The sequence below is a fragment of the Alkalithermobacter paradoxus genome, from assembly GCA_002029295.1.
Lineage (GTDB): Bacteria > Bacillota > Clostridia > Peptostreptococcales > Peptostreptococcaceae > Alkalithermobacter > Alkalithermobacter paradoxus.
The window spans coordinates 40,001-97,671 of sequence record MZGW01000002.1; the positions used below are offsets into that span (position 1 = coordinate 40,001).

The window sequence follows — 57,671 nt, forward strand, 5'->3', positions numbered from 1 at the left end:
GAATTATTCATGCCCAAAAACCTTTAAAAAAAAAGAAAAAATGAGACGAAATTAATTACAAAAAGTATTGTTGACCCTGACTGTGGTATGTTTCATAAAGGAGAGAAAGAAAGAGTTTTAGCTTATTCTATTCATGCAGCATGTGATAAAAAGGGGTTTGTATTATCAGCTAAAGTTAGCGCAGCTAATGTACACGATAGTGTTGTTTTTAAAGAGTTATATGAAGACGCTAGGCTAAAATTCAAAGAGATATCTGCTGTCGCAGCAGATGCAGGATACAAAACTCCATATATATGTAAAATTTTGTTAGATGATAAAGTTACTCCTGTTATGCCGTATAAACGACCTGTAACTAAAAAAGGTTTTTTTAAGAAGCATGAGTTTGTTTATGATGAATATTATTACTGCTACATATGTCCGCAAGGAGAGATTTTAAACTATTCTACAACTAAGTAGAGAAGGCTATAAAGAGTATATATCAAATTCTAATGTTTGTTCAAAATGCGAGTTTTTACACAAATGTACTGATAGTAAAAACAATAAAAAGGTAGTGTCTAGACATGTTTGGGAAGAATATTTAGAGGAAGCAGAGCACCTAAGGCATACTAATTATAATAAAAAAGTGTATGCATTGAGATCACAAACGATTGAAAGAGTGTTTGCTGATTTAAAAGAAAAGCATGGACTGCGTTATACAACTCTTAGAGGAATAGATAAAGTGCGAATGCAGACCCTGCTCGCTTTCGCATGTCTAAATTTAAAAAAGCTGGCAAATTGGAAGTGGAAAAACTCCAAAAGCCAGCTCTTTCTGCAATCTTTTCTGTTAGGAAAATGCATATTTACAAATTACAGGATATTTTCTCATGCAAGTTAAAATATTTGCCCTTTCGGGCAGATTGTTTTGTCTACAAACTGAACAGATATTATAATATCTGTTATGATGGGATATTTCTATCATGTGGAGATTTTTAATGCCCTCTTTTGGGTAATTTTATTGTAATATTAATAAAATTGTAGATGCTGTATGACTATGGCAGATATGATTAAGTAACTATGTGAACAAATGAATATAAGTGTTGCGGAACTTGCTAGACGTATTGGTCACACTCCACAGAATTTTAATAAGAAATTAGAGTATGAAAAAGAACTGAATTTTAATTAATGAAAGGTTGTTCATAATACTGAAGGAGATTGTAAAGTATTGTATGTAGCGTAAAAAAATATATAATATTTATGCAGTATTGATGTTATAATAAGCTACCCGAAAAAATATAGAATTAATGTGAAAAATAATAATTTTATTATAAACTAATATTGGTACAAGGTGTGTGAGAATATGAAAAAAACAATTGCAATTATTAGTATTTTTTTGATATCCCTTATTTGCTTAGTTTTTTTATAAGTGAGATATCTAAATTAAGATAGTTCCAACTTTTAGTAGTTCAAACACAAGGGTGGAAACGAATGAAAAACTAGTAGCATTAACGTTTGATGATGGTCCTGGTACAAACACAGATATAATATTAGATATATTAAGTGAGCATGATGTGAAAGTAACTTTTTATTTAACAGGTTACGAGATTGAGAAGTTTTTAATGACGGAGTTAAAATTGTACAAGCAGGGCATGAAATTGGTAAGCATTCTTATTCCAACGAACGTATGGTTTTTAAATCATTATCTTTTATAAAAGATGAAATCGAAAGAACCGATAAATTGATACGTCAGATTGGCTATAATGGAGAAATCACTTTTAGGCCACCTTTTGGAAAAAGATTATTATTTTTACCGTATTACTTATCTAAAAATCAAAGAGATACAATCTTATTGAGTATCGAACCTGAAACTTATCCTGGAATTGCTTCGGACTCAACTAATATTGTTAATTATATAACAGATAATATAGAATCAGGTTCTATTATTTTGTTACATGTTATGTATGAAAGTAGAATAGAATCTCTCAACGCGATAGAAGGAATTATTACTTCGATAAAAGAGCAAGGATACACGTTTGTGACGATTTCGGAACTATTAGACTCTCGCTTGATAGAAACTAGCAAATAACCGTGATTTTAAAAAATGCTTTTAAAGATATAAGAAAAACATTCCCTATGTGTAGAATAATGGTTGTATATGAACTATATAATTTTACAGCATATGATGTGCATATGTAAATTTATAGAAATCATCCCAATGAAGAAAAGTTTTCTAACAAAAAAACATAGGTTATAGCTTATTATTCTAATTAGAACGAGGGGGTCATCATAAAAGTTACTAAATAAGAATTAGAAAAAGCAATACTTTTACTATCTTCTACCATTACAAGTAAAGAACGGGGAGAGGCTTACCTACTATAGTTTCAATCATAAATAAAATTACAAAAGCTCAAGGCTACTTTATTAGTTACTACCACAAACAAAATTAAATGGTGTTTTACTAATAAAATAAGAAGAAACAGTTGAACCGAATACTGAAGTTATTAAAACTGAAAGTAAAAATGAAGAACTATTAAAACAAGAATTTAAAAAGGAAGAAATAAAAACTGTAGCTTTAGAAGATGTTAGTTCTGTTTCTCCTATATTCAAAATTGCAGCATCTTGAGTTTCTATGATCCAACATTGTATTTTTTTATTTATCAGATATTCATACACAGCCTTGATAGGTGACAGTTCTGAATGATTTGGCTTTAAATTCATAGTTTTAAGTATATTAATTTAGCATATTAAATTCAGTATCATCGCCATCCTCTTAGGATAAGGGTAGCAGCTTATTGGACAAATTTGTATATTTTTACTTTCCATTTTATATACAATTATATAATATCATTTACACTTTACTATAAAATAGATTTGACTTACTGTGCACAGATCGTCTACCGAGAGCCCTAATGACATTTAGTCTATTTCCTCAAGCTACGTTCAGTGTTGTTGTTTGCTAATGAAGAAATATGAGATCAACTTAAAGACTTACAAATGCTAGAAAATTAAATTCTAAGATACGAAATATATTGAAAAATAATAATTAGATAAAAACAAAGTAGAATAATAAGCTCTATTCGTCTTTATCTAATTATTAGATATTAAAATCTATTAAAGAATATTTTAATAAAATATTGCAAGAGAATCTTCTTACATTTACAGAACACTTTATATTAAATATTTAAAAACTTCTCGTATTATTTTATCTTCAAATATAGGTGAGGAGTATTTTGTTTGATTAGAATACATCTCTATACCAATATCGAGAATAATTATGAGAAATATTTTTAGAATAAAGTATTTACTTATTTCTATACAAATTTAATTCATCTTTATTTACATGAATTTTATCTTTATATGCGAATCTATATATCCTGTTTTGTAAGAAGACTATTACAATCTTTTACTACTAAATATTCAAGCGTAATAGGTATTCCTTTAATTGGAATATCATTTGTTGTTAAAGTTAATAATCCTTTTTTTACCCTGTAGTTAACTTTAGGCTGCAGCACTCCATTAACAAAAAGATTAATTAACGAAACTTTATTTGGGTCTGGTATTCCGTTACTTTTATACACTGTTAATGCATCATTATTAGTAAATTCTTTTTTAAAACCATCAGATATAGCGTTATACTGATAATTTTTTATATTGAAATCATTATTTGTTTTATTGAAAGAGCCGGTAATTTCTATTAAAAGCACTACAGTAGCATTAGATTCTAAGGTTCCTATATTCCAAAAGAGTTTGTTCTTTTCCATATGAGTAGTACCTTTACTAATATTAATCACATTAATAGAAATTAAATCATCTAAGGGTAAAGTATTAAATGTTATTACGTTGTTGACAGGACCATTACCATTGTTGGATATTCTAATCTCAACCTTCCAAGTAGTATTAATATTATTAGTAGTTTGTATTAGACCTTCTGTTATATATTTTTCTATAGTTAAATTTCCAAATATAGAGGAATATTTATTATGTTTACATTTTTTTAGATTCTTATTTTTAAGATAACTTATTCCATTTTGAGTTTTAAAGAAATCTGCATAGTATGGAATAAGCAATTTATCATATGTTGACTTTTTGTTACCTGTTTCTTTAGGTATTAGCTTAGAAGAAATATTATAGTTAGGTATTAATAACTGTACTTTTAAGGTAGAATGTACACTTACTATGAAATGTAGCTTATTATTTAATTTAATAGGACATTTTATAAACTTAGAATTAGTTTTCACTTTGATTTCAAATGAAAACTCACCCCTTGTATTTGGAATGAAAAGTACAATATCTTTGTAAATATCAGGCAAATAACCTTTAAAGGTACTTCCGTCTGTACAGGTGACAGTGAAAGGTATCCTCAAAGTAAATTGAGTTCGTTTGAAATGGGGTTTATTTTTTAATTCAGTTATTATTAGAGTATCTTTTACAATAAAACCTGGCTTAAAAACTATATCTTCAAAAGTTTTATTACCCATATTATTAATATAACTTTTGTATTGGTGTTTAAAGTAAATTGTATCTATTTCAATACGAGTATGTTTTGAATCGTTAATAGGATCTAGAACTTTAATCAATTTTCCACAAACTATATTAGATAATATAAAACAATTGAAGTTAGAAGTAAGTGCAGAAGCAATAGTCCTATTTATAGAACGCAAACCTGTAGTATTGAATACCCCACTTACTTTAAAAGTAGCTATTAAAGTTTCGCCAGGCAATAATTCCTGGATGTTCCAAATTATACAATTGTCACATATGTTAATATTTCCTCTAGAAATACATGGTGTATAAATATGATTAATTCGATCTAGTAATATATAATTAGTTATTATAATATTTTTTAAAGTATCGTTTGTTAAGCTAGTAATTTTAAGATTAAATTTCCATGTTTTAGATTTACCTAAACATGAAATCAATGGTTTGTTCAATATAAAGTTTTCTAAAAAAAAGTTTAGGTTGAGTATTATTTTTAAATGGCAAAGCTATAATCTTCATATCTTTTGAGGGGCCAGAAATTAGTTTACAATTATTAATTTTTCCGACAATGTAGGTACTTCCTAAACTTTTTATTCCTTTTGTTGAAAAAGAACCTATTATATCTATAATTAGATTAACAGTTTCTGAAGCATTAAGTAGGTCATTCCTCCAAAAAATTTTATTATGCTCAAGTGTAGTAACACCTTTAGGTACACTAATAAACTTAACTCTCTCTATATTTTCAATAGACAAAATATCTGTCATTATAATATTTCGTATATCGGAGTTACTATAATTACTTATTTTTATTTCTACTCTCCATTTTGCAGGTTCATTTATGTTAACTTTGAGAGGACCTGATGTAATAGCTTTAGTAACATGTATTCCTTCCATTACTTTAATTACTTTTCCACAGATAATATTAGAGTATATTTTGTTTAAATTCTTATATCCAGTTGCGAAACATCTGTTAATAAACCTAGCACCTGAAGCTTTAAATAATCCTTTTATGCTAAATTTAGCTATTGCAACTTCGTTTTTATTTAGCGAGTTTACATTCCATATAATCCTATTATCTTGTATAAAGTAAGTGCCTTGTGAAGGTAATAAATCTGTTATTTTAATAGTAGAGTCTAAAAGAATATCATTGGTTATAACGATATTAGTAATAGGTGTATCATTTATATTTTTTATAGTTATTGAAAAATCCCAATAAGATATATGTCCTGTATAAGTAGATTTAGGACCATTTGTAATAAATGTTTTTACCTCTAAGCATTTCTCACTGTTTTTACTGATATAAACATCCAAATCTTTTATAGATTTATAAGATAGAGTCCCAGATGGAATAAGGCCTTTTGTAATAGTTGTATTAAAATTAGTTACTACGTCTTCCTTGAAAACAATAAAAACAAGGGTAATAGGAGTATCTTTAGGTGGTATATCACTAGTTTTTAACAATAGTTGTCCTTTTTTTATTTCATAGTTAGTTTTGGGTTGTAATAATCCATTAATGAATAGATTAAAGTAAGAGACATTATCAGGATCAAGTATACCTTTATCCCCATATTGAATCAATTCATCTTCATTAGTAAAAATTCTTTTTTTGCCATCAGATAAAGCATTGTATTGATATACATCTGCTTTTATTAAACTTTTTTCATAATTTAATTTATTCAATATCATCATTCCCTAAATAAATACTATTCTAATTATTGTATGTGAGTATAAATTACGTTGTTAATAGAAATATATGATAAGTTTTAAAAATGGATGTGTTAAATTTAACACATCCATATATTTTAATTACTTAAGTTATTACTGTTGTTGTAGAAGTAGATTCTGGTGCAAAATTATTTACAACTAGGACAATTGGTGCACCAATTGGAACTGTATCTCCTTCAGTTATTACTACATTAGAACCATCAGTACTAACTGTATATAAGCTGGATTGTTGTAAAACGCCGTTTATAAATAACAAGTAATATCCATTATTTTCATTTACAGTTAGTAAGTTCTCTGTTACAGGGTTACCATCATCATCTACAAATTCTGTAGCTGGAATAGTTATAGTACTTCCTTGTATCTCACTTTCACTTAAAGTATAAAAATATTTTACCACCTCTGGATTAGCATTTGTATCTGTTGTTGTTTCAGCATACACCTTAAGTTTAAATAATTCAGTAGCCATAGTGACACCTCCTTTCTCTAATATAATTATATTAATGTTAGATATAACTTGTTCCAACAATATATAAAGCTATTTTTAAGGTTTAAAGGAACAAAAGATAGGGTTAATTCATGGAGATTTATATACAATATATGCTCTAAGAAATAAAGGTATAAATGATACAAGCTTAATTGATCGGACTCAAGCATAGGTGTCAGATATGTGTAAGAAGCTGTAGACACCGGGTGAATTTTCTATAAAAAACATTTATTTTTGAGCACAAAATAAAGTATGTAAAGCTCCCAAAGATGGTAATAATCAAGGTGTTTACATAAGGTTAGCAGATCTAAAGCAATATTTCTAATTGGCGATTATATATGCATTACCTTTGCAAAAATAGAAAAAATAGTTAATAGGGGCTAGTATTATCTCCAAGCTAGCCCCCAAAAATACTATTAGTTATGACTTAAAAATATTATTATGTTCAGCAGCTTGTGCATCTTGTTTAGTCTTATGAACTGTACCAAATGGATGTTCAGGAGGTGCATAAATAACATACACTTTAAGAGGCTTATTACCTGTATTTATTATATTATGCCACTTACCGGCTGGTATCATTATAGCAAAGTCTTCATAAACTCTTTCTTCAAAATCTAAATCATCTTTAGAATCTCCCATTAAAACAAGCCCTTTACCTTCTTCCACTCTTATAAACTGATCTCCATCTTCATGAACTTCTAATCCTATATCATCACCAGGAGCTATACTCATTACTGTAACTTGTAGATGCTCTCCAGTCCATAAAGCAGTACGGAAAGTAGTATTTTGCTCAGTAGCTTTTTCGATATCAACTACAAATGGATTTGGACCATAATCTTTAAGTTCAATCTTGTCATTCATATTTCTAGGATACATTTTGTAAAAATTATACATATTATATGGGTTATGCAAATAATAAAGATATGGATAGGGTTTGTAGAAATTATACATATAGCTCATTCCTTTCATAGTCAGATAAAATTAATATATGATATATATTGAAAAAATGTGATTAGGTTCACAGAAATTTTATGTTTGTTATGTTATAAATTTAGAATAGATTATATTATTTAAATTAACTAGGAGGGAAAAAGAATATGGATAGACATAAGATCTTGAAGCATATAGAGGATTATGGATTTGTGGTAAGTGATCTTAAAGATAATCATCTAAAAAGTTACCACTGTATTAATAATTTATCAAATAGTGAATTTATATTAGCTTGTGTTAATGATGATTTGAATGTAGTAAACATATCTGAAAAATCAATACCAATTGTATATTTAATTGAGGTTAAGGATCGCATTAATGAGGTAATTAAACTAGTTGAAAGTGATGAACATAAGGATAAAATCTTTCTGATTTATGATGAGGAAGAGGAAATAGAGTTCTTCTTAAAAGATTTATGGAACATAATTATAGAGCTAAATAGATAAATACAAGGAAAATTTTCTACCAATAATCCTTTCCTTGATAGTAAATAGATTAAATTCCAAAATATTCTGCAAAAATACGTTAAAACCTTAACTACAACAGATTATTCTTATACATCATAAAGAATATTTATTATTTAACAAGGTTTTTTTATTATACAATTATAAGTATACATGTAAAGTAGGGAAGGATGATTGGAGTGAGTGATGTGAATAATGTAAAGTTTAGTGAAGGTGTTATAAATAATGCCAAGAAGATAGTAGATGAATGTATGGGGCTTGAAGATGCATATTGTCAAAGCAGATGTCCAATGAGTACAGATGTTAAGAAATATGTTAACTTAATTGGTGAAAAAAAATACGATGAGGCTATCAAAGTAATTAGAGAAAAGTTATTTTTACCTAATACATTAGGTAGAATTTGTGCTCATCCATGTGAAAAAGATTGTAGAAGAGGTGTTGAGTTTAATGAGCCAATCGCAATAGCTGCACTTAAAAGATTTGCAGCAGAAAAGGCAGATAACGAATCAATTTGGGACACTACAACAGGAAATCCAACAGGCAAAAAAGTTGCTATAATTGGAGCAGGTCCTGCTGGAGCTCAAGCTGCTATAGATCTTAGAAAAAAAGGTCATGCTGTAACTATATTTGATAAGTTAAATGTAGTTGGTGGAATGATGAGGGTTGGTATTCCCGAGTATAGATTACCTAGAGATATTATTGATCATGAATACAGCTACCTAAATAAACTAGGTGTTGAATTTAAACTAGGTGTTGAAGTAGGTAAGGATATCAGTTTTAAAGAGTTAACAGAAAAATTTGATGCAGTGTTACTTGCTCATGGTGCACATAAAGGAAATATTATTCCTATGCCAGGACACAAAGCAGAGGGAGTATATCCTGCAACTGAATATCTGAAAGAAATTAGTTTGACTAGACAATTCCCAAGAGCAGGAAAAAGAATTATGGTAATCGGTGGTGGAGACGTTGCTATGGACTGTGCACGTTCATCATGGAGAATAGGAGCTACTGAAGTTTATCAATGTTCATTAGAAGATATGGATAAACTGCCTGCTTCAAAAGAAGAAATTCATGAATCGTTAGAAGAAGGTGTTGTTTTCAACGCAGGTTGGGGACCAATTGAAATTATAGAAAAGGATGGAAAAGTTGCAGGTATAAAGATTCAAAAAGTAAAATCTATATTCGACAAAGAAGGTAAATTCAATCCTCAATATGAAGGAGAACCTAAGGTTATAGAAGTAGATACTGTAATTATGGCAACTGGACAATTAGTAGAAGATATTACAGATGGTGCTCTTTCTCAGACAAGAGGTGGAAGATACGAAGTTGATAAAGATACACTTGCTACTACAATGAAGAATGTATTCGTAGCTGGAGATGCAGCGGGTGGATTTATTGTTATTGAAGCTATGGCTCTAGGAAGAAAAGCTGCTATTAGTATCGATAGATATCTTAACAATATGGATTTAAGAGCTGATAGAGATTTTAAATATGAATGGGCATATGAAACAAAATTAGATATACCTTTACCAGAAGGTACTGAAGATAAACAAAGATTACACACTAATATGAGACCAGCACAAGAACGTAAAAAAGACTTTAAACAATCTGATCTTGGCTTTACTGAGGAGCAAGCTATTGAAGAAGCAACTCGTTGTCTAAAGTGTGAATGTAAGCTTTGTATGAGAGAATGTGTTATGATGAATGACTTTGGAAGCTGTCCAAAGGATATCGTAGAAGACTTAGCAAAAGAAGGTAAGATGGATGCTTTATTAGCTTACTCATGTAATGGATGTGACAACTGTACAATTGTTTGTCCTCATAAGCTACCAATGAAAGATATATTTATTGGTTCGAGAAAAGACTTTGTTAAAGCGAACAAGGGTGAATCACCAATGAAAGGTCATGGAGCTATAAAAATGCACCAGTTGCTTGGATTCTGTAAGTTATTTACTACTAAAGTTCGTGGAGGTAAGAAATAATGAGTATAAAAATTGATAAAAATAAACGTTATGGATTTATGCCTGGATGTAGTTTACCATCTTACAGTCCTGAGGCAGTTGTAAAGACTATTAGCTATTTAAAATCTGTATTCCCTGAATTTTCTGCAGTTCAAAAATGCTGTGGAAAACCAACAAAAGCGGTTGGGCAGTACGACTTGTTTAAAGAAAGATTTGCTGACCTTCAAAGAGATATGGATGATGTGAATATTGAAGAAATGATAGTAGCTTGCCAAAGCTGCAAATTGACTTTCGATGAAGCAAGTCCAACTCCAACACATTCACTTTGGGAAATACTACCTATAATAGGTCTTCCTGAAGAAGTAAGAAATAAGGCAAAAGATAGTGATGTAGTGTTTACTATACATGATTCTTGTTCAACTCGCCATTTAACAGCTCTTCATGATGGAGTCAGATGGATACTAGATGAGCTTGGATATAAGTATGTAGAATCTAAGTATTCAAGAGAAAAAACAAGATGTTGTGGATTTGGTGGAATGGTAGTTCCTGCAAATCCAGAAGTAGCCCAAAAGGTTATGAAGCGTCGTGTAGAAACTTTAGATAGTGAATATGTAGTTGTTTATTGTTCTGCTTGTAGATCTTCTATTCTTAAAGGTGGATCAAAGGCTTGGCATATTCTAGATCTTATATGGGGACCAGTAGTACACGCTAATGATGCAGCTCCAGAAGATGTATTATCATCACCTGTTAAATCTTGGATTAACCGTTACAAATCTAAAACTGGAATAAAGAAAGCATTTAAATAATAATTTAAGGCCTGATCTTTGATCAGGCCTTGGTTGTATAAATTAGACTATTGTTCATCATTTTCTTCTTTATTTTGTAGAAGATATTTAGGAAGATCTAAACCTGCACTGTTGAATACGTCTTGTAGAGGAGGAAGTGATTGCATCATTCCAGATAAAAAATTTGCTGTAGTTGGTTTTCCGCCATCTTTTCCACCACCCATATTATCCCATACGGTTACCTTATCTATATTGATTCCTTTAATTGCTTCTACTTGTATTTTAACTAATTCTGGTAGTCTATCTGCTATCATCATCATAACAGCTTTTTCAGGATTACCACCTGCAGCTTCGATAAGTTTTTGGAAACCTTCAGCTTGCTTTTCAAGCATTTCTTTAGTACCACGAGCCTGTGCTTCCATCTTAGCGAATATAGCATCAGCTTCTCCTTTAGCTATCCTCCTAAATTCTTCGGCTTGAGCCTCAGCTTCAATTTCTAGCTTTCGCTTCTCAACTTCTGCATGAACAAGCACATCAGCTTCTTTAGTGGCTCTTTCTCTTCTAGCTCTAGATTTTTCAGCTTCTTCTTCTGCTAAATACGCTTCCTCTAATGCTTTAGCAGCCTGAACCTTTTCAGCAGCACTAGCTCTTCTTTCTGCTTCAGCAGTTTTTTGTCTTCTTTCGGCTTCAGAGTTAGCAACAGTAATTTTAGATCTATTTTCACCCTCTACAGCAGCAGCGTCCGCCTCTGCAACTTTAACTCTTTGATCTCTTCTAGCTTCTGCTTCACCGATAGAACCATCTCTATCTTTTTCAGCAACACTTTTTTTAGCATCGTTAACAGCTTTAGCAGCTGCTTCTTTTCCTAAAGCTTTTATATATCCAGATTCATCATTTATGTCTGTTACGTTAACGTTTATTAGTCTTAATCCGATTTTTTTTAGTTCTGTTTCTACATTACTAGAAACGGCTTCAAGGAATTTATCTCTATCGGTATTAATCTCCTCTATATCCATGGTAGCAATAACTAATCTTAATTGACCAAAAATAATATCTTTAGCTAGTTCTTGAATTTCGTTAAGAGCCAATCCTAATAATCTTTCAGCAGCATTTTGCATTATTCCTGGCTCAGTAGAAATACCTACAGTAAATCTTGAAGGTACATCTACTCTTATGTTTTGTTTACTAAGAGCATTTTGGAGATTAACTTCTATAGATATAGGTGTAAGATCTAAAAATTCATAATGTTGTATTACTGGCCATATGAATGCAGCTCCACCATGAATACATTTAGAAGACCTATTTTCATCCCCTTCTTTTCCAACCTTACCATATACAACTAGTATCTTATCAGATGGACATTTTTTATATCTTGAGAAAAGTGCTGAAATTGTACCGAATATAGTGATTACTATTACACTTACTAAAATAATACCGTATGCTGAACTCATTACATATCCTCCTCATTTATTTTCTCAACTAGCAAAACATTATTAATTACTCCTTTTACCATAACGATAGTTCCTCTAGGAAGTTCTTCATCATCTGTTATAGCGTCTAATTCTCTAAAGGATCCTTGTAATTTAATATTTACCTTTCCAATACCACTTCTTTTAGGCGGAATTCTTAAGTATACTTCTCCAGTACTACCTTTAGCCTTTTGTATATCCATAGTGCCGTTAGCAGCTAGCTTCGAGATAAAATAAAAAAGTGCTGATACCAAAAGCAAAACTAAAACAGCAATGATTGTAGATATTAATATTGTTGCAAACTGTGTTAATCCTGCACTTGACAATGTAATTCCAGACCAACCAAATACTGCAAAGAAAGTGATTAGATTTTTCACAGTAAATAATTTAAGTACTGGCTGGCAGTTACTATCATCTTCAATGTCAAAGTCTTCATCACTATCTAAGTCTGAAAATGAGAATAAAAGTTGTATTATAAGTAAGATAGTGAAAGGAATTGCCAAATACCAGTAGATTTTCTCAAACACTAGAATTTCCTTAAGCCAATCTATCAAATTTCCCCCTCCTTTTAACTATAGATTAGAAACCCTCATTATATTAGACGTTTAACTAGTCAAAAAAATTACAACTTTTGGGATTTTAATAAAAAATATTTTCAGGTTCAATATGAGATATTATTCATAAAATGTCTACAATATTAAAGTGTAGTGAAATAAATTACTGTTGTAAAAGTCAAAACAAAGGATTCTAAGTTCATCTTGTAGAATAGTAATAAAGCAGTAAGATAATCACAGGTATCTTAAAAGATTTATTAAATAAGAAAACTTTATATTTGATTAAGTTAGGGAGGAAGCTATAAATTATGGTTAAAAAAGTTTTAGTGACAGGTGGAGCTAAGGGCATTGGAGAAGCTATTGGTCGAGAATACAAGAAGAATGGATATTTAGTTATAGTAGCTGACATAGCGGAATGTACATATGCAGATTATTCATACAAAGTTGACTTTTCAAAACCATGTGAAGTTGAGGATATGATGAAAGATATATTTGTTAAATTTCAAGATATAGATATATTGATCAATAATGTAGGAGTAGGACAAGGTAAATCACTACTAGAAACAAAAACAGAAGACTTTCAGAAAGTTATCAATACTAATTTAACAAGTGTATTTATAACGTCTAGAGAATTTGCAAGAGTAAGGCAAAACAATAAAGAAAAGTATGGAAGAATAATAAATATTTCATCTACAAGATATCTAATGAGTGAACAAAATACAGAAAGTTATAGTGCTTCAAAGGGTGGAATTATATCTATAACTCATGCCTTAGCTATAAGTCTTTCTGATTACAATATTACTGTGAATTGTATTAGTCCAGGATGGATTGAAAATTATAATTACGACGAATTAACTTATGAAGATCATAAACAGCATCCATCGGGAAGAGTTGGCAAACCAGAAGATATAGCTAGAGCTTGTCTATTTCTAAGTGATGAGGAGAATGATTTTATTAACGGACAAAATATTACTATTGATGGTGGTATGACTAAGAAAATGATATACATATAGCTTGATAATAGGGAGGTTAAAATGAAAAAACTATTTTTAACTCTAATTTTAATAACAATACTTATGGTTTCAGGGTGTAAAAACAAGCAGGATATTATAGAAGAAGATACAGAAAATGAAATAGTAATAGAAGATACAAAGGAATATGCTAAGAATATATTTACTGGTGAAAATATTGAAGATGAAAAGATCCCTTTCTTTGCAATCCTCGAAAATTCAAAAATGGCAAGGCCACATAGTGGTTTATCTTATGCGGATATAGTTTTTGAAACTTTAGTTGAAGGTGGTATAACAAGATATATAGCACTTTTTTCTGATGATATACACAAAATTGGACCTGTAAGAAGTACAAGACCATATATTCAAGATATAACAATTGCATTTGATATTCCATTTGCTCATTGTGGAGGTAGCAATGTAGCTATAGAAATGATACAAAGAAGAAACCTTAAGAGTATGAATGAGATGTATAATAGTTCTTATTTTTTTAGATCAAAGGATAGAAAAGCACCTCATAATTTATACACATCATCTGATAAGTTAAGGGATTTTATAGTTGAAAGGGGATATACAAGTAGATACAATTTCAATATGGACTTTGAGGAAAATATAGATACTTCTTTAGACAGCGCTACAAATATTAAAATAACTCCTAGTAAATATACTTATTCAGAATTTAAGTATGAAGATGGAAAATACTTTAGGTTTCAAGATGGAAAAGAAGATATAGATAATTTAAATAATAAACAGATAAATGTAAGTAATGTATTGGTTCTATTTACAGATATAAAAGATTTAAATAACGAATCAAAACACGTCGATGTAAGAATTTTAGGTAGAGGGAATGGACTTTTATTTAAGGGTGGAAAAGTTGAAAAAGTAATATGGGTTAAAGAAAGTCTAAATGATCATTTTGATATAAGGAATGAGCAAGGGATGAGGGTTAAGCTATTAAAGGGAAATAGCTGGGTTTATATTGTAGATAATAAAGCAGGGGTTAATTACTAAATTAAAGAAGAATATTTCAAATATTTAAACAGTTAATGAAAAAGTTTTCACAGAATGTTATAATAAGATTAGGACTACATAACTGAAGTAAAATATAAGGAGGAAAGAATATGAATACTAAGGAGATTATGGATTTAGCTCTAGAACTTGCAGGATTAACTGAAGTACCTGAAGATTCTGGGATTATAGTAGAAGGAGAAAATATAAAAAAAGTAGCAATAGGTGTTGATATGGAGTTAGCTGAAATGATGCTTGCTAGAGAATTAGGAGCAGATTTAGTAATAACTCACCATCCTAAAGGTGGCAACCCAGCTATAAATCTTCATAAAGTTATGAAAGCTCAAATAGATAGAATGGTTAAGGCTGGAGTACCTATAAATAAGGCTCAAAAGGCTTTATCTGAGAAAGTTGGTCAAGTAGAAAGAGCTTTACATGTATCAAACTATGATAGAGCTGTATCCGCTGCTAAGCTTTTGAAAATGCCATTTATGGGTGTACATACACCAACAGATATATTAGCTGAAAACAAGGTTGAAGCTCATCTAGAGAATGCTTTAAAAGATAAACCAAAAGCTACACTTGATGATGTTGTGAAAGCATTAGAGGAATTACCAGAATATCAAAAAACTTTGGCTAAGCCTGTTATTCGTGTAGGTAGCAAAGATGATTTCGCTGGTAAAGTATTTGTAACTATGGCTGGCGGTACTGGTGGTGGAGCAGCAGTAGCTAAAGCGTACTTTGAGGCAGGAGTAGGAACACTTATATGCATGCATATGCCAGAAGATGTACTTAAGGCTGTAAGAGAGCAAAATATAGGGAATGTAATAGTTGCAGGGCATATGGCGTCTGACTCTGTAGGAATTAATGAGTTTATTAAAGGACTAGAAGATAGAGGTATCGAAGTTATAAGAATGAGTGGGGTTATAGATCCTAAGTAGAAAGAATTAATATTTCTAAGAGACGTATGAGCCTAGGAATAAAATATTTCCTAGGCTTTATTTTTTCACTACTGCATGCAAAGTACACAATATGTATTGACACATAGTAATAATGATGATATAGTCTAGTTAAAATTAAATATTCAGACTATTGGTGCAGTTATAATAATAGCTGCTTAAAAGGGAAGTTCGGTGTAATTCCGACACGGTCCCGCCACTGTAATGGATAGAACCTTACGAATACCACTGTGCTATAGCATGGGAAGGTGTAAGGTTTGTTATTCCTAAGTCAGGAGACCTGCCAGTAGGATCAACGCTGTTTATTACTCACGAGGATGAGGAGGTGTTATTGATAAGTAGGACATTGGACAGTTCTACACTTTTTGATAATACCCTTTCTATGATTAGAAAGGTTTTTTTATTGTGTAATAACTCAGCAAACATTTGCTGAGTTATTTTTTTAGGAATTGGAGGGATGAAAAGTGAATTTAGTACAATTTATATCAAACCCGCTTTTGCTTATGTTATTTAGTATATTCATAGGCCAGTTAGTTGGAAGAATTGATTACAAAAATGTCAAATTAGGAAGTAGTGGAGGATTATTTGCAGGGCTTGTTATAAGTTATTTTGCAACTCGATATTTACAGACATATGACACTAGTTCTGTAATGTTAAATAGGCCATTTATACCCTCTGAATTATTTCAACTAAGTCTTGTAGGATTTATAGCATCAGTAGGATTATTGGCATCAAAAAATATTAGGAAGATAATAAAAGACAATGGATACAGATTTATGGTACTAGCACTAGTTATAACTCTAACTGGTTCATTGTCGACTTGGCTATTTATTAATTTATTATTTCAGAATTTGAAGGTAAGTGTAATAGGCACATATGTAGGAGCATTAACAAGTTCTCCAGGACTGGCTACAGCTATTGAAATATCTAGAGAATTAGGTGAAACTGCACAAGCAATGGTTGGGCTTGGGTATTCAATTGCATATATACCAGGAGTTATAGTTGTAATAGTTTTTGCACAGTTAGTAGCAAAACATTATAAGAACAATGCAAATATGCAAAGGAAAGATGAGAAATATAATGGTGAAAACTTATCTGAAGTGAGTTTTAGCGTAACTTCTTTTTGTATAGTTTGCTTATTAGGGATGATTATAGGAAGGATAAATATCTATCTAGGTAAATATCTTGGAGATTTTTCACTAGAGACAACTGGTGGAGTATTGCTTAGTGCATTAATCTTAGGAGATATGAAAAAAATAGGTTTTTTAAATTTTAACATCAAAAAAGAACAACTCAATGTAGTTAGGGATATTTCACTAAATATGTTTCTTTCAATTGTAGGGCTAAATTATGGATACAATGCTCTAAACCTTATTAGAACATCAGGAGCACAGCTTCTTATAATAGGTACTGCTACAGCAGTATTAAGTATTTTAGCTGGATATATAGTTGGAAAAAAATTATTAAAACTGGACATTGTTTATTTGATAGGAGGGGTATGTGGTGGAATGACAAGTACACCAGGTCTAGCAGCTGCTATAGAATCGTTAGAAAGTGACGAGGTAACAGTTGCATATGGTGCTACTTACCCGTTTGCATTATTTTTTATGATATTGTTTACTAACATTTTATTTAGAGTATAGAAACGGAGGAGCTAATATGAATATACATGAGTATCAAGCAAAAGAAATATTAAAAAAATATAATATATCAGTACCTAATGGTAAGGTCATATATAAAGTAGAAGATGCCCAAATTGCTGCTTGGAGCATCGAAACTGATATAGCAGTTGTAAAAGCTCAAATACATGCTGGAGGCAGAGGGAAAGCAGGAGGAGTAAAAATAGCCAATAGTATAGATGAAGTGAAAATGCATGTAAAGGACATATTAGGAAAAAAATTAGTAACTTATCAAACAGGACCAGAAGGAAAAGAAGTTAAAGCAATTTTAATAGAAGAAGGCTGTAATATCGATAAAGAATATTATTTAGCACTGACATTAGATAGAGAAACATCAAAAATAGCGATGATAGCTTCGGATGAAGGGGGAACTGATATTGAAGAAGTAGCAAAAAATAATCCCAATAAGATTTTTACAGAAACTATTGATCCAGCAGTTGGATTATGTGAATTTCAAGCAAGAAGATTATGTTTTGATATAGGAATTCCTACACAGTTAATGGGGGACGTAGTTAAAGTAATGATGAATTTATACAAATGCTTCATTGAAAAAGATTGTATGTTAGCAGAGATAAATCCTTTAGTCGTTACAAAAGACAACAAAATTATGGCATTAGATGCCAAACTAAACTTTGATGAAAATAGCTTATACAGGAATCAAAGTATTCTTAGATATAGAGACTTAAACGAAGAAGATGAGAAAGAAATAGAAGCATCAAAGTACGGATTATCTTATATTGCTTTGGATGGTAATATCGGTTGCATGGTAAATGGTGCAGGACTAGCAATGGCTACCATGGATATCATAAAGCTATATGGAGGAGAGCCGGCGAACTTTCTAGATGTTGGTGGTGGAGCATCAGAGGAGAAAGTGACTAATGCTTTCAAAATAATACTGTCTGATGATAGAGTCAAGGGAATTTTTGTGAATATATTCGGTGGAATAATGAAATGTGATGTAATAGCTAGAGGGATTGTAAATGCAGCAAGAGAAGTTAATTTGAATGTTCCGTTGGTAGTAAGGTTAGAAGGAACTAATGTAGAATTAGGTAGACAAATAATAGATAACTCTAATATAAGTATTGTTACAGCTAAGACTATGGATGAGGGTGCAAGAAAAATAGTAGAGTTAATTAAATAGAAAGGAAGGTATTTATAATGAGCATATGGATAGATAAGAATACTAAAGTAATAGTTCAAGGCATAACTGGAAAAACAGCTCTTTACCATACAAAACAAATGCTTGAATATGGAACAAAGATAGTTGCAGGGGTTACTCCCGGTAAAGGTGGTACAGATGTTGAAGGAATACCTGTATTTGATACTGTAAAACAAGCTGTAGATAGGACAGGTGCTAATGTATCTATTATATATGTTCCAGCAAAATTTGCAGCAGATTCAATACTAGAAGCAGTAGATGCAAATTTAGATATGGTGGTATGTATCACAGAGCATATACCTATAAAAGATATGATATATGTTAAAAGATATATGGATGGCAAGAAGACAAGATTGATTGGTCCAAATTGCCCAGGGATAATAACTCCTAACGAATGTAAAATTGGGATTATGCCAGGATATATACATAAGAAAGGTAGAATAGGGATTGTGTCTCGTTCTGGCACATTGACATATGAAGCAGTTTATCAATTATCTCAAAGAGGAATAGGGCAGTCCACAGCTGTGGGGATTGGAGGAGATCCAGTTAATGGAACAAACTTCATAGATGTACTAAAAACTTTCAATGAAGATGATAATACTGATGCAGTTATAATGATTGGAGAAATAGGGGGAAATGCAGAAGAAAAAGCAGCACTTTGGGTTAAGGAAAATATGAGGAAACCAGTAGTTGGATTTATAAGTGGAAAAACAGCACCTACAGGAAAGAGAATGGGACATGCAGGTGCTATAATTTCATCAGGTAAAGGAACCGCTGATGAGAAAATAAGAGTAATGAAAGAGTGTGGTATATATATTGTAGAAAATCCAACGCTTATAGGAGATACTTTAGTTAGTGTATTAAAAGACAACAATCTATGGAGAAGTGAGTATGAGGATTAATAAAAAAGTCTTTCTTTGAAAGATCTTGAATGTAGACTTTTTTGAAATTCATAACGGAAATTATAAATTATCCATAATTCAAAAAGTTTATAATTTCCTATTCATTATAAAAAATGGTAGGTGTACACCTACCATTTTTTAGTGTATCCATCATCATAAAAGTGAATGTCATGAATATAATAGGTTATATGTTAATACAAACTCTATGATACTAATATTTAGGAAGAGGTGATTTAGATAAGAAATCCTCTAATATTAATAATTAGAAGAAAAAGTATTATTTTAGGGATACTCTTACTAGTATTGCTGATTATAACTCATACGTATATTAAGAACCAATTACTTAGTGAGGTAGGAGAGAGGATATATAATGACCCAGATATAATTAGAAATGGAGTTGAAGATCAGAAAGTCGTTGCCTTAACCTTTGATGATGGGCCACATCCTAGATTTACACCTAAAATATTAGATTTGCTAGCCGAATATGATGCCAAAGCTACTTTTTTCGTTATAGGCAAACATGTAAAGCTATATCCTAAAATAGTAGAGAGAATAGTAAGTGGAGGGCATGAAATTGGAAATCATACTTTTACACACATTAATGTAACAAAATCTTCTTATGGAAAGATAAAAAAAGAATTTGAAGATACTCAAAATATTATTTTTACATCAATAGGTATGCAACCTAAGATATTTCGTCCTCCATTTGGTAGTTTGAATAATAACACTTTGCGCATTGTTAGAGAAGGTGGTTGTAAAGTTATACTATGGTCTCCAAATCAAGATCCTAAAGATTGGGATAACCCAAGTGCTGAAGAGATTGCCGAGCATATCCTCAAGAATATTGGAAATGGGAATGTTATTTTATTACATGATTATGTAATACAAAAGGATAGCAAAACTGTTGAAGCACTGAGAATAATTTTACCGGAGCTTGTTGAAAGAGGCTATAGGCTTATAACAATTAGCGAGCTCCTTGAAATTTCTGGTTTATAATCATAAGTTTAGTCATTTTTCTGTTCACGACAATATTCTTCCGCGGCTTAGAGTTTAGTGTTGTTTTTTCCCGGGAAATGTATTGTATTGTATAAATTAGTAGCAGATAAAAAATATCGTGTTTAATAAATAATAGATTTATAATTATCATGAAGAAAGTTCAAGTTTTATATAATACTTTGTCGTAGATTTTAGAAAAATAAGGAAACTAGCAGAAAAACAAAATTAAGTAAGGAATCATGTCTGATAAAGTGTGTGTTTTTTAATATTAATTTGTATATTTATAGTTTCATTTTTGATATAATTGTTTTAACACATACTACATTGGGGGGACTTATGATGAAAAGCATCAAAGCTAGGATAATTCTTTATTTTTCGATTTTAATTTTAGCAATTTCAAGTGTGTTTGGATATTTTGCTTTGAGTACAACATCTAAGGCTGTGACTAAAGAGGCTGAAAGTGCACTACTAAAAAATGCTCAAGATGCAGCACAGATAATAAAGAGTAGAAATGATGCTAATTATATTTATTTAGAGGGGGTAGCATCTAAAGAAGTTATAGCAGATAAAGGAATATCTATAGATGATAAAATGGTAGCTTTGAAAAATGAAGTAAAAAAATCTGGCAACTTCATTAGAATAGGAGTAGCCGATTTAGAAGGAAACTTATACTTATCTGACTCTTATGGAGATAGAGGACAAGTCGTAAATATAAATGAAAGACAGTATTTTAAAGATTCAATAAAAGGAAAAAGAGGAATGCTTAATCCTGCTGTAAGTGTAAATGCAGATGATAATGGAGCTTTAATAATAGCCTATTCTGTTCCTATATATGAAGGTAATAATATAGTAGGTGTACTTGTGGCTGTTGCAGATGCTACATTTTTAAATGACCTTACTGACGATATGGGTTTTGGAGAAAATGGATATGCATATCTTGTTGATAATAGTGGAACTATCATATCCAACCCAAATAGAGATATGGTATTAAACCAAGTAAATTTGATAGATAAAGGTAATGAGGATAATAGCTTTAAGGAAATAGGAAAGGTAGTAGAAAAAGCTTTAAAAGAAAAAGAAGGTATATCTAGGTATTCATTTGAAGGAGATAGATTTTATATAGGATATTCTAGCGTAGATGGAACTGATTGGACTATTATAGTAACGGCATTAGAAAATGAGGTACTATCTTCTATTCCTACACTTGCAAGAAATATATTATTTATAACAGTTTTGATACTTATTGTAAGCATTTTTATTTGTTATATTGTAGGTAAGTCTTTTGCAGACCCTATAATAAATGTTATAGATTATTCAAAGAAAATAGCTGATTTGAATATAAAAGAAGACGTTCCTGATAAGTTTTTAAAAAGAAAAGACGAAATTGGTGATTTAGCAAGTTCATTTCAGGTAATTACTAGAAATCTTAGAGATATAATTAAAAGCGTAGTAGATACATCTGAGAGATTAGGGGCATCATCTCAGCAGCTAGCAGCAATAAGCCAACAATCAGCAACTTCTACAGATGAGATAGCTAGGGCTATTGAAGAAATAGCAAAAGGAGCATCAAGTCAGGCAGGTGATACAGAGGTTGGAGTTTGTGCAGTAACAGATTTAGGTAGCATGGTTGTAGAAAATAAAGAACATTTAGCTAATCTAAATAGTTCCTTGAACAATGTAAATAGATTGAAAGATGAAGGATTTGATATATTAAAAGATTTGATAGAGAAAACAGACATAAATTCTAAAGCGTTTGGTCATGTTCAAGAAGTTATTATAACAACAAATGAAAGTGCTAGCAAAATAGAAAGTGCTAGTGCTATGATAAAAAGTATAGCAGAGCAGACTAATCTACTGGCATTAAATGCAGCTATAGAAGCAGCTAGAGCAGGAGAGGCAGGAAAGGGATTTTCGGTAGTTGCAGATGAAATAAGAAAATTAGCTGAACAGTCTAACAGATTTACCCAGGAGATAAGTGCAGTTATAAGTGAACTAACAACAAAGACATCAAGTGCAGTAAAAAATATGGAGCAAGTAGAGCAAGTTGTAAAATCTCAAGCTAGTAGTGTTGATATGACTAAGTCTAAATTTGAAGGGATTTCACAAGCTATAGAAGATATAAAATCGTATATACACAGGGTAAATAAATCTGGAGATGATATGAATATTAAAAAGCAAGAAATACTGAATATAATAGGAAATTTATCTCAAATAGCACATCAAAATGCAGAGGCATCAGAGGAAACGGCAGCGTCAATAGAAGAACAAGTTGCATCTTTAGAAGAAGTAGCAAATTCTAGTCAGTGTTTATCAGAATTAGCTCAAGAGTTAAATGAACTAGTTTTCAGATTTAAAGTATAGAAACTATTAATACAGGAGGAATTGGGATGGATACTAGATATGAAACTGCAATCTTTGCTGGTGGCTGTTTTTGGTGCATGGTTTCACCATTTCACGTTCTAGATGGAATTATTGAAGTAAAGTCAGGATATACAGGTGGACATAAGGAAAATCCAACATATGAAGATGTAAAATCTCAAACATCTGGACATTATGAGGTAGTAAAAATAATTTATGATCCTAATGTAATAAGCTATGACAAGCTACTAAGGGCTTACTGGATGCAAATAGACCCAACAGATGATAATGGGCAGTTCCATGACAGGGGGCCTTCTTATAGAAGTGCTATTTTCTATACAACTGATGAACAAAAACAAAAAGCTGAAAAGTCAAAGAGAGAGCTAGAAAAGTCAGGAAGATTTGAAGATCCAATAGTTACAGAAATACTTCCGGCTACAACATTTTATGATGCTGAAGAATACCACCAAGATTACTATAAGAAAAATCCTGTTGAATATAAGGAAGATAGAAAAATTTCAGGAAGAGACGAATTTATAAAAAAATATTGGGGAGATGAGTACTGGGCTTTATTTGACTAATTATAATTTGTGACTAATGAGGAGGATAAGAAATGAAAGTTGTAGCTTTTAATGGGAGTCCACGTGAAAAAGGAAATACCTATCATGCAATAAGAATAGTAGCAGATGAACTTGAAAAAGAAGGTATAGAAACAGAAATAATTCACGTTGGAAATAAGCTAATTAGAGGGTGTATAGCATGTAATCAATGTATAAAAAACAAAGACGAAAAGTGTGCTATTCAAGATGATGTTAATGAGTGGATACAAAAGATGAAACATGCACAAGGGATAATTTTAGGATCTCCTGTACACTATTCAGCTATAGGCGGGACTATGAAAGGATTTTTAGATAGAGCGTTTTATGTTGCAGGTGCAAATAATTCTATGTTAAGACATAAAGTAGGCGCATCTGTTGTCGCTGTAAGACGTTCTGGTGGTGTTACAACATTCAATCAATTAAACAATTATATTAACTACTCTGAAATGATAATGCCAAATTCTAATTATTGGAATGTTATTCATGGTACTAGACCAGGAGAAGCACTACAAGATGAAGAAGGGGTACAAATTATGAGAGTGCTTGGTAAAAATATGGCATGGCTTATGAAGTTAATAGGAAATGGTAAAGAATCTGTTGAAAAACCAGAAAAAGAAAAGAAGACATATACGAATTTTATCCGTTAAATCCTCTAGCTTTAGCTAGGGGATTTAATTGTATATAGAAAAATATATAATTTGAGTGTATATATGATTAAAAAAGTTATAATATATTAACTGGGAGTAACAATTTTTTATATGGAGGAAATCTATGCGAATTATAAAGGTTGTAGTAATAATTTTTCTATTACTTGTAATAAGTGCTTGTCAAGATAAAAAAATAGATAACGAACAGACAGAAGAAATAGAAATAGATATAAATGAAGATAATCAAGATATAGTGGAAGATTCAAAAAATTTGATAGTCAGTCAAGAAAAACTAGATACAATTTACAAAAAAGATGGACAAAAAATTGCATATTTAACATTTGATGACGGCCCATCTATAAATATAACGACTGAGATACTAGATATACTAAAAGAAAATGAAATAAAGGCTACTTTTTTCGTAGTAGGGGAAAATGCACAAAAAAATAGTGACATCATAAAGCGAATGTATGAAGAAGGTCACGATATAGGAAATCACACATATTCGCATAATTTTAGAGATATTTATAAAAATCCCCAAAACTTTATCAGCAGTATAAAAAAATGTGATGAAATAATTAAGTCAATATTAGGAGAAACTTACGACTTTAACGTGATTAGATTTCCTGGAGGGTCATCTGGAAAAGATCTTAAGGATTTTAAAATTGAGCTAAATAATTCTGGATATAGCTATGTAGATTGGAACTGTTTGAATGGAGATTCAGAAAGAGAAAATGAAACAGTAGAGCAATTAGTTGAAAGATTTAAAGAAACATCTAAAGGAAAAGAAAAATTAGTTATATTAATGCATGATAATTCATCAAAGATTAATACACCTGAATCTTTGAAAAAAATAATTAAATATTTGAAAGAAAGTGGATATACTTTTGAGCTTTTTTCGCAAATAGATTGAATACTTTATTTGAAATAAAAAAATAGTTGACTTTACAATTAAAATCTAGTAGATTTATGGTTAGAGTTAATATTTTTTTTAAACTTCTATGCAACCGGTTGCATTGCAGAGAAGTTTTTATTTTAAAAGATTGTGCAATCGATTGCATAAATTTGATTAGGGAGAGGAAAGATACTATGACAAAAAAATGGTGGAAAGAGTCAATTGCATATCAGATATATCCAAGAAGTTTTATGGATTCAAATGGAGATGGAATAGGAGATTTAAGAGGAATTATATCAAAATTAGATTATTTAAAAGATCTAGGAATAGATGTTATTTGGATTTGTCCTATGTATAAATCTCCAAATGATGATAATGGATACGATATAAGTGATTATCAAGATATCATGGATGAGTTTGGAACTATGAATGACTTTGATGAATTATTAAAAGAAGTTCACAAAAGAGATATGAAGTTAATAATAGATCTTGTTATAAATCATACAAGCGATGAACATCCTTGGTTTATAGAATCAAGATCATCAAAAGATAATCCAAAGAGAGATTGGTATATATGGCGTGATGGAAAAAATGAAAAAGAGCCAAACAATTGGGAAAGTATTTTTGGTGGATCTGCATGGGAATATGACAAGGAAACTAATCAATACTTTTTACATTTGTTTTCTAAAAAGCAGCCAGATCTTAACTGGGAAAATAAAGATATGCGTAAAGCTATATACGATATGATAAATTGGTGGTTAGACAAAGGGATAGATGGCTTTAGAGTTGATGCTATAAGTCATATAAAAAAAGAAGAAGGATTAAAAGATATGCATAATCCTAAAAAGCTAAGATATGTTTCATCATTTGATAAACACATGAATGTGGAAGGTATTCATGAGTATTTGAAAGATTTAAAAGAAAACACTTTTGCAAAGTATGACATAATGACAGTGGGAGAAGCAAATGGTGTTAAGATAGAAGATGCTCATCTTTGGGTAGGAGAAGAAGAAGGAAAATTCAATATGGTATTTCAGTTTGAGCATTTATCTTTATGGGATGGAGAAAAAGGGAAAAAGTTAGATATTGTAAAGCTTAAAGAGATATTAACAAAATGGCAAGAAGGACTTTATAAGGACGGCTGGAATGCTCTTTATATAGAAAATCATGATATACCTAGAATAGTTTCTACGTGGGGCAATGATACAAAGTATTGGAGAGAAAGTGCAACTTGCTTAGGTGTTATGTATTTTATGATGCAGGGAACACCATTTATATATCAGGGTCAGGAAATTGGTATGACAAATGTTAAGTTTGATAGCATACAAGAATATAACGATGTAAGAACTAAGAACGTGTATAAGCTAAAAATAGAAGAAGGAGTTTCACATGAAGATATAATGAAAATAATCTGGGCAACATCAAGAGATAATGCTCGTACTCCTATGCAATGGGATAACTCATTAAATGCTGGATTTACAACTGCTAACCCTTGGATTAAGGTAAACCCTAACTACAAAGATATAAACGTAGAAAAACAACAAAAGGATTCAAAATCAATACTTAACTTTTATAAAAAAATGATTAGATTAAGAAAAGAAAATGAAGTTTTAGTATATGGAAAATATGATTTAATTTTAGAGAAAGATCCTCAGATATACGCATATACTCGCAGCTTAGATGATAAGAAGATTATAGTTATATGTAATTTATCGGATAAGGAAGCTAATTATAAATATGACGAAATTTTAGAGTATGATAATCTTATGATTTCTAACTATGATGTTAAAGAGCATAAACCAATAAAACAATTTACACTAAAACCATTTGAGGCAAGGATTTATAGTTTATTATAAAATGAATAAGTGCAAAATGGAGTTATATGAGATAATGTAAAAGTCTTTTATTTTTATATAGAAGACTTTTATATTTTTTTTGAATTTATGAATAAAAATGCTTTTTTAAGTCGTCTAATATATGTAGGTAAAGATGAAAGGGAGTTGAGAAATTTGCTTGCAAGCATATTCAAAAACAGAAAAGATGTACCAGACACAGAAACATTGATTGACCTATATGGCAACGATGTTTTAAGAATCTGTATGTATTATATGAAAAATAAAGATGATGCAGAAGATGCCTTTCAGGATGTCTTTGTTAAAATACACAAGAATAAATCCCAATATGAAGCTAAGGCCAGCATAAAAACATGGATAACACGTATTGCTATAAACACTTGTAAAGATATATTAAAAAGTTCATGGAATAAAAAAACTACTTATCTTGATGGCAATATATCAGATGAACTGATATATCATGATGAAGTAAGTCTTGGAGATGAAGTGTATGAAGCAATTCAGTCTTTATCTGATATTTATAAAGAAGTTATCTTCTTAAAATATTACAACGATATGACTGCTAAAGAAATTTCAGCTATAACGGGAGCATCTGAATCTGCTATAAATTCTAGAATACTAAGGGCTAAGACGGAGTTAAGAAATATATTGACACAGAAAGGAATTGATATAAGTGGATAAAAAGATAAATAAATCTCTTAATGATAATCTAGATAATATTACTGTTTCACAAGAGCTTAAATCAAAAACACTAGAAAAAATAAATTCACTAGAAGAAAAATCTCCAAGAAAATTTAATAGATTTACTTACGCAGCTGCAATAGGTATAGTTTGTGTATCTGTAATAGGACTAAGTCTTCAAAACTCACCAAAGGATAATCTTATGGATCAAAAGATAGCTATACAAGGTGAGTCTGATATTTATCAGAGCAAGGATTTAGCACAGATATCTAGAGAAATAAATATAGACCTTATAAATGATATAAAATATGACAAATCAACTGGAATATTATCATTTACAATTGACAATAATACAGGCTCAGATCTGTTCTTTGGAGTTGGATTTCATATAGAAAAATATGAAAATGGAAATTGGAAAAAGACTAATTTAACTGATGATTTGGCATTTATTGAGATAGCGCTTATAGCTCAGCAAGGACAAAAACTTGAGAATAGTATAGATCTTTCTATGATTAAAGAAAAGATAACTTCTGGTAAGTATAGAGTGGTTAGATCCTATGGAAGTGATACTCAAAGAATAATATCATACATTGAATTTGAAGCTGACAAAGGTGGAAATTTTACAAATTTCAATAGTTACGGCACTGTAGAATATATAGATAATACAGATACTGTTCAATTAAATGATATTCATTTAGTAAATGATGAAATAGGAAAATTGTTTTCTGTTTATAGCTCAAACAATAGTTACTCATTGACAATGTCAAGTGCCCAAGGGCTACAGATTTGTCCTATGTATATGGGTGAGGAAGAAGTAGGTTTCTCTATGGAAGCCGACTATGGAAGATTATTCGAAGTAGAGATTAACTTTCCTGAGAATTATGACAAAAGTATAATAAGCCCTCCAGAAAGTAGTGTAAGTTCAAAAGATTATATAGAGGGATGGAGCAAACCAGGATATGCAGGTGATACTGCTATTGCAATGCCTTACTCTGGAGCAAGGGTTATATCATTAAATGGTAAAAAGGTAGATGCTGATCCAGGATTGATTTACTGGATTCCTGAATCAGAAACAAATAAAGATACTGTTAAGGTTAAGATTACAGTTACTAATATTAAAACAAATAAAGTTATAGAAGAGTTTTACGCTGTTATCAATGGAAAAGATGGTATTTATTCTCTAGATCATTTGACTAGATAATAATAAATTAAAAGGAGGGTTCATAGTGAGTAAAATTAAGAATTTAATAATCATCTCGGCAATAGCATTATCAATGGTAGGTGTTTTTTACGCTGGAAATTTATCTAAGGCAAAAATTGCAGATGCTCAAAATCAAGTCTCTAGCCAAAAGGTGATAAGTGTATCAGGAGAAGGAGTTATAAGTGTTAAGCCTGATATAGCATATATCAACCTAGGAGTTCATGTACAAAATAAAGATGCGAAGATAGCACAATCTGAGAACACTCAGAAGATGAACAGAGTAATAGCAGCACTAAAAAAACAAGGGATAAAAGATGAAGATATACAAACTATAGAGTACAGCATTTATCCAGAATACAATTATAATTACGATAAGTCTAATCAACCTAAGATTGTAGGATATTCGGTTAGAAATATGGTAAGAGTAGCTATTAGAAATGTAGACAAAGTGGGGGTAATTATAGATGCTGTAGCAAGCAGTGATGCTAACTTAATAGATAGTATCTCTTTTGGGATTAGTGATGCAGAAAAATACTACAAAGAAGCATTAAAAAAATCAGTTGAAAATGCAAAGGGAAAAGCTACATCTATAGGTGATAGCTTAGGCGTTAAATTATCTACTCCGAGTAAGATAATAGAAAACTCTTCTCCATCGCACATTGTATATGAGAGAAGCTATAAAGCTATGGATGCTGTAGAGCATTCTACACCAGTATCTCAAGGGCAAGTTGAAATAAGAGCTGTTGTAACGGTTGAGTACAACTATTAATCTTAGAATAATTCAAAAAAGTGTACACGTGTGTACACTTTTTTGAACTGCCTACAAAGATTCATGTCCGATTATAGCGGCTCCAACGGCTCCTAAAAATTGTGACTGTTCTGAAGAAAATATTTCTACATTCAATTTCTCGCTCAGTAAATTTCTTAATAAATAATTTCTAGAAACTCCACCAGAGAAGAAAACTTTATCTTCAACACTAACTTTGCTAACTAATGAATATGTTTTGTTTGATATAGACTTTAATAATCCTGCAGCTATACTTTCTTTAGATGCTCCGCTAGCTATCAAGCTTACCACCTCTGATTCTGCAAAAACAGTGCACATACTATTTATATTTAAAGGTACAGCTTCACTAGCTATATCAGAAAGCTGACTAATGTCTATTTCGAGTATTTGAGACATTACTTGAAGAAATCTCCCGGTACCAGCAGCACATTTGTCATTCATTAAAAAATCAGAAACATTACCGTTTTTATCTAACTTTATTACCTTGCTATCTTGACCACCTATATCGATTACAGTCCTTATAGATTTATCTATAAAATGAGCACCTTTGCCATGACAAGTAATCTCAGTCACCTTTTTACTTGCAAAAGGAAGTGAGATTCTACCGTAACCAGTAGCAACAATAGACTTAATATCGTTTTTATCTATATTAGAATATTTTGTGATTCTATCAAGTAGGATATCTCCTGAATCTTTAGGACTCCAGCCAGTAGGGATAATATCCTTAGCTACAATATCATTTCCATCAAAAACTACAGCTTTAGCAGCTACGGATCCTATATCTATTCCAATGGTATACATATAACCACAATCCTTTTTTAGATAGTTGAGCTAGAACACAATTTTTCCTTTGAAGACTCTAAAGTTTCTAAGAATGCTTCTATTCTAACTTTTAATTGACCAACATCTGAATCAGAATAATCAGTTTCTATTTGTATAAATGGAAGATTTAACTTTTCTTTTACAAAATTCTTGACAGTGAAAGACTCTATACTGTAAGTGTGGCAAGCTTGCCATGTTAAATCTACAACACCATCTACTTGATACTCTTTAGCAAGTCTTTCTATTAAGTCTAATCTACCATTATTTGACATCATGCAAGAACACGGTGTAGATAAATATTTTTCTGCTAAAGCAGTTATAGGATCTTTATTTTCGTCTACTAATACATCTAAGCCTTTGTAGCCCGTGCAATTTTCTAAAGCAACAACACTAGCTCCAGAGTCCTCTAATATCTTTAGAACTTTTTCAGAACCACTGCCTATAGGGCAACCTGTAAGTAATATACGAGGTGCATCTTCGCTAAATGCATATATTCCATTTTTCATTTGTTCCTCAACTTCTGCTATTAAATTTTCAATTAATTCTATTCCTGATTCCTTATCAACATTGAACCCTTTTAACCATTGTGCTAGCATCATATCCATACCAGTCATAGGAGCTGGTTTATGAACATTTAATTTATGAAGTTTTTTCATAACTTCTCTTTCTTTATTCATTAACTTTATAGCTTCTTTAAGTTTATCATCTGTAATTTCAACATTGAACTGATTTTCTAAGAACTTAATAAAGCGAACCATTTCTTTTTTCCAAAGCTCTAAAGCCTCTTGACCTTGTGCAGTTTGAGGTAGGTTCATTATATGCATTGGTTTTATTTTTCCCATCAATTCATACATCTTCTTTTTCCCATCGCAAGTTGTCTCTGCCAAGAGAACATCTGAAAAATAAAAATAAGGGCATTTATCTGTAATTGCAAAACCATAACTTGATTTTATTAAAGGACATAGATTTCTAGGTAATTCTTTTTCTGCATCCTCTATAGGCTCTTGTTTTGTACCGCATAAAGTAACAGCAATAGCATCAGCTGCTAAAGCTATTTCTTGTGGAGAAAATACGCAGTACATACCTACAACTTTTTTTCCAGCCTCACTAGCTTCTTTTATTCTTATTGAATTAATTCCCCTTAAATCTTCAACTTTTTCCATAAGTTTTGCTCTCATGTTTTTATCCCCCTTGAATAGTCTATTTTCGACTAGTGTATAACAAAATGTTTCTATATACAACAATTCAAGGAATATTTATCCATAGAAAAATTTTATACATTTTAAGTTATATATAGATAAATTTTTAGTGAGCAATTACTGAATATTATTCATAACCCTTGCTAATTTATCAATGTTTTCTTCTAATATATTAGATACATTATTATTAACTTTAGCTACTTTTTTGGTTATAAGTCTATCAATAAAATTCATTTTTTCAAATATAAATTCTCCACCAAAATACTCAACTGATGTTGCATTATCTATCAAATCCTTAGGAAAAGATGCGTTTATCTGAATATCTATATAATCGTTTTCTCTCATGCCACATATATAAAGCCCCAGTTTCTTAGTTTTTAATAAATCTAAGTTCTCTGAGCAAAACTGGCTCACTTCTTTTGAGATTTTACCAATATAAATAGGACCTCCGATAATAACTTTATCGTATTTTGATAAATCTATAGACCCTGATTTTTTCAAGTTAAGTAAATCAACATTTCCATTTAGTTTTTTTGATAAATTTATTGCACATTTTTCACTGCATCCATATTTACTAAAATAAGCTATTAAAGTATTCATATAATCACCCCGTATATTATATTTTAATACTGCAAAAGAGTTTAACTATTTATATAAATCTGCTGCAAGCTTTTTTAATGTTACCTCGTCTATAACTATGAAATTATCATTTTCTTTGTGTATAACACGTTTTTCTTTGAGAATATTCAATGTCCTAAGTAAATGTCTATAACTTGTTCCTAAAAGCTCTGATATTTCAGTTAAATTCTCATTAAGTACAATTATTTTATTATCCATATTTTTGCCTGTAGCTAATATATAACTAGCCAATCTATTTTCAAGAGGATAAAGCAAGTTAATAGAGCTATTGTTAGAGCATCTATTGAGCTTATCGCTTAAAGAATTGCAAATAAACCTTAGAAACTTGCTATCATCTAGTAAATATTTCCTAACATTGTCTAAAGAAATTCCTATACAATATGAATCCTCTATAGCCTGTACATTAGTAGATGCAGGTTTAGTGTCTATAAGCTCTAAATCTCCTAATACCTTGAAATTTTCATAAAAGCAAAGTAGCAAAGACTTTCCATTACTTAAGGTTATATAAACTTTTGCTTTTCCATCCACAAAGAAAAAAAGATATTTCGTTTCATTACCTTCTTTACAAATATAATCGTTCTTTCTAAAAAGAAACAGCTCCATAAAGGGGCTCATATCTTGTGTGAAAATTTCATTAATCTTATATTTAGAGATATAAGACTCTATGAGTTTATAATTTCTCAATTTTTTCATACTCTCACCTTTACTAAATTAATCTTTCTTTAATATGACATATGTCATATGTGTTTTCAAGTGTTTTATGCTAAATTAAAAGAAATAATGTAAGGAGGGAAAATAATATGAACAATTTAATTTCAGCTTTAATAGGTGCTTTAATATCTATTATGGTTATGTTAAACGGAACATTATCTAGTGTTTATGGAAATTATATATCGAGTGTAATAATTCATATGGTTGGGCTTGTATCTATAATATTGGTATTATTGACAACTAAATCAAAAGTTAAGATTAGAAAAGAAGCTCCACTATACCTATATAGTGGTGGGGCTATAGGGGTTTTTACTATCCTTTTTAATAATCTTAGTTTTCCAGTACTAGGGGTATCTATTACACTTGCTTTAGGGTTACTAGGCCAATCTATTTCATCTATTATAATAGATCATTTTGGATTATTTGGAATGAATGTTGTTAGATTTGAAAAAAGAAAATATATCGGACTTGCATTCATTACTTTAGGAATACTTATAATGACTATCTTTTAGGGGGACATATTATGTTATATATAATCATTTCGATTTTAGCTGGTGTTTGTGTTGTGCTTTCAAGAATTGTAAATTTTAGTTTATCTAAAACAACTGGAGTTTTTCAGAGTACATTTTTCAACTACATGGTAGGATTTATCTTTGCTTTCATATTTTTATTTGTAAGTGGTGAATCTTTAAATATATCAAGTTTAAAATTTGAGTCTATACCATATTGGGCGTATTTAGGAGGAGCAATTGGTGTCTTAATTGTAGCTTTATCAAGTTATATAACTCCTAGAATATCAGCATTTTATCTTACTTTATTTGTCTTTATAGGGCAGTTATTTGTAGGAGTTGCTATTGACTATTTTACTTTGAATATATTATCTATAGGAAAGGTTGTAGGAGGGGTACTAGTTCTTATTGGGCTTGCTTATAATTTAATTTTAGATAAAGAGCAGGAGCATTTAATACTAAATAGAGAGCAGTAAATTTGCATTAGCTTATAGATAAAACTATAAATATATCATATAATTTATTTAATATATACTCAAATAGGGGGATTATGTATGATAAAAAGAATAGTTGTAAAACTAGATGTTATTGAAGCTATGCTTTACTATTGGCAGGCTACAAAGGACAAGGAAAAAGTAGGGGAGAGTTATTTAAATACAATAGCCAATTTTGAAGAAATGAAGTATATTTATGATGATGAGTTTAATGAAGAATCTGTAAGAAAAGTTCTCAGTGCTATATCTAATAGAGAACTTTTAAATAGTGAAAGTAGGAAAAGTAGAAAGTTTTGGAATAATAATATGTGGATGCTTGAAGACTTAGAGTATACAAATATGATGATATGTCCACTGAAGGTAATGAATTTAGATTCTCTAATCCCAAAACTTAACAATTCAAACTATGAAGAATTAGAAGTTGTATTTGTTCCTGGACATCAAGACGAATATACAATTAAAGACAACAAACTTATAATAAATTTCTTTAGAGTAAAGCCAGATTTATATGAAGATAATAAAGTAACAATTGGAGATAATTTATTAATAGATTATATAGAAGAAAAACTAAAGGAGGTACTATAATGAAATTTAATTTAACTCACAACAATTTCAATGTTTTGGATTTAGAAAAAAGTATGAAATTCTATGAAGAAGCTCTAGGACTGAAGGAAGTTAGAAGATACGAAGCCGAAGACAAAAGCTTTATACTTGTGTATCTAGGAGATGGACAAACAAGTCATACATTAGAGTTGACTTGGCTAAGAGATAGGAAAGAACCTTACAATCTTGGAGAAAATGAATTTCATCTAGCTTTTGAAACTGATGATTTTGAAAAAGCATATAACCACCATAAAGAAATGGGGTGTATATGTTATGAAAACAAGGATATGGGGATTTACTTTATTAGTGATCCTGATGGCTATTGGCTAGAAGTTTTGCCAAAAAAATAGAGGTGAAGAAATGAGATTTCTTAAAAGTCCTGTAGGTATATCTCATGAAGTAATTCAAAAGTTAGTATCTAAAGGAGATGTTGTAGTAGATGCTACAGTAGGGAATGGAAACGATACTCTTTTTCTAGCTAAGTTAGTAGGAGACAATGGACATGTATTCGGATTTGATATACAAGATAAAGCAATCGAAAATACTAGACAAAAATTAATAAGTGAAGATATGTTAGATAATGTAACGCTTATAAAAGATGGACATCAAAATATAGATAAGTATGTCAAGTCAGGAATAAAAGCTGTTATATTTAATTTAGGGTATCTTCCAGGTGGAGATCATAAAATACATACAAAGCCTGATAATACAATAACTGCAATACAGAAAAGTCTAGAACTTGTAGTTTCTCATGGAATTGTAGTGCTTGTTATATATTATGGGGGAGATAGTGGGTTTGAAGAAAAAGATGCAGTTTTAGACTTTTTAAGAGAGCTAGATCAAAAAAAGTATAGTGTGTTGATGTATGATTTTATAAATAATATAAATTGTCCTCCAATTGTAGTTTGTATAGAAAAATTAAAATAGTTAAATTCTTTATTAATAAATAAACCTCCTAGAATCCTAGGAGGTTTTGAATTACTAAAATATGAACTATTTTTATGCATTCATTAAAGATTTTATTTCATCTTTTAGACCTTCAGCCTCAGTTCCAAATATTACTTGAACACTTCCGCCACCTGCATCTAAAACACCTGCAGATCCAAGGGCTTTAAGCTTAGCTTTATCAACTTTAGAAGGGTCTTTAACTTCAAGTCTAAGTCTAGTTATACAAGCATCTATATGCTTTATATTTTCAGAATCTCCAAGAGCCTTTAAGACAGATAGTGCTCTATCAGATGCAGATGCTTTGTTTTCGTTGATATCTTTATTTTCTTCTCTACCAGGAGTTTTTAAATCAAGTTTCTTAATTAGTAGATAGAACGTAGCAAAGTAAAGTATAAATATAACTACTCCTATAGGGAACAGCATAAAAGGGTTACCTGCATTACCAGTAGATATACTTACAAAATAATCTATAAGAGAAGAAGTAAATGTTTCTGTAAGTCTAACACTAGCCATATTCATTAACATTCCACCAACGAATGCTAAGGAAATATGAGCAAGATATAAAACTGGAGCAACAAACATAAATGCAAATTCAATTGGTTCTGTTATACCAGTAATTATAGAAGTAAGAGATGCTGTAAGCATTGCTCCTCCTATTGCCTTTTTGTTTTGAGGTAGAGCAGTAAGGTATATAGCTAAAGCAGCTGCTGGAAGACCAAAGATTTTTAAAGGATATTCTGCAGCTGTAATAGATCCTGCAGTAGGGTCTCCAGCGAAGAATCTAGCAATTTCTCCTACGAATACTTCTCCTGTATTAGGGTTTACATACTGTCCAAATTGAGTTGTAAATGGAGTTTTAAATACATGGTGAAGTCCTGTAGGGATAAGTGCTCTATTTCCAAATGCGTATATAGCACCACCTAATCTGAAACCTCCAATTTGAGCATTTATAGCAACTTGACCAAGGTAATTTATTCCATCTTGAATTGGTGGCCATATAAGACCAAAGATTATACCTAATGCTGCAGATACAGCAACCATAATAATAGGAACTAATCTTTTTCCTGCGAAGAATCCAAGAACTGGATGAAGTTGAGTTTTAAAATACTTTTGATATACTTTTGCAGATATAATACCTATTATAATACCACTAAATACTCCCATATTTATAGGATCACCAAGATTTTGAGCAGAGCTCATAATACCTAATACTCTTATAAGAACTACATGCCCAACTAAAGCTGCAAGACCTGAAACAGCTTCTCCACCTGTAAATCCTATTGCAACTCCTATAGCAAATATAAGTGGAAGATTTTCGAATACTACAAGCCCACCACTAAACAGAACTTGAACAAATACACTTAAAAATAAGTTTTGTGATAAAACATCAGGACCTACGCCTTGCTCTATCATCCTTGAAACAGCAACCATAAGACCTGCAGCTGGTAAAACTGATACTGGTAGCATAAGTGATTTACCAACTTTTTGAAGAACAGAGAAAAAATTATTTTTCTTACTCATAAAAAAACCTCCTTTATTTATTATTTAAAAAAAATAACAGGCATAAGCATACATGAAAATAACCGAAGTTATTTTCGTATAAGCTTATGCCTGATCGAATCAGTAACACGCCATATAAAAATACTAGTATTTTATAAAAATAAAAAGGCATGAACTTATATAAAAACAACTAAAGTTATTTTTATATAAGCTCATGCCTGATCGAATCAGTAACACGCAAAAGTTTGATATCGTTTTCCTTGAATACAAGAATATCACCGTTTATTAAGAAAGTCAAGAATAAATTATAAAATTTTTTTGTAGTTTTTTCAGTTTTGTTGACACTAAACAGGAGCTTTGGTAATCTTTATATAATATAAGAAAGGGGGATGCTTGTGAGCAGCTTTGATTATGAAGGTATTATATCTAAATTATCCAACTGTTGTTTAACAGAATCAGGTTGTGGTTTTTGTGAAAAAGAAGATTGTCTTATAGGATATTCTAAGCAATGTCTAGTAAAATGTTTGAAAGAACAAGAAGAGTACATAGAAAATGGTATGGAATATATGCCGCAAGGAAGCTCTAAAATCTACAATGAAGACTCAGTAGCACAGGCTATCGGATTTTTATTAAACCAGTGTAAAAATTGTAATTTATATCATGATGAAGAATGTCTAGTAAATATTATTAGATCATCTCTTGAAATTATTGCATTAGGTGAAGCTCAAGAATACTTAGGAAGTACTTTAATGTATATGAATGATGTAAAAAATGTAAATAAGGATATTGCAGAGAAAATATTTAAATATTTCCAAAATTATAAGAAATAGAAAGGAGATAATTATGGATAGAATAGATCTTGTTGTAGAAAATATTATTGGAGAAACAAAAGGAACTAGTTTAGAAAGAATAGTTAAGCAAAACTTTTCAGGAGAAACTTCTGAGGTAGGTATATATCTTGCTATGGCTAGATTAGCACAAAGACAGGGATATCCAGAAATTGCTGAGGTTTTAAAGACTATAGCCTGGGAAGAAGCAGAGCATGCAGCACGTTTTGCTGAATTTAATGGCCTAATAAAAGAAGATATATTTGAAAACATTAGACAAATGTTAGAAGGAGAAACGTTTGCTAATAAGTCTAAAAAAGAAGCTGCAGATAAGGCTAAAGAACTTGGATTAGATTCAGCTAGTGATTATTTCAATGAATCATCAAAAGATGAAGCAAGACATGCTAGGATGCTTGAAGGTATACTAAGAAGGTATACTAAGTAAACCTAGAATTCAAATACTGGTAATATAATATCCCAGTTGCAAAAACCTAGTATTAATAATACAATGTATATTAACAAATACTAGGGGGAGATTACATGCCTAAAAATTATATGGAAACAGTTGTAGATTATTTACTTCCTAATGTTTTGCAAAAATACAGTAATATATGTACTTGTGAAAAGTGCATAGAAGATATAAAGGCCATAGCCTTAAATAATTTGCAGCCTATATATATTGTTAGTCAAGAAGGTCATGCATATGCAAAGCTAAATGAGATGAGTAGCCAATTTAAAGCTACTGCAATACAAAAAATTGTGGAAGCTGTTGAGATAGTTATAAAAAACGTGAAACACGGATAACCTCCTAGAATTCTAGGAGGTTTATTCGTTATTCAAATTTAATATCTTTATCTTTGTTGTATTCTTTCATAATTCTTTTGTACATCTTCATATTTTTAATTCTTCTTTGCTTTTTATAAGATTCCTGAAGACTTTGAGCAAGTAGTATGCTCATAATAATTAGTATTATGGTGAATGGAAGACCTGTAGTTATTACAGCTGTCTGTAGTGCTGAAAGTGCCTTTTCTCCACCAATTACTAAAAGCATAGCAGCAACAAAACCTTCCATACAAGCCCAGAAAACTCTTTGAGGAACTGGTGAATCAAGTTTTCCACCAGATGTTATATTGTCTACAACTAAAGACCCTGAGTCGCTTGATGTAACAAAGAATGAAATAACTAAAACAGTACCTAGTATTGATAAAACAACTCTTATAACTCCTGATAAAAGTGGAATATTTAAATAGTTTATCATCTCGAATAAAGCTACTGGTAGATTGTTTTGAACTACTTCAAATAATGCACCATTAACCTGTTCATTTATATATATAGCAGTTCCTCCAAATACAGAAAGCCATATGAAAGATAATAAAGAAGGAACTATTAATACAGCTAAAACAAACTCCCTAATTGTTCTTCCTTTAGATACCCTCGCTATGAACATTCCAACGAATGGAGACCAAGATATCCACCATGAAAGATAGAACACAGACCAACCACCTTGCCAAGACGCATCTTTAAGAGATATATAAAATGATGATTTGACAAAATCATTTAGATAGACTCCTAAAGCATTAGAGAATAATCTAATTATATAAGGTGTAGGTCCTAAAAGTAAAATACAAACCATAAATATTAAGGCTATTTTTATATTAAGCTCAGATAATATTTTTACACCTTTATCTATTCCAGAAACAACAGATAAAGTAGCCATAAGTGTAATTATAATAATTAATATAACTTGGATATTAACTGAGAAAGGAATTCCTAATAGATAATTCAATCCGCTGTTGATTTGTTGAACTCCTAGTCCTAGTGAGGTAGCAAGCCCAAACAAGCATGCGACAACTGCAAGAATATCTATTATATCTCCAAGTATTCCATACACTTTATCTTTAAATATAGGATAAAATACAGCTCTTAGAGAAAGCGGTAAATTCTTGTTATAAGCAAAATATGCTAAAGATAATGAAATTAAAGCATATATTGCCCAAGGGTGTAATCCCCAGTGAAAGAAAGTAGTTGCCATAGCGGAATATGCTATATTATCGTGAGTAAAAATAGGAGGTCTAACTACAGAATGATACAAAGGTTCACCAACAGACCAAAACATAAGACCTATTCCCATACCGGCAGATATAAGCATTGAGTACCATGCAAAGTTTGAGAATTCAGGCTCTGACTCAACACCGCCTATTTTTACATCTCCGAGTTTCGAAAATGCAAATGCAAAACAAACTAAAATGAAGAAATTACTAGACAATATGAATAGCCAATCACCTTTAGAAATAATTGCATCTTTAAGCTGGATAAAAACTTGATTTGCATGCTCTAAATTAAGGAAAGCATAAAGAGAGAAAATAAGTATTATCAATCCAGAAACTATTGAAACAACAGGGTTCATGTCCATACCAAACTTTGTAAAGTTTCTGCTGTATAATTTTTCTTCAAGCTCTCTGGTAATATTATTTCCTTTATTACTATTTACCACTAAAATCACCTCGCATCTATTTTGAAAAATTTTGAACTATTTATTCTGTAGACTTGTTTTATATACAGAAAAGATATCGTTAGGTTAAAAGTAGATAAAGATTAGAAAATTGGATAGGTAAAGTCAAAAAAAATACCTGGAATATGAAATTTTAGAATGAATAAAATTCATGATAGCTTTAAAAAAGAAATTGAGCGTAAATATTGAATGTTATAAAATGGGCAAAAATAAGACTTGTGAATATGATATGGTTCTTATTATAGATGAAATAAATAAAAAATGCAAGGAAAATCTGCGAAAAATGAAAAATTGAATAATTAAGTTGCAATTGTACATATTAAATATACAATTACACATTTGGATACTAAGTAAGCAGCCATTAGGCTGCTTACACTATTTTACCATCTGGAGATATAGTTATTTCTTGATATGGAACTATCATTTGAGCATTTAGCATAGCAGTTTTTACTGCATTAGCAATACCTTGGCAACAAGGAACTGACATTTTTACAACAGTTATATTTTTTATGTCTTTAGTTTTGAAGATTTCAGTAAGTTTTTCAGTATAATACTCATTGTCATCAAGCTTAGGACATCCAATAACAGTAAGTTTGCCCTTTATGAAATCTTCATGGAAATTAGCATATGCATAAGCACAGCAATCTGCTGATATTAAAAGGTTGGCTCCATCCCAAAAATCAGCCATTGGGCTTATTAACTTTAGTTGTACTGGCCATTGTCTTAGTTCAGACTTCATTTCTAATTTAGGAGAGACCTTTGAAGGTTCTTCTGAAATAGGTTTCAAAACTTTATTAACTGATGAAGGACATCCTATATTTTGCTTAGAAGCAAAACCCCTTCTTGATTCATCGAATTTTTCTGTTTCTTTTTCTATTAGTTTTATTGCATCAACAGGACATGCAGGAAGGCACATTCCAAGACCATCACAATATGAGTCACTTACAAGTTTTGCTTTTCCATTTATTATCTGTATTGCCCCCTGGTGACAAGCATTTGCACATAGTCCACATCCTATACATTTTGAATCATTTATTTCAATTATATTTCTTTTCATAATTAATACCTCCTCTTATATTTATAAATATATAATACTAGAAAAGGTAGTGAATGTATGTAACTTAGGTCACAAAATATAAATAAACATAAAAAAAGTCTTTCTTTGAAAGATTTTAAAGGTAGACTTTTTGAAATTCATAACGGAAGTTATAAATTATCCACAATTCAAAAAGTTTATAATTTCCTATTCATTATAAAAAAAGGACCTTTATTAAAGATCCTTTTTAGAATATCAAAGAGAGAATAAATGATAAAAGAGCAACTCTAAATACTAAAGTAGAAAGAGAACTTAAAAGTCCTATCACAATAGATGTATATCCGAGAGTTCTTGCTCCTGAAAGAAGTGATACAAATCCCAAGAAAATCCCTAGAATACCTAGAGTAACTGGATAAGCAAATAAAGATACTACAGATGCTATCAAGCCAAGATAACCCCAAAGTCCCGTTGCTCTTACTGTATCTGCACTCCTAAATTCTCTGTAATTAACTCTAGTAGGTGCAAGCTCTGCAGCGTGTTCAGTTTTGTTCTTATTATCTTTGTTATCCATAAAATCACATCCTCTCTAGCAATTTAAGATATAAATAGTTTCTGCTATTTGAAGTATAAAAACCAAGTTAAGTTATTACATATATACATTAAATTGCTTTGGGAGGAATATTGTAGAAAAATTAATTTACTATATGAAAATCCTGAGTTTTGAACCATATACATTTAGAACTTCAACGAATAATTTTTACATGTTTTTATATAAACTATTTGGACAATATAAATTAAATTTAGTAAACTATTGTAATGTAAAGTTAAATTTGACTTGGAGGTAACTTATGAATAAAAATAATGAACTAATGAACAAAGCATACGATGCTATACAAAATAATAAAGACTTAGTTAACAGCGATTACTATAGATTAAAATACCATACAATGCCACCAACTGGACTGTTAAATGATCCAAATGGATTTATACAATTCAAAGGAGAATATCATGTATTCTATCAATTTCATCCATTTGGGACAAATCATGGGTTAAAGTATTGGGGGCATTACAAAAGTAAGGACTTAATAAATTGGGATGATACAGGAATAGCTCTAGCACCTAGCGAGTGGTATGAAAGTCATGGATGTTACTCAGGAAGTGCTGTTGATGATAATGGTATATTAACTTTAGTATACACAGGTAATGTTAAGGATATTGATGGAAATAGAGAAACGTATCAATGCCTTGCAATGAGTAAAGATGGGATAAATTTTGAAAAATATAAGGACAATCCAGTAATACATAATCAGCCTGAAGGTTATACAAGACATTTTAGGGATCCTAAGGTTTGGAGAAAAGATGGAATTTGGTATATGATAATAGGAGCTCAAAGTATTAAAGAAGAAGGAAGAGCTTTGTTATTAAAGTCAGAAAATCTTAAAAACTGGAATCTAGTAGGAGAAGTATCAGGTTCTAATATTAATGGTCTTAATGATTTTGGATTTATGTGGGAATGCCCAGATTTATTTGAGCTTGATGAAAAAGATGTTTTGATAATATCTCCTCAAGGAGTAAAGCCTAAGGGTGATTTATATAACAATATATATCAATCTGGGTACGTAGTAGGAAAGTTAGATTATGAAAGTGGAAATATGAAGCATGGAGAATTTATCGAGCTTGATAGAGGTTTTGAATTTTATGCACCTCAAACAACCATAGATGATAAGGGAAGAAGATTACTTATAGCATGGATGGGACTTCCGGAAGAAGAAGAACATCCAACAACTGAAAAAGGCTGGATACATGCAATGACTATTCCTAGAGTTTTAGAACTTAGAGAAAACAAAGTTATTCAAAAGCCAGTAGAAGAAATGAAAAAACTGAGAAAAGATTTGGTTTCATATAATAATGTAGAAATAAATGATGAAGAAATAACTTTAGAAAATATAAGTGGAGATGTTTTTGAAATAGAAGCTACGTTTGAAGTGAAAGACGCTAAAAAATTCGGTATGAAATTGAGATGTTCTAAAGATTTAAGTGAAGAAACACTTATGTATTATGATAGAGAAGATAGAAAGTTTGTACTTGATAGAAATAAGTCAGGAAAAGGGTATAAGGGAATTAGAAAGTGTTATATAGAAGATAAAAAAGAATTAAAGCTAAATATATTTATGGACACATCTTCTTTGGAGATATTTATAAATGATGGTGAAGAAGTATTCACTTCTAGAATATATCCAGATAAAGAAAGTTTGGGAATAAAAATATTTGCAAATGAAGGAAGTATCAATCTAAGGGAAATAAACAAATGGAACCTTAAATAATGTTTGAAGTTTGAAAAAGTTATGATAATATTAAATTGTGATGGTATCGAAAGAGCTATACACATTCTAGAATAAATGCCTAAAATTTAATATGTTCTCTGCTTTGAGCCTTAGTTGACAAAGACGGATATTGAGCACTCTTTTTAAAAGAGTTACTTTATGTTAAAAAAATAACCCTCTATGTCTATTGATGTAGAGGGTTTTTTAAGGATGTGATATCTTGAATATATGTTTTGTAGGTTCAGGAAAAGTTGCAACATCATTTGGATTTTATTTAAAACAAAAGGGGTATAATATAGTTGGATATTATAGTAAAACCACTGAATCCGCTAAAAAAGCAGCTAATATAACAGAAACTACTTCATATGAAAATTTACAACATATTATTGGTCTTAGCGATATTATATTTATCACAACTAATGATGATGCTATAGAAAGTGTAGTTAACAATATTTGTGATGAAAATATGCTTAGAAAAGACCAGATTATAGTTCATATGAGTGGATCGCTTTCATCAAATGTACTAAAAAGAGCTAAGGACTTTGGATGCTTTGTTTATTCTATGCATCCGTTGCAATCGTTTGCAGATATAGAAGGATCTATAAATAAGCTTAAAAGTACAGTTTTTACTATCGAAGGATGCGATGAAAAAATAGAAGTTATAGAATCAATTTTAAAAAATACAGGAAATAAATATTTTAGAATTGACTCACAGTTAAAAAGTATATATCATGCAGGAGCTTGTGTAGTTTCGAATTACTTAGTAACTTTGATGGATTTTGGACTTTCATTTTTCGAAAAGTCGGGTATAAATAGAGAGGATGCATTTGAGGCTGTGTATCCTTTAATAAGTGGAACATTAGAAAATATAAGGAATTTAGGATGTGAAAAAGGAATTACAGGACCGATAGCTAGAGGAGATATTAATACAGTTAAAAAGCATTTAACTTCAATAGAAGAAAATATCCCAGAAAGGCTTGATTTTTATAGAATAATGGCTCTAAGAACAGTAGATATTTCATCACGTTATGCTTTGAAAGATTCAGAAAAAGTACAAATTCTAAAAAACATATTAAAAGAGGAGAAATAATATGAATAAGAAATTTACAGTAACTTCATTTGCAGAGTGTAAGCAAAGAAATGAAAAAATTACAATGCTTACTGGATACGATTATTCAACGGCTAAATTAATTGATGAAGCAGGCATAGAATGTATATTAGTAGGAGATTCTCTTGGGATGGTTGTACTAGGATATGAATCAACACTAGAAGTTACAGTAGATGATATAATTCATCACTGTAAAGCTGTTGCAAGGGGAACTAAGAATGCATTTATAGTTGGAGATATGCCTTTCTTGTCTTACCATATAAATATAGAAGAAACTATAAAAAATGCAGGAAGAATAATACAAGAAGGCAAAGCTCATGGTGTAAAACTAGAAGGTGGAGTTGAAGTTGTAGATAAGATAAAGGCAATAACAAATGCTCAAATACCAGTTATGGGGCATATTGGATTGACCCCTCAATCTATAAATATGTTCGGTGGATTTAAGGTTCAAGGAAAGAGTGAAGAGCAAGCTAAAAAGATAATAAATGATGCAATAGAGCTTGAAAAAGCAGGTGTATTTGCTATAGTACTTGAAGGAATACCAGAAAAGCTAGCTCAAATTATAACTGATAAACTTACAATACCTACGATAGGTATAGGGGCTGGAAAGTATTGCGATGGACAAGTTTTAGTAACCAACGATATGCTTGGAATGTTCTCTGATTTTACTCCTAAATTTGTAAAAAAATACTCTAACTTAAAAGATGCTATAATATCTTCAACAAAAGAATATATAAGCGAAGTGAAATCATCTGCATTCCCATCTAAAGAGCATACATTTAGCATAAATGAAGAAGTTTTAGAAAAGTTGTATTAATAGGAGAAAATATATGAGTCTTGTAAAAACTATAAAAGAGCTTAAAGAAGAAATAAAAAGAATGTCCTATGGAAAAGATATTTCCATAGGATTTGTTCCAACTATGGGATATTTGCACGAGGGACATATTTCGCTTATAAAAAAAGCTAAATTAGAAAATGATATCGTTGTAGTTAGTGTGTTTGTAAATCCAACTCAATTTGGTCCAAATGAGGATTTTGAAAGTTATCCAAGAGATATAGAAAGAGATTATAATCTTTCTATATCAGGTGGTGCTGATATAGTATTTAATCCAAATGTAGATGAAATGTATCCAGATGGAGCATCTACCTTTGTAAATGTAAAAGGAGATATAACGAATAAACTTTGTGGAAAATCTAGACCAACTCATTTTGAAGGTGTAACAACAGTAGTCTCAAAGCTTTTTAATATAGTAAAGCCAACTAATGCATACTTTGGCCAGAAAGACGCTCAGCAAGTTGCTGTAATACAAAAGATGGTTAGAGATCTTTTCTTTGATATAAATATAGTTTCTTGTCCTATAGTAAGAGAAGAAGATGGTCTTGCTATGAGTTCGAGGAATGTATATTTAAATGAAGAAGAGAGAAATCAGGCTTTAATACTTTCCAAATCATTGTTCAAAGCAAGAGATATGTTTTTAGATGGAGAAAGAGATGCTAATGTATTAAGAAAGTTTATTATAGATAATATAAATACTAAAGAATTAGCTAATATAGACTACGTAGATATAGTAGATGCTAAAACATTAGAAAATGTAGAAACAATAAATAGTAAAGCTATCATAGCTCTTGCTGTTAAGTTCGGAAAAACTAGACTTATAGATAATATATATCTGGAGGTTTAAGATGCTACTTACAATGCTTAAAGCTAAAATTCATGGGGCTACTGTAACTGAGGCTAACCTTAATTATGTTGGAAGTATAACTATAGATTCTGCACTTTTGAAAAAATCTGGTATACTTAAAGGAGAAAAGGTTCAAATAGTTAATAACAGCAATGGAGCAAGGCTTGAAACTTATGTTATTGAGGGTGAAGAAAATAGCGGGATAATATCACTAAATGGTGCCGCTGCAAGACTTGTACAAGTAGGAGATAAGGTAATAATAATGGCTTATGGTATTGTAGATGAAAAAGAAGCTCAAAAGCTAGAACCTAAAATAGTTATAGTAGACAAGGACAATAAAGTTACAGAAACTTTAAATACAGAAATACATGGGGAAATAAAATAAAAAAATTGGGGGGGAGATATATGAAGCTCATAAAGGTAAAAACTGAAATACAAAGGTTTGATTATCTTGTCAATTTTGTAGAGGAATTTAATATTGGAAAAGAAGACTTAATTTTCACAAGCAAGTCCTTATACAATAGATATATCAAGGAGCTTAACTTAGAGTGTGATATTCTTTTAAAGGATACATACGCAAGTGGAGAGCCCTCTGATGATATGATAGATAATATACTAAATGATCTAAAGAATAAAAGTTATTCAAGAGTAGTAGCTATAGGTGGGGGGTCTATAATAGATATAGCAAAGTTCTTAGTTTTAGAAGGGTTTGAAAAGGTAATTGACTTATTTGAAAGAAAAGTATCTTTCGTTAAGAAAAGAGAACTAATAGCTATTCCTACTACATGTGGAACGGGAAGTGAAGTTACAAATATATCTATTGCACATATAACTTCTAAAGATACTAAAATGGGACTTGCTGTAGATGAGCTTTATCCAGATTATGCAGTTTTAGTACCACAGCTTCTTAAAAATTTACCTTCTAAAGTATTTGCAAGTAGTTCAATAGATGCACTAATACATGCTATAGAGTCTTTTCTATCGCCTAAATCTAATGAATATACTGAAGTATTTAGTATAAATGCCATAAAGATGATTTTAGAAGGATACATACAAATCGTAGAAAAAGGATTTGATTATAAAGAAAATATAATTGAAGATTTTATAGTAGCAAGTAACCATGCAGGGATTGCTTTTGATAATACAGGAGTTGGAGCAGTACATGCTTTGTCATATCCTTTAGGCGGAAAATATCATGTGCCTCATGGAGAAGCTAATTATCAGTTCTTTATTAGTGTACTTAAAATGTACTTAGAGAAAAATCCTAAAGGAAAGATAACAAAGTTAAATGAAATTCTTAAAGATATATTAGGAAAAGAAAATGATGTATATGATAGGTTAGAAGAAGTATTAGACAAACTTTTAAAAAGGAACAAATTAAGAGAATATGGAATGAAAAGTGAAGATATACAAATCTTTACAGATAGCGTAATTAATACTCAACAAAGACTTCTTTCAAACAACTATGCTCATCTTTCAAGAGAAGATATATATAAGATATATAGTGATTTATACTAAAAAATAGTCCCAAAAGGGACTATTTTTTGATAAGATTAAAGAATTTAAAGAATGATGTATTAGATTCTTTTTCAATTGTATGAACAGAATCTATTTCTATATTATTTTGTTTACAAATAAGAAGCATATCTTCCTTTTTTTCACAAGGAAATTGGGCAGCTGTTCCACAGCTTGAACTAATTTGCCTTGGAATAGGCATTAACCTTACATTTATATCAGTATTTTTAAAAACGTCTTCAAATCTTAGAGCATGGTAAGTTGAGTGAAATGATACAACGCAGTAATGGTCTTTCAAATTTATCACCTATTTTTGTATAAGAATATTATAGTCTTCATTATTTTCTATTACTTTAATGTTTAATCCTTTAGATTTTACAAATCTTTTTATATTCTCTACAGCAACAACAGAATCTACAATAACTTCAAAAGAAGACCCTTTAAAGTTTTCTACTGCTTGTTTTGTTATTAAAACTGGCTCAGGACAAGATCTTCCTCTAGCATCAAAAATATTATGCTTCAACTTTAACTCCTCCTTGTTTTGTAGATTTTAATCCTCTTATAACACTGTAAGATATAGAAAGAACCGTGATTATACCTATTATAACAGCAAATTTTCCGTTAGAAGTTACACCATTAGGACTAGAAGCAAGTCCAAAGTTATGAGCAAATGCAGCTCCAGTCATTAAACCAAGAATAGTTATAGCTGCATCACTATCTCCTTCTCCTGCTAGGATGGATTGTCTAATAGGGCATCCACCTAGTAATACAGCACATATACCAACTAAAGTCATTCCTAAAAAGTTCCATAAATGATCATTATGAGCTATCGGTTGGCCCTCAAAACCTAACTTGAAAGTCTCAGGAGAAAATATTAGGTTTCCTATAAGAGAGAATACTAATATTCCAACTAATCCCCATAAGAAGTGAAAATCTTTTATAAGTATAGCATCACGTATACCGCCTGCTGTACAAAGTCTTGTTCTTTGAAGAATAATACCAACTAATAATCCTGCACCTAAAGAAATAAATAAAGGAGCTTTCATAGAACCAGGGCCATTTTCACTAAAGAAAATGAAAGAAGGAGCTATAATTAATAATGCTAGTATAGCTACTGAAAATAAAGGCATTATATATCCTTCAAACTTAGTATGTTTGTTACTTTTACCTAGAGTGAATCCTTGTTTAAGTAACTTTATTGCAACTACTATACCAAAAGAATATCCAAATAATCCTGTTAAAGCATTTAAATCTCCATTAGCAAGTCTTAAAATCATTCTGAGAGGACAACCTAAAAATACTAAAGCACCTATCATTAGGAAAAATCCTAAGACAAATCTCAAAATAGGAGACGATCCTCCACGAGGTTTAAATTCACCGTTGATTTTTGAGATTATGAACGCACCTAAGATAAATCCTGGAACTTCAGGTCTTAAATATTGAACTACATCAGCTCTGTGAAGGCCTAAAGCACCTGCTATATCTCTGTAAAAACAAGCGACGCATATTCCCATATTTACTGGGTTACCTAATTTTACAAGTAGAGTTGATAAAATACCTACCAGTCCACCAGAAGGAATGATTTTTAGTTTATCTTCCCACATAATAATACCCCCTTTTATCTTTATTCACATAAATTATAACAAAATAGTTCAAAAATTAACAATTAAGTTTATTTATAGACTGTGGTTATATGTATAAAAAATTTCTATATTAAATACTTATAAAGATATAGTGTGGATTTCTCATATTTTTCTAAAACAAATATTGATTTTCAATCAGAAATAATATGATATAATGGAAAAACAAGGTCTATTAAGGTTTCAACTAAGTAGCAAAGGAGAATTTTTATGAAGATAAAAAAGATACTAAACAATAATGTTGTTGTAGTAAATGATGGGCAAGAAAAGATACTTATGGGTCTTGGAATTGGATTTCAAAAGAAAGTTAATGATGTAATAGATGAATCTAAGATAGAGAAAGTATTTGTGATGAAAGATGATTTAGATAATAGAAAGTTCCAAGAAGTAATGACAAATACTCCGCTTGAATATATAAATATAGCTGAAAAGATAATAAGTTATGCTGAAGAAAATCTAAACTGTAAGCTAAATGATCATGTACATATAGCACTTACAGATCACTTAGCTTATGCAATAGAAAGGCTTAAAGAAGGAATAGATATCAAAAATAAACTTCTAAACGAAATAAAGATACTATATAAAGAAGAATATAATGTAGGTATTTGGGCAAAAGAATTAATTAAAGATGAAATAAATCTTGAGATTTCAGAAGATGAGGTAGGTTATATTGCACTTCACATATACACTGCAAGACTTAGTCATAAGGATATGAAGTATACAATAGATATGACTAGTGTTATTCAAGATATAGTAGATATTATACAAAGTGATTTGGATGTATATATAGATCAAGAAAGTATATCTTACCAAAGGCTTATAACTCATCTTAAATTTGCCATGCAAAGACTCTCAGATAATGAACAGCTTCATGATATGGATGAAAATATGCTAAAGGTTATAAAGGAAAGTTATAAAGAAGCTTTTAAATGTGCTGAAAAAATAGTTAGATATTTAGAATTAGAATTTGAATATACTATTCCAGAAGGTGAAACGGGATATATAGCCCTTCATATACAAAGAATAAAAAATAAATAAGGTTTATTGACAAATATTATTTTGTAAAATAAACTTAATATAAACAATTAATATATCCTCAAGGATTGTGACTGGTTATGCAGGCAAGACCTAAAAATGGCAAAATATTTCATTTTGCTGTTTTTAGGTCTTTTGTATTTTAGTATACTATTTGTGGGAAATTAAAATATAAATCTAGTGGAGGATATAAAATGGATGAGATAAATCTTTCAAAAGAAATAGCAAATGCTTTAGGTGGAGAAGATAATATAGAACATTTTGATATATGTGCAACAAGACTTAGAATATCTCTAAAAGACAACGACAAGGCTGACTTAAATGCTATAAAAAAGTTAGAAGGAGTTGTTGCATGTGTATTTAGAGTTGGACAAGTTCATATAATACTTGGAACTGGGCTTGTATCAAGGGTATATGATAACTTAAGTATATTGGTAAACAATAAAGAAAATAGACAAGAAAGTATAAGTAAAAATAACCTCTTTAGAAAAATATCTAGTATATTTATACCTCTTATACCAGCTTTAGTCGGAAGTGGAATGATTATAGGTATTAATAATACATTGAAAAATATAGGGATAATCAGCGAATACAGTGAAATATACAGATTGTTAGATGCATTTTCAAGTTCTGTATTTATATTTTTGAATATACTAGTGGGGGTTAGTGCTGCTAGAGAATTTGGATCAAACCAAATGTTAGGAGGAGTAGTAGCTGGAATACTGATTCATCCTTCGCTTGAACTTGTAAGTGGAGGAATATTTGCTGTTTTATTGGTTATATTTTTTATGAGTTATGTAGAGAAAAGCTTAAGAAAAATTATTCCAAACTCTTTAGATTTGATACTAACACCTGTTTTTATAATAATAATAACAGGTTTATGTACAGTGTATCTATTATCTCCTGTGGGAAGTTTTTTGACTAATTCTTTCAATGAATTAATAAGATATGCATTTAGTATAGGTAAGGGGATGACTGGACTGTTGCTTGGAAGTGTGTACTCTGTTTTAGTTACAACAGGACTTCATCAAGGATTAAATTCTTTTTATTTAGAGCTATTATCAACTACCGGGATAAACCCCATATTGCCTATAATTGCTATGGCAGATACTGCTCAAGGTGGTGCTGCACTAGCTGTTTATATAAAATCTAAAAATCCACGTATGAAGAAGATAGCTATAAATTCAATACCTGTATGTCTTCTTGGAATAACAGAGCCAGTTATGTTTGGATGTAATTTACCACTGGTAAAGCCTTTTATAGGAGGTATTATAGGAGGAGCAGTAGGGGGATTGTTTGTAGCTTTAATGGAAGTTAGGGCTATAAGTCTAGGACTTTCTGCAATTCCAATAATTTCTATAATACAACAAGGATATGTTATAAAATATATAATTGGATTTTTTATAGCTTTTTCAGTAGCATTTTTGGCTACGTATATTCTTGGTTTTGAGGATGATATTGATGTAGAAGAATTTAAGATAAAATAGGAAAGGAGAATTTATTATGAGGGGAATTATATGTTTAGGAGAGGCACTTATAGATTTTATTCCTGCGGATAGAACTAATACTTTATATGAAAAATGCCCAGGAGGAGCTCCAGCTAATGTTTCAGTAGGAGTAGCAAGACTTTCTGGTAAGTCAACATTTTTAGGTAAGGTTGGGGATGATATATTAGGAAATTTCTTAAAAAACACTTTAATGGATAAAAATGTAAATATAGATTATATGAAGTATACTAAGGAAGCTAGAACTGGAGTTGTATTTGTAGAACTTGATGAATCTGGAGAAAGAAGTTTTTCTTTTTATATAAATCCTAGTGCTGATAGGTTCCTAAAAGAAGAAGATATAGATGAAGATTTATTTAAGGAAAATAAAATTCTTCACTTTGGATCTATTTCTATGATAAGTGAGCCTTCAAGAAGTGCTACTAAAAAGGCTGTAAAACTTGCAAAAGATAACAATATGCTTGTATCTTACGATCCTAATTTAAGACTTGGTCTTTGGGAAAGTGAAGAAGATGCAAGAGAAATTATAATTTCTATGCTTTCAAGTGCTGATATTCTTAAAATATCAGATGAGGAACTTGAATTTATAACTGGTGAAAGTAATATCGAAAAAGGCCTTAGCGTTATGGATAAGTACAACATACCATTAATATTTGTAACTATGGGAAGCAGAGGAAGTTATTTTAAATTCAAAGGTGAAATAACAAAGGTTGAATCTATGAAAGTTGAAACTGTTGATACAACTGGAGCAGGGGATGCATTTGTTTCAGGCATATTATATTCAATAAATGAAGAAGACAGGAATCTTTCACAGCTATCAAGAGAAGATATAATAAATATAACTAAGTTTGGAAGTATATGTGGAGCGTTAGCAGCCTCATCAAAGGGTGCTATGACATCTTTACCAAGTATTGAGGATGTAAATAAGATAAAGGCAGCTATTTAGCTGCCTTTATCATTTTCCTGCTGCTTTATTTACCATATCCATATGTTGATTTATATAAACTTGTGATGTAGTAGTATTATGAGGCTTGCTATTTAGTAGATATATATCAAAGTGACCTGTAACACCGTTGTCAGTTATAGTATTATGAGCATGAGGCATTCCAGATAAAGAAGCTGCTATATTCATACCATCTTTAAATATAACAACAGCCCTTGGCTCCCATCTCCAGGTAGGAAAAAGTTCCTGCATAACCTGAGTATCAGCTCTTGTGATAGGTTCTATATCTATATGATTATATCCCCCAATCATTCTAGCTTTAAATTGCTTTCCTGTATCAACATCAGTAATAAGAAGTGTATCTCCTCTTTTTATTAGATATTGCCCATCTCTAAACCAGTCTACTAATTTACCAACTCTTTTAGGACTGGTATCTTCGAAAGGAGAGATAGCAAAATCTCTAGGAGCAAAATCAGAAATATATATAGTTTGACCTGCATCTAACCATTCACCAGGATTCATATAATTAAATCTTAGAATGTCCTGAGAAGATACATTAAACTTACTACTAATGCTTGATATACTATCTCCTGGCTGAACTACATATGTAGTTACGGAATTGTTTTTAGGAGTATTCGTAGGTATTATTAAAGTTTGACCAATATTTATAATATCACTTCTTAAATTGTTAGCAGATTTTATAGCATCTACTGTAACGTTATGAGCTTGAGAAATTCTCCAAAGAGTATCCCCAGATTTTACTGTATAAGTTAAATTACTTGATTCTAAATTATTAGTTGAAGTTGGAATAATTAGATTTTGACCAACCATAAGAACATCACTTTTTAGGTTGTTAGCACTTTTTATTGAATCTATCGAAACCTTGTACGTTTGAGATAATCTCCAAAGAGTATCTCCAGGTACTACTACATGATTAAAATTATTTGATGTTGTTATAGTTATAGTTCTAGTTTGTGCATTCCATATAGCTTTAAAGTCTAAATGTTCACCTAAGAAGGTAACAGGAGCCATTATTGTTCCATTTATAATGCTAGAACCCGGCATAGATATTTGAGTTCCATTTTTTCTAGCAACCGATGATCCAATTATAAATGCAATCTGAGTATCTCCCTTATTTATTCCAACGGTATTTGAAGTGCTATTAAACCAAACACTAGCTCCTATTGACTGGGCTAAAGATCTTAAAGGAACGTATACTATATTATTTACTACAACTGGACTTTGAGTGTAAGTTTGAGGCTTTCCATCTATTGTAACACTTATATTTTCATTCAAAGATTGAGAACTTGTTTGACCATGAGAAGGTATTACACCTTGACCTAAAGATACAGAAGTTATAAGAATACCACCAACCATTACCTTAGCAGCAGTTACCTTAAGATTATTAAAGTTTTTACTTACATATTTCTTTACGCTTTCTTCTAGACTTTTTCTTTCATTTTCATCACTTAGAAATTCCTTACCAAACTCCCCTAATGTCATGGATGGATCTAGATTTAAGACGAGAGTATAATCCTCTCCATTTTTCTCTAGTTTGTAGCTTTGAAACATATGCATATAAATCCTCCTTATAGATAAAAGTCGTGATTTGCAATTCTCATGTAGAATTGCCTATTATTAACTATCCAAAAAGATGTAGCTCTAGCTGGGTTTAGGAAAAATAGTGCATTATCTATGTTGTTGTTTCCTCTCAATGCATCTAAAGCTGCTCTAATACTTTCAGAGTTTGGGTTATTATATATAGTACCATTTCCTATAGGCTGGAACTGAATTCCACCTGCAGTATCAAATATGACTGACTTAATATTATTAGGAAACCCATCACTTCTAACTCTATTTAATATAACATTTGCAACTGCTAACTTTCCTTCATACGGTTCGCTCTCTGACTCTGCATGCACAATTCTAGATAGCCAGTAAAGATCATTTACTGTATATCCAGGGGGGATATCATATGAATAATATTCAGAAGGTATATTTTCGTTATTAGAAGTATTATTAGATTGATTAGAATTAGGAATTAGCAAGGTTTGGCCTATAATCAAAACATCACTATTTAAGTTATTTAGAGACCTTATAGAATCAATAGATGTATTATATCTTTGTGATAATCTCCAAAGGGTATCTCCAGATTGTACTGTATGATATTGTGAATTAGTTTGAGCTTTAGTAGTAATACTAATTGTAGAAGTAGCATTATTCCAACTTACATTAAAGTCAAGATGTTCACTTATAAATCTTAAAGGAACCATAGTAGTACCATTATGTATAAAAGATCTAGGCATATCTGTAAGTACTCCATTTATTCTAGCAGACCTAGAACCTACTACGAATGCAATTGATATGTTATCTTTATTTATGCCAACAGTTTGAGATTGACTGTTCCACCAAACACTTCCTCCTAGAGACTCTACAAGTTGCCTTATTGGAACATATGTTATGCCATCAGCTATCATTGGGGCTTGAGAAAAAGTATATGGTTTATTGTTTATTACTATATTTATTCTGGTTGAAGAAGTTACATTATGTGCATAAACTTCTCCATTATTTTGAGATGCTCCAACTGATGTTATAAGCATGCAACCTAGCATTATCTTTATAGCATTTATTTTAAGATTAGGATATTTGGAATTTGCATATTCCTTTGCACTTTTGTCTAGATTATTTCTCTTATCACTCTTAGCGTATCCAAATTCGTTTGCAAATTCGACTAATGTCAAGCTAGGATTAAGATAAAGTATAAGTGTATTTTCTCCATTATTAGATTCTATCTTATCATTTAAAAATAGCTGCATAACAAACACCCCTTAAGATTTTATTATGAATGTAGTTTTAACTAAAAAATGAATTATAATACTATATGTACGGCTTTATACTAAACAAAAAAAGAAAAGAGGTTTATTTATGGTTGATGTTTGTTTACTAGGATGTGGAGGAATGCTTCCACTTCATGATAGATATCTAACTTCCTTAATAATATCTTACAAAGGAAGAAAGCTACTTATAGATTGTGGAGAAGGCACTCAAATGACTCTTAGAGCTTCTAAATCTGGTTTTAAAACTATAGATACTATATGTATAACTCATTATCACGCAGATCATATATCAGGCATTGTCGGGGTGTTGCTTGGCATTGCAAATTCAGGTAGAAAAGAGCCTTTGACAATTATAGGACCGGTTGGACTTGAAAGTGTAATAAGTGGACTCATAGTTATAGCACCAGAGCTTCCATTTGATATAAATTTAGTAGAACTTCCAGAAAATAAAAGCGTAATTACGGTAGGGGGTTATATAGTACATTCTATACAATTAGATCACAGCATTAATTGCGTAGGATATAAAATAGAAATAAAAAGGGATAGAAAGTTTGATAAATATAAAGCTGAATGTTTGGGCGTACCTAAAGAAATATGGAATAAATTAAGAAAAGAAGAAAATGTAAATTATAAGGGGAAATTGTATACATCTGATATGGTATTAGGAGAAGAAAGAAAAGGAATAAATATATCGTATATAACAGACACAAGACCGTTTGATGATTTAATAGAGTTTATAGAAGAATCTGACCTATTTATATGTGAAGGAATGTATGGAAATGATGAAGATTTCGAAAAGGCAGTGGACAAAAAACATATGACATTTAGGGAAAGTGCATATCTAGCCAAATCTGCAAATGTAAAAGAACTTTGGCTTACTCACTATAGCCCAGCATTAACAGACCCAGAAAATTACATCAAAAATGCAAATGAAGTATTTCAAAACTCTGTTTTAGGAGAGGACAGGCTAAGAAAGACTCTATACTTTGATAGATAATAGAGGATATCCTCTATTATCTATCAATCTATTTTGCAATGCTTTGGAACAAGAAATTTCATAGCTTTTGGCATCATCTGAAATGTAACAGGTAAAAGCCCACCATCTTCTCCGTCTATATCTATATGTATATCAGAACAATCAATAGGGTTTACAGAAAGTTTATCAGTTTGAAAATAAACTACATTTTCATCATTTATATGTTCTCCTCTTATAATCTTTAAAAATATCGAAGCTGCGTCTATGATATCGGATTTTTTTATTATACATACATCAAACATCCCATCATTAATCTTAGCGTGAGGAGCAAAACTTCTAAATCCACCAGTAGATGAAGTATTAAGAACTGCAAATAAATAAGTATCGCATAATAAGGTCTTGTCATAATACTTAAATTCTAAAGGTATAGAGTTAAATATTTGTTTTTGAAGCTCTTTTACAGCTTCAGCATAGTATGCGAATTTTCCAAAAGTAGTTTTAGCATCTACAGAAGCTTTGAATGGAACGTCAGTCAAAAACCCTGCAGCTGCGACATTAGCAAAGTAATTATCATTAACCTTACCTATATCAACATCAACAATCTTACCATTTTTAATCATAGAACAAAGCCCTTCTACATCTGTAGGAATAGATAAGAAGTTTCCAAAATCATTTACAGTTCCAG

Annotated in this window: 61 protein-coding genes, 1 pseudogene and 1 riboswitch (2 of these 63 running past the window's edge); of the genes and pseudogenes, 41 read left to right on the top strand and 21 right to left on the bottom strand. The window is 30.7% G+C overall.

Features of this window, described 5'->3' with window-relative positions; translation table 11 throughout:
- The 5 genes and pseudogenes from CLOTH_RS10560 to CLOTH_RS03165 form a co-directional block, all read left to right on the top strand.
- Nucleotides 1-44: the 3' portion of a hypothetical protein gene (locus tag CLOTH_RS10560; protein ID WP_158080447.1), read on the top strand. It extends 94 nt beyond the left edge of the window; only the last 44 of its 138 coding nucleotides appear in the window; its start codon lies off the left edge, out of view; it ends in the stop codon at nt 42-44.
- A 43-nt stretch (nt 45-87) separates the two neighbouring features.
- Nucleotides 88-456: a transposase gene (locus tag CLOTH_RS03150; protein ID WP_079411156.1), complete on the top strand. Its 369-nt coding sequence runs from the start codon at nt 88-90 to the stop codon at nt 454-456.
- Nucleotides 440-874, top strand: a complete 435-nt coding sequence (locus CLOTH_RS03155) for a transposase (protein WP_079411158.1) — start codon at nt 440-442, stop codon at nt 872-874. The genes CLOTH_RS03150 and CLOTH_RS03155 overlap by 17 nt, the downstream gene beginning before the upstream one ends.
- A gap of 189 nt (nt 875-1,063) precedes the next feature.
- Complete coding sequence (locus tag CLOTH_RS03160) at nt 1,064-1,162, top strand: hypothetical protein (RefSeq protein WP_408605806.1); 99 nt, start codon at nt 1,064-1,066, stop codon at nt 1,160-1,162.
- Nucleotides 1,163-1,454: 292 nt separating this feature from the next.
- Nucleotides 1,455-2,062: pseudogene (locus CLOTH_RS03165) on the top strand (polysaccharide deacetylase family protein).
- A gap of 335 nt (nt 2,063-2,397) precedes the next feature.
- On the opposite strand, the gene CLOTH_RS10525 reads toward CLOTH_RS03165, so the two are convergent.
- From CLOTH_RS10525 to CLOTH_RS03185, 5 genes are all read right to left on the bottom strand, one after another.
- Entirely contained in the window at nt 2,398-2,694 is a 297-nt protein-coding gene (locus CLOTH_RS10525) for a hypothetical protein (RefSeq protein WP_143715412.1), read from the bottom strand.
- A 647-nt stretch (nt 2,695-3,341) separates the two neighbouring features.
- Nucleotides 3,342-4,907 carry a DUF4183 domain-containing protein gene (locus CLOTH_RS03170; protein ID WP_079411160.1) on the bottom strand — a complete coding sequence of 522 codons (1,566 nt, stop codon included), beginning with the start codon at nt 4,905-4,907 and terminating at the stop codon, nt 3,342-3,344.
- The gene (locus tag CLOTH_RS03175; protein ID WP_079411161.1) at nt 4,876-6,144 is read right to left on the bottom strand and encodes a DUF4183 domain-containing protein; all 1,269 of its coding nucleotides are present in this window, start codon (nt 6,142-6,144) and stop codon (nt 4,876-4,878) included. The genes CLOTH_RS03170 and CLOTH_RS03175 overlap by 32 nt, the downstream gene beginning before the upstream one ends.
- A 121-nt stretch (nt 6,145-6,265) precedes the next feature.
- A complete protein-coding gene (locus CLOTH_RS03180) occupies nt 6,266-6,646 on the bottom strand; it encodes a DUF4183 domain-containing protein (protein WP_079411163.1) in 381 nt (126 codons plus the stop codon).
- A 438-nt stretch (nt 6,647-7,084) separates the two neighbouring features.
- The gene (locus tag CLOTH_RS03185; RefSeq protein WP_331721983.1) at nt 7,085-7,525 is read right to left on the bottom strand and encodes a cupin domain-containing protein; all 441 of its coding nucleotides are present in this window, start codon (nt 7,523-7,525) and stop codon (nt 7,085-7,087) included.
- 236 nt (nt 7,526-7,761) lie between these two features.
- On the opposite strand from CLOTH_RS03185, the gene CLOTH_RS03190 reads away from it, so the two are divergent.
- The 3 genes from CLOTH_RS03190 (at nt 7,762) to CLOTH_RS03200 (ending at nt 10,885) form a co-directional block, all read left to right on the top strand.
- Nucleotides 7,762-8,100: a hypothetical protein gene (locus CLOTH_RS03190; RefSeq protein WP_079411166.1), complete on the top strand. Its 339-nt coding sequence runs from the start codon at nt 7,762-7,764 to the stop codon at nt 8,098-8,100.
- Nucleotides 8,101-8,297: 197 nt separating this feature from the next.
- Nucleotides 8,298-10,100, top strand: a complete 1,803-nt coding sequence (locus tag CLOTH_RS03195; RefSeq protein ID WP_331721984.1) for an FAD-dependent oxidoreductase — start codon at nt 8,298-8,300, stop codon at nt 10,098-10,100.
- Nucleotides 10,100-10,885, top strand: coding sequence for a (Fe-S)-binding protein (locus CLOTH_RS03200; RefSeq protein ID WP_079411167.1), 786 nt, complete (start codon nt 10,100-10,102; stop codon nt 10,883-10,885). Before CLOTH_RS03195 ends, CLOTH_RS03200 begins: the two co-directional genes overlap by 1 nt.
- A 47-nt stretch (nt 10,886-10,932) precedes the next feature.
- On the opposite strand, the gene CLOTH_RS03205 is transcribed toward CLOTH_RS03200, so the two are convergent.
- Both CLOTH_RS03205 and CLOTH_RS03210 read right to left on the bottom strand, forming a co-directional pair.
- Complete coding sequence (locus tag CLOTH_RS03205; protein ID WP_079411169.1) at nt 10,933-12,315, bottom strand: flotillin family protein; 1,383 nt, start codon at nt 12,313-12,315, stop codon at nt 10,933-10,935.
- Nucleotides 12,315-12,887, bottom strand: a complete 573-nt coding sequence (locus tag CLOTH_RS03210) for an NfeD family protein (RefSeq protein WP_079411171.1) — start codon at nt 12,885-12,887, stop codon at nt 12,315-12,317. The genes CLOTH_RS03205 and CLOTH_RS03210 overlap by 1 nt, the downstream gene beginning before the upstream one ends.
- 308 nt (nt 12,888-13,195) lie before the next feature.
- Between CLOTH_RS03210 and CLOTH_RS03215 the strand changes: the two genes are divergently transcribed.
- From CLOTH_RS03215 to CLOTH_RS03285, 15 genes are all read left to right on the top strand, one after another.
- Complete coding sequence (locus CLOTH_RS03215; RefSeq protein ID WP_079411174.1) at nt 13,196-13,900, top strand: SDR family oxidoreductase; 705 nt, start codon at nt 13,196-13,198, stop codon at nt 13,898-13,900.
- Nucleotides 13,901-13,921: 21 nt separating this feature from the next.
- Nucleotides 13,922-14,908, top strand: a complete 987-nt coding sequence (locus tag CLOTH_RS03220) for a DUF3048 domain-containing protein (RefSeq protein WP_079411175.1) — start codon at nt 13,922-13,924, stop codon at nt 14,906-14,908.
- 110 nt (nt 14,909-15,018) lie between these two features.
- A complete protein-coding gene (locus tag CLOTH_RS03225) occupies nt 15,019-15,846 on the top strand; it encodes a Nif3-like dinuclear metal center hexameric protein (RefSeq protein ID WP_079411176.1) in 828 nt (275 codons plus the stop codon).
- A 135-nt stretch (nt 15,847-15,981) separates the two neighbouring features.
- Nucleotides 15,982-16,166, top strand: a riboswitch (cobalamin riboswitch).
- Between the two features lie 162 nt (nt 16,167-16,328).
- Nucleotides 16,329-17,507 (top strand): aspartate-alanine antiporter-like transporter, encoded by a 1,179-nt coding sequence (locus CLOTH_RS03230; RefSeq protein ID WP_079411178.1) that lies wholly within the window; start codon nt 16,329-16,331, stop codon nt 17,505-17,507.
- A 16-nt stretch (nt 17,508-17,523) separates the two neighbouring features.
- A complete protein-coding gene (sucC, locus tag CLOTH_RS03235) occupies nt 17,524-18,684 on the top strand; it encodes an ADP-forming succinate--CoA ligase subunit beta (protein WP_079411180.1) in 1,161 nt (386 codons plus the stop codon).
- 17 nt (nt 18,685-18,701) lie between these two features.
- Nucleotides 18,702-19,604: a succinate--CoA ligase subunit alpha gene (gene sucD, locus CLOTH_RS03240; RefSeq protein WP_079411181.1), complete on the top strand. Its 903-nt coding sequence runs from the start codon at nt 18,702-18,704 to the stop codon at nt 19,602-19,604.
- 303 nt (nt 19,605-19,907) lie between these two features.
- Entirely contained in the window at nt 19,908-20,600 is a 693-nt protein-coding gene (locus CLOTH_RS03245) for a polysaccharide deacetylase family protein (protein WP_158080448.1), read from the top strand.
- 339 nt (nt 20,601-20,939) lie between these two features.
- Nucleotides 20,940-22,961 carry a methyl-accepting chemotaxis protein gene (locus tag CLOTH_RS03250; RefSeq protein ID WP_158080449.1) on the top strand — a complete coding sequence of 674 codons (2,022 nt, stop codon included), beginning with the start codon at nt 20,940-20,942 and terminating at the stop codon, nt 22,959-22,961.
- Between the two features lie 26 nt (nt 22,962-22,987).
- Nucleotides 22,988-23,539 (top strand): peptide-methionine (S)-S-oxide reductase MsrA, encoded by a 552-nt coding sequence (gene msrA, locus CLOTH_RS03255; protein ID WP_079411187.1) that lies wholly within the window; start codon nt 22,988-22,990, stop codon nt 23,537-23,539.
- A 32-nt stretch (nt 23,540-23,571) separates the two neighbouring features.
- Complete coding sequence (locus tag CLOTH_RS03260; protein ID WP_079411188.1) at nt 23,572-24,204, top strand: flavodoxin family protein; 633 nt, start codon at nt 23,572-23,574, stop codon at nt 24,202-24,204.
- Nucleotides 24,205-24,328: 124 nt separating this feature from the next.
- On the top strand, nt 24,329-25,117 hold the full coding sequence (locus tag CLOTH_RS03265) for a polysaccharide deacetylase family protein (protein ID WP_079411190.1): 789 nt from the start codon (nt 24,329-24,331) through the stop codon (nt 25,115-25,117).
- A gap of 176 nt (nt 25,118-25,293) precedes the next feature.
- The gene (locus tag CLOTH_RS03270) at nt 25,294-26,955 is read left to right on the top strand and encodes a glycoside hydrolase family 13 protein (RefSeq protein ID WP_079411192.1); all 1,662 of its coding nucleotides are present in this window, start codon (nt 25,294-25,296) and stop codon (nt 26,953-26,955) included.
- 87 nt (nt 26,956-27,042) lie between these two features.
- Nucleotides 27,043-27,633: an RNA polymerase sigma factor gene (locus tag CLOTH_RS03275; RefSeq protein WP_079411193.1), complete on the top strand. Its 591-nt coding sequence runs from the start codon at nt 27,043-27,045 to the stop codon at nt 27,631-27,633.
- Entirely contained in the window at nt 27,626-28,834 is a 1,209-nt protein-coding gene (locus CLOTH_RS03280) for an immunoglobulin-like domain-containing protein (protein ID WP_079411195.1), read from the top strand. Before CLOTH_RS03275 ends, CLOTH_RS03280 begins: the two co-directional genes overlap by 8 nt.
- Nucleotides 28,835-28,859: 25 nt before the next feature.
- A complete protein-coding gene (locus CLOTH_RS03285; RefSeq protein WP_079411196.1) occupies nt 28,860-29,603 on the top strand; it encodes an SIMPL domain-containing protein in 744 nt (247 codons plus the stop codon).
- A gap of 51 nt (nt 29,604-29,654) precedes the next feature.
- Here CLOTH_RS03285 and CLOTH_RS03290 read toward each other — a convergent pair whose 3' ends face one another.
- The 4 genes from CLOTH_RS03290 to yeiL form a co-directional block, all read right to left on the bottom strand.
- A complete protein-coding gene (locus tag CLOTH_RS03290; RefSeq protein WP_079411198.1) occupies nt 29,655-30,422 on the bottom strand; it encodes an acyl-CoA dehydratase activase in 768 nt (255 codons plus the stop codon).
- A 17-nt stretch (nt 30,423-30,439) separates the two neighbouring features.
- Nucleotides 30,440-31,621, bottom strand: a complete 1,182-nt coding sequence (locus CLOTH_RS03295) for a double-cubane-cluster-containing anaerobic reductase (protein WP_079411200.1) — start codon at nt 31,619-31,621, stop codon at nt 30,440-30,442.
- Between the two features lie 138 nt (nt 31,622-31,759).
- A complete protein-coding gene (locus tag CLOTH_RS03300; protein ID WP_079411201.1) occupies nt 31,760-32,242 on the bottom strand; it encodes a flavodoxin domain-containing protein in 483 nt (160 codons plus the stop codon).
- Nucleotides 32,243-32,287: 45 nt separating this feature from the next.
- Nucleotides 32,288-32,974, bottom strand: a complete 687-nt coding sequence (gene yeiL, locus CLOTH_RS03305; protein ID WP_079411203.1) for a transcriptional regulator YeiL — start codon at nt 32,972-32,974, stop codon at nt 32,288-32,290.
- 107 nt (nt 32,975-33,081) lie between these two features.
- Between yeiL and CLOTH_RS03310 the strand changes: the two genes are divergently transcribed.
- The 5 genes from CLOTH_RS03310 (at nt 33,082) to CLOTH_RS03330 (ending at nt 35,525) form a co-directional block, all read left to right on the top strand.
- On the top strand, nt 33,082-33,504 hold the full coding sequence (locus CLOTH_RS03310) for a DMT family transporter (protein WP_079411205.1): 423 nt from the start codon (nt 33,082-33,084) through the stop codon (nt 33,502-33,504).
- A gap of 11 nt (nt 33,505-33,515) precedes the next feature.
- A complete protein-coding gene (locus CLOTH_RS03315) occupies nt 33,516-33,977 on the top strand; it encodes a DMT family transporter (RefSeq protein WP_079411206.1) in 462 nt (153 codons plus the stop codon).
- Between the two features lie 78 nt (nt 33,978-34,055).
- Nucleotides 34,056-34,580, top strand: coding sequence for a TDE2712 family protein (locus tag CLOTH_RS03320; protein WP_079411208.1), 525 nt, complete (start codon nt 34,056-34,058; stop codon nt 34,578-34,580).
- Nucleotides 34,580-34,948: a VOC family protein gene (locus CLOTH_RS03325; protein WP_079411210.1), complete on the top strand. Its 369-nt coding sequence runs from the start codon at nt 34,580-34,582 to the stop codon at nt 34,946-34,948. Before CLOTH_RS03320 ends, CLOTH_RS03325 begins: the two co-directional genes overlap by 1 nt.
- A gap of 10 nt (nt 34,949-34,958) precedes the next feature.
- Nucleotides 34,959-35,525, top strand: coding sequence for a class I SAM-dependent methyltransferase (locus tag CLOTH_RS03330; RefSeq protein WP_079411212.1), 567 nt, complete (start codon nt 34,959-34,961; stop codon nt 35,523-35,525).
- Between the two features lie 72 nt (nt 35,526-35,597).
- Here the strand turns inward: CLOTH_RS03330 and CLOTH_RS03335 are convergent, their stop codons facing one another.
- On the bottom strand, nt 35,598-37,067 hold the full coding sequence (locus tag CLOTH_RS03335; protein WP_079411214.1) for a PTS transporter subunit EIIC: 1,470 nt from the start codon (nt 37,065-37,067) through the stop codon (nt 35,598-35,600).
- 374 nt (nt 37,068-37,441) lie between these two features.
- Here CLOTH_RS03335 and CLOTH_RS03340 point away from each other — a divergent pair, with 374 nt between their 5' ends.
- From CLOTH_RS03340 to CLOTH_RS03350, 3 genes are all read left to right on the top strand, one after another.
- Nucleotides 37,442-37,876 carry a hypothetical protein gene (locus tag CLOTH_RS03340; protein WP_331721985.1) on the top strand — a complete coding sequence of 145 codons (435 nt, stop codon included), beginning with the start codon at nt 37,442-37,444 and terminating at the stop codon, nt 37,874-37,876.
- A gap of 13 nt (nt 37,877-37,889) precedes the next feature.
- The gene (locus CLOTH_RS03345; protein WP_079411218.1) at nt 37,890-38,318 is read left to right on the top strand and encodes a ferritin-like domain-containing protein; all 429 of its coding nucleotides are present in this window, start codon (nt 37,890-37,892) and stop codon (nt 38,316-38,318) included.
- 95 nt (nt 38,319-38,413) lie between these two features.
- Nucleotides 38,414-38,677, top strand: a complete 264-nt coding sequence (locus tag CLOTH_RS03350; protein ID WP_079411220.1) for a late competence development ComFB family protein — start codon at nt 38,414-38,416, stop codon at nt 38,675-38,677.
- A 28-nt stretch (nt 38,678-38,705) separates the two neighbouring features.
- Here the strand turns inward: CLOTH_RS03350 and CLOTH_RS03355 are convergent, their stop codons facing one another.
- The 3 genes from CLOTH_RS03355 to CLOTH_RS03365 form a co-directional block, all read right to left on the bottom strand.
- Nucleotides 38,706-40,367, bottom strand: a complete 1,662-nt coding sequence (locus tag CLOTH_RS03355) for a BCCT family transporter (protein ID WP_331721986.1) — start codon at nt 40,365-40,367, stop codon at nt 38,706-38,708.
- A gap of 388 nt (nt 40,368-40,755) precedes the next feature.
- Complete coding sequence (locus CLOTH_RS03360) at nt 40,756-41,442, bottom strand: 4Fe-4S binding protein (RefSeq protein WP_079411222.1); 687 nt, start codon at nt 41,440-41,442, stop codon at nt 40,756-40,758.
- 226 nt (nt 41,443-41,668) lie between these two features.
- A complete protein-coding gene (locus CLOTH_RS03365) occupies nt 41,669-41,992 on the bottom strand; it encodes a hypothetical protein (RefSeq protein ID WP_079411224.1) in 324 nt (107 codons plus the stop codon).
- Between the two features lie 277 nt (nt 41,993-42,269).
- Between CLOTH_RS03365 and CLOTH_RS03370 the strand changes: the two genes are divergently transcribed.
- The 6 genes from CLOTH_RS03370 (at nt 42,270) to CLOTH_RS03395 (ending at nt 48,053) form a co-directional block, all read left to right on the top strand.
- Nucleotides 42,270-43,745, top strand: a complete 1,476-nt coding sequence (locus CLOTH_RS03370; RefSeq protein ID WP_079411226.1) for a glycoside hydrolase family 32 protein — start codon at nt 42,270-42,272, stop codon at nt 43,743-43,745.
- 220 nt (nt 43,746-43,965) lie between these two features.
- Complete coding sequence (locus tag CLOTH_RS03375) at nt 43,966-44,835, top strand: Rossmann-like and DUF2520 domain-containing protein (RefSeq protein WP_079411228.1); 870 nt, start codon at nt 43,966-43,968, stop codon at nt 44,833-44,835.
- Nucleotide 44,836: 1 nt separating this feature from the next.
- Entirely contained in the window at nt 44,837-45,670 is an 834-nt protein-coding gene (gene panB / locus CLOTH_RS03380) for a 3-methyl-2-oxobutanoate hydroxymethyltransferase (RefSeq protein ID WP_079411230.1), read from the top strand.
- Nucleotides 45,671-45,683: 13 nt separating this feature from the next.
- Nucleotides 45,684-46,535: a pantoate--beta-alanine ligase gene (gene panC, locus CLOTH_RS03385; protein ID WP_079411232.1), complete on the top strand. Its 852-nt coding sequence runs from the start codon at nt 45,684-45,686 to the stop codon at nt 46,533-46,535.
- A 1-nt stretch (nt 46,536) separates the two neighbouring features.
- Nucleotides 46,537-46,920, top strand: a complete 384-nt coding sequence (gene panD / locus CLOTH_RS03390) for an aspartate 1-decarboxylase (RefSeq protein ID WP_079411234.1) — start codon at nt 46,537-46,539, stop codon at nt 46,918-46,920.
- A gap of 20 nt (nt 46,921-46,940) precedes the next feature.
- Nucleotides 46,941-48,053 carry a 4-hydroxybutyrate dehydrogenase gene (locus CLOTH_RS03395; RefSeq protein WP_079411236.1) on the top strand — a complete coding sequence of 371 codons (1,113 nt, stop codon included), beginning with the start codon at nt 46,941-46,943 and terminating at the stop codon, nt 48,051-48,053.
- Between the two features lie 19 nt (nt 48,054-48,072).
- Here the strand turns inward: CLOTH_RS03395 and CLOTH_RS03400 are convergent, their stop codons facing one another.
- From CLOTH_RS03400 to yedE, 3 genes are read right to left on the bottom strand one after another with little or no spacing between them, the layout of a single operon-like run.
- A complete protein-coding gene (locus CLOTH_RS03400) occupies nt 48,073-48,357 on the bottom strand; it encodes a DUF3343 domain-containing protein (RefSeq protein ID WP_331721987.1) in 285 nt (94 codons plus the stop codon).
- Nucleotides 48,358-48,573: a sulfurtransferase TusA family protein gene (locus tag CLOTH_RS03405; protein ID WP_079411240.1), complete on the bottom strand. Its 216-nt coding sequence runs from the start codon at nt 48,571-48,573 to the stop codon at nt 48,358-48,360.
- Nucleotides 48,563-49,654, bottom strand: coding sequence for a YedE family putative selenium transporter (gene yedE / locus CLOTH_RS03410; protein WP_079411242.1), 1,092 nt, complete (start codon nt 49,652-49,654; stop codon nt 48,563-48,565). Before yedE ends, CLOTH_RS03405 begins: the two co-directional genes overlap by 11 nt.
- 246 nt (nt 49,655-49,900) lie before the next feature.
- Here yedE and licT point away from each other — a divergent pair, with 246 nt between their 5' ends.
- The 3 genes from licT to CLOTH_RS03425 all read left to right on the top strand — a co-directional run bounded on the left by licT (nt 49,901) and on the right by CLOTH_RS03425 (nt 53,176).
- Nucleotides 49,901-50,728: a BglG family transcription antiterminator LicT gene (gene licT / locus CLOTH_RS03415; RefSeq protein ID WP_079411244.1), complete on the top strand. Its 828-nt coding sequence runs from the start codon at nt 49,901-49,903 to the stop codon at nt 50,726-50,728.
- Nucleotides 50,729-50,919: 191 nt separating this feature from the next.
- Complete coding sequence (locus CLOTH_RS03420) at nt 50,920-52,212, top strand: PTS transporter subunit EIIC (protein ID WP_079411246.1); 1,293 nt, start codon at nt 50,920-50,922, stop codon at nt 52,210-52,212.
- 16 nt (nt 52,213-52,228) lie between these two features.
- Nucleotides 52,229-53,176 (top strand): aminoimidazole riboside kinase, encoded by a 948-nt coding sequence (locus CLOTH_RS03425; protein ID WP_079411248.1) that lies wholly within the window; start codon nt 52,229-52,231, stop codon nt 53,174-53,176.
- Between the two features lie 9 nt (nt 53,177-53,185).
- Here the strand turns inward: CLOTH_RS03425 and CLOTH_RS03430 are convergent, their stop codons facing one another.
- On the bottom strand, nt 53,186-54,751 hold the full coding sequence (locus tag CLOTH_RS03430; RefSeq protein ID WP_079411250.1) for a LysM peptidoglycan-binding domain-containing protein: 1,566 nt from the start codon (nt 54,749-54,751) through the stop codon (nt 53,186-53,188).
- A gap of 11 nt (nt 54,752-54,762) precedes the next feature.
- Nucleotides 54,763-55,989: a stalk domain-containing protein gene (locus tag CLOTH_RS03435; protein ID WP_079411252.1), complete on the bottom strand. Its 1,227-nt coding sequence runs from the start codon at nt 55,987-55,989 to the stop codon at nt 54,763-54,765.
- A gap of 109 nt (nt 55,990-56,098) precedes the next feature.
- On the opposite strand from CLOTH_RS03435, the gene CLOTH_RS03440 reads away from it, so the two are divergent.
- The gene (locus CLOTH_RS03440) at nt 56,099-57,007 is read left to right on the top strand and encodes a ribonuclease Z (RefSeq protein WP_079411254.1); all 909 of its coding nucleotides are present in this window, start codon (nt 56,099-56,101) and stop codon (nt 57,005-57,007) included.
- Between the two features lie 23 nt (nt 57,008-57,030).
- Here the strand turns inward: CLOTH_RS03440 and CLOTH_RS03445 are convergent, their stop codons facing one another.
- Nucleotides 57,031-57,671, bottom strand: the 3' portion of a protein-coding gene (locus CLOTH_RS03445; protein WP_079411256.1) for a diacylglycerol/lipid kinase family protein. 274 nt of this gene lie beyond the right edge of the window; the window shows 641 of its 915 coding nt (coding positions 275-915); its start codon lies beyond the right edge, outside the window; the stop codon is at nt 57,031-57,033.

Bases quoted from the DNA above. Each gene is read 5' to 3' on its own strand.
- CLOTH_RS03190 (WP_079411166.1), top strand. From the start codon at position 7,762: ATGGATAGACATAAGATCTTGAAGCATATAGAGGATTATGGATTTGTG.
- CLOTH_RS03325 (WP_079411210.1), top strand. From the start codon at position 34,580: ATGAAATTTAATTTAACTCACAACAATTTCAATGTTTTGGATTTAGAA.
- CLOTH_RS03250 (WP_158080449.1), top strand. From the start codon at position 20,940: ATGAAAAGCATCAAAGCTAGGATAATTCTTTATTTTTCGATTTTAATT.
- sucD (WP_079411181.1), top strand. From the start codon at position 18,702: ATGAGCATATGGATAGATAAGAATACTAAAGTAATAGTTCAAGGCATA.
- CLOTH_RS03310 (WP_079411205.1), top strand. From the start codon at position 33,082: ATGAACAATTTAATTTCAGCTTTAATAGGTGCTTTAATATCTATTATG.
- panD (WP_079411234.1), top strand. From the start codon at position 46,537: ATGCTACTTACAATGCTTAAAGCTAAAATTCATGGGGCTACTGTAACT.
- CLOTH_RS03315 (WP_079411206.1), top strand. From the start codon at position 33,516: ATGTTATATATAATCATTTCGATTTTAGCTGGTGTTTGTGTTGTGCTT.
- CLOTH_RS03265 (WP_079411190.1), top strand. From the start codon at position 24,329: ATGCGAATTATAAAGGTTGTAGTAATAATTTTTCTATTACTTGTAATA.
- CLOTH_RS03370 (WP_079411226.1), top strand. From the start codon at position 42,270: ATGAATAAAAATAATGAACTAATGAACAAAGCATACGATGCTATACAA.
- msrA (WP_079411187.1), top strand. From the start codon at position 22,988: ATGGATACTAGATATGAAACTGCAATCTTTGCTGGTGGCTGTTTTTGG.
- CLOTH_RS03150 (WP_079411156.1), top strand. From the start codon at position 88: ATGTTTCATAAAGGAGAGAAAGAAAGAGTTTTAGCTTATTCTATTCAT.
- licT (WP_079411244.1), top strand. From the start codon at position 49,901: ATGAAGATAAAAAAGATACTAAACAATAATGTTGTTGTAGTAAATGAT.
- CLOTH_RS03435 (WP_079411252.1), bottom strand. From the start codon at position 55,989: ATGCAGCTATTTTTAAATGATAAGATAGAATCTAATAATGGAGAAAAT.
- CLOTH_RS03215 (WP_079411174.1), top strand. From the start codon at position 13,196: ATGGTTAAAAAAGTTTTAGTGACAGGTGGAGCTAAGGGCATTGGAGAA.
- CLOTH_RS03225 (WP_079411176.1), top strand. From the start codon at position 15,019: ATGAATACTAAGGAGATTATGGATTTAGCTCTAGAACTTGCAGGATTA.
- CLOTH_RS03425 (WP_079411248.1), top strand. From the start codon at position 52,229: ATGAGGGGAATTATATGTTTAGGAGAGGCACTTATAGATTTTATTCCT.
- CLOTH_RS03270 (WP_079411192.1), top strand. From the start codon at position 25,294: ATGACAAAAAAATGGTGGAAAGAGTCAATTGCATATCAGATATATCCA.
- CLOTH_RS03220 (WP_079411175.1), top strand. From the start codon at position 13,922: ATGAAAAAACTATTTTTAACTCTAATTTTAATAACAATACTTATGGTT.
- CLOTH_RS03295 (WP_079411200.1), bottom strand. From the start codon at position 31,621: ATGAGAGCAAAACTTATGGAAAAAGTTGAAGATTTAAGGGGAATTAAT.
- CLOTH_RS03175 (WP_079411161.1), bottom strand. From the start codon at position 6,144: ATGATGATATTGAATAAATTAAATTATGAAAAAAGTTTAATAAAAGCA.
- CLOTH_RS03260 (WP_079411188.1), top strand. From the start codon at position 23,572: ATGAAAGTTGTAGCTTTTAATGGGAGTCCACGTGAAAAAGGAAATACC.
- CLOTH_RS03360 (WP_079411222.1), bottom strand. From the start codon at position 41,442: ATGAAAAGAAATATAATTGAAATAAATGATTCAAAATGTATAGGATGT.
- CLOTH_RS03200 (WP_079411167.1), top strand. From the start codon at position 10,100: ATGAGTATAAAAATTGATAAAAATAAACGTTATGGATTTATGCCTGGA.
- CLOTH_RS03420 (WP_079411246.1), top strand. From the start codon at position 50,920: ATGGATGAGATAAATCTTTCAAAAGAAATAGCAAATGCTTTAGGTGGA.
- CLOTH_RS03180 (WP_079411163.1), bottom strand. From the start codon at position 6,646: ATGGCTACTGAATTATTTAAACTTAAGGTGTATGCTGAAACAACAACA.
- sucC (WP_079411180.1), top strand. From the start codon at position 17,524: ATGAATATACATGAGTATCAAGCAAAAGAAATATTAAAAAAATATAAT.
- CLOTH_RS03185 (WP_331721983.1), bottom strand. From the start codon at position 7,525: ATGAATGACAAGATTGAACTTAAAGATTATGGTCCAAATCCATTTGTA.
- CLOTH_RS03330 (WP_079411212.1), top strand. From the start codon at position 34,959: ATGAGATTTCTTAAAAGTCCTGTAGGTATATCTCATGAAGTAATTCAA.
- CLOTH_RS03205 (WP_079411169.1), bottom strand. From the start codon at position 12,315: ATGAGTTCAGCATACGGTATTATTTTAGTAAGTGTAATAGTAATCACT.
- yedE (WP_079411242.1), bottom strand. From the start codon at position 49,654: ATGTGGGAAGATAAACTAAAAATCATTCCTTCTGGTGGACTGGTAGGT.
- CLOTH_RS03430 (WP_079411250.1), bottom strand. From the start codon at position 54,751: ATGCATATGTTTCAAAGCTACAAACTAGAGAAAAATGGAGAGGATTAT.
- CLOTH_RS03440 (WP_079411254.1), top strand. From the start codon at position 56,099: ATGGTTGATGTTTGTTTACTAGGATGTGGAGGAATGCTTCCACTTCAT.
- CLOTH_RS03290 (WP_079411198.1), bottom strand. From the start codon at position 30,422: ATGTATACCATTGGAATAGATATAGGATCCGTAGCTGCTAAAGCTGTA.
- CLOTH_RS03320 (WP_079411208.1), top strand. From the start codon at position 34,056: ATGATAAAAAGAATAGTTGTAAAACTAGATGTTATTGAAGCTATGCTT.
- yeiL (WP_079411203.1), bottom strand. From the start codon at position 32,974: ATGAAAAAATTGAGAAATTATAAACTCATAGAGTCTTATATCTCTAAA.
- CLOTH_RS03365 (WP_079411224.1), bottom strand. From the start codon at position 41,992: ATGGATAACAAAGATAATAAGAACAAAACTGAACACGCTGCAGAGCTT.
- panC (WP_079411232.1), top strand. From the start codon at position 45,684: ATGAGTCTTGTAAAAACTATAAAAGAGCTTAAAGAAGAAATAAAAAGA.
- CLOTH_RS03345 (WP_079411218.1), top strand. From the start codon at position 37,890: ATGGATAGAATAGATCTTGTTGTAGAAAATATTATTGGAGAAACAAAA.
- panB (WP_079411230.1), top strand. From the start codon at position 44,837: ATGAATAAGAAATTTACAGTAACTTCATTTGCAGAGTGTAAGCAAAGA.
- CLOTH_RS10525 (WP_143715412.1), bottom strand. From the start codon at position 2,694: ATGAATTTAAAGCCAAATCATTCAGAACTGTCACCTATCAAGGCTGTG.
- CLOTH_RS03300 (WP_079411201.1), bottom strand. From the start codon at position 32,242: ATGAATACTTTAATAGCTTATTTTAGTAAATATGGATGCAGTGAAAAA.
- CLOTH_RS03160 (WP_408605806.1), top strand. From the start codon at position 1,064: ATGAATATAAGTGTTGCGGAACTTGCTAGACGTATTGGTCACACTCCA.
- CLOTH_RS03350 (WP_079411220.1), top strand. From the start codon at position 38,414: ATGCCTAAAAATTATATGGAAACAGTTGTAGATTATTTACTTCCTAAT.
- CLOTH_RS03275 (WP_079411193.1), top strand. From the start codon at position 27,043: ATGAATAAAAATGCTTTTTTAAGTCGTCTAATATATGTAGGTAAAGAT.
- CLOTH_RS03395 (WP_079411236.1), top strand. From the start codon at position 46,941: ATGAAGCTCATAAAGGTAAAAACTGAAATACAAAGGTTTGATTATCTT.
- CLOTH_RS03335 (WP_079411214.1), bottom strand. From the start codon at position 37,067: ATGAGTAAGAAAAATAATTTTTTCTCTGTTCTTCAAAAAGTTGGTAAA.